Here is a 48,174-nt window from a genome sequence, read left to right on the forward strand (position 1 = left end):
CGGGTTGCATACGACCAATAAGTAACCCTCTTTTCTTTTCTATCATTACTATTTATTCTTATAAAAACATCTTATTAAATTTAACTAAAAAAAATAATTTTTTAAATCATTTTAAAAAATATTCAAACACATACTTATAATAGAAAGCTTTTTATTAAAGATTATTTATAATCCTAAATATGAAATTTGATTTAGAACTTAATGATAAGACTAAAAAAATATTGGACAATGCTATAGATGAACCAATTAGTGTTGATGAAGCTAACTATTTAATTAATGTTCAGGGTCAAGATTTATTTGGATTATTAGCCGCAGCAGATAAAGTTCGTGAAAATGTTGTAGGAAATAAAGTTACTTTTATAAATAATTGTAATTTAAATTTTACAAATGTTTGTAAAGTACTGTGTGGTTTCTGTGCCTTTGGAAAAAGTAGAAACGATCCAGAAGCATATATTTTAACAGATGAAGAAATAATTCAAAAAGCAGATAGTGCTGTTAAAACTGGAGCTCATGAATTCACATTAATGGGGGGAGTTCTTCCAGAAGCAGATATAGATTATTATGAACATCTACTAAAACTATTAAAAGATCATTATCCTAATACTATGATTCATGGATTTTCACCTACAATGATTTATGATGCTGCACAAGTATCTGAAATGGATATTAAAGAAGCATTTCAAGTTCTTAAAAAAGCGGGTTTAGATTCATTACCTGGAACTGCTGCAGAAATTTTAACTGATCGTGCACGTAAAATAATTTGTCCGAAAAAGGTAACTACTCAACAATGGATAGATATTGTTGAAACTGCTCAAAAAGTTGGAATACCCGGTTCTGCAACTATGATGTATGGACATATTGAAACAATTGAAGAACGTGTTAAAACCATGGATATCTTAAGACAAATACAATCTAAAACTCATGGATTTACTGAATTTATTCCAATGACTTTTATGTATGAACATTCTCCAATCTTCCTTGAAGGACAAGAAAATTTAGGAGCTACTGGAACTGAAGATTTGAAATTATATGCAGTTTCCCGTTTAATGTATCATGATTTAATACCTAATATTCAAGTAAGTTGGGTTAAAATGGGTTTTCGTTTTGCACAAGTATCTTTAATGGCAGGAGCCAATGATTTAGGTGGAACATTAGGTGGAGATGAATTATCTGCTGCTAGTGGAGCACCTGACGGTGTTGAAACAAATATTCAAAATCTTGAAAGGTTAGCTAAAAATATTGGTAGAGATCCTGTTGAGAGAAACACAAAATATACTGAGTTTTATCCAATAAATTCAGAATAAAACATTTTTTTTTAAACTTTTTTTATGTTGCAAAAACAATTTTTATCAAAATTAAGTTCTATATTACAAGCACAACCTAAAGTTTGTGCTCATCCTTTAGCTCCTGTTAGATATAAAATTATTGAGGATTATGCATTAATCATTAATAATATAAAAATTAATGAGTTTGATACATTTTTCATTGATAATTATTATGATATTCATTTTTTAAGGAAAGATATGGAAGTTGATGTTCTAAATTTATATGATGTTGTTGAAGTATCATATCAAAAAATTGATTAAATTTATAACTTATAGTTTATATTATAAGATACATAATATAATAACTAAATGTAATAAAAATATTTTTTTATAATAATCTAATACTTTTGGAGAGTAAAATCGTGATGCTTAAAGTAGATAATCTTAGTAAAACATTTGAATTAGATAATGGGGAAAAAGTAAAAGCTTTAGATGGTATATCATTTGAAGTAGAAGAAGGTGAAATACTTGGAATAATCGGTCGAAGTGGGTCTGGAAAAACTACATTACTTAGAACATTAAGAGGAGTGGAACCAGTTGAAGAAGGTGAAATACAACTAGAACGTTTACATATAACACCGGACACTACACCACATTATTATCATGAATTAAAAAAAATTACTGCTATACATTTGCAAAGAAATTTTGGTATATGGCCTGAAACACCTTATAATAATGTTTTACGTAAATTATATGCAAATACATATGGTGATGAGTCCATGTGTGATTTTAAATTAGCTGAACAACTTTACGGTGATGAAGCATTAAAACTTTTAAAACTTGTAGGTTTGTATGATAAAAAAGATCATTTAGGTACTGTACTTAGTGGTGGGGAAAAACAAAGACTTATTATGGCTAGGGAACTAGCTAAAAAACCTAAATTGTTATTATTAGATGAACCTGCTACAATGGCATGTCCTAAAACTAAACAAGAAACATTAGATGCTATTAAGAATATTAATAAAGAATTAGGTATTACTATTGTCTTAGTATCTCATTTACCTGAAATTCATGAATATTTATCTGATCGTTTAATTCATATTGAAAATGGTAAAATAGTTGATGAAGGGGAAGTGGAACCAGTAATTCAAAATTTCCTTAAAGACATGGAACCTGTAAATGATATAAATATTGAAAGTACTGATGAATGTATAATAAATGTAAAAGATTTATTTAAGCGTTTCTTCCTATTAACTGGGGGGGATGTGTTAAATATGGAAGATATTAATCTTGAAGTATATAAACAGGATATTCTTTCACTTATAGGTCCAAGTGGTGCAGGTAAAACTATTTTACTTAGAATGTTAGGTGGATTAGAGGTACCTGATAAAGGCGAAATATTATATAAATTAGTTAAAGAGGATGATTCTGTTGAATGGGTTAATATTGGAAATGCAAGTATTAGTCGTTTAGATATTCGTCGTAAATCAACATTTATGCATCAAGAGTTTGCATTAACTCATTATTCTACTGTTCGTGAACAATTAGCAACAAAATTAGGTTATAAAAATCGTAAATTAATGGATAAAGCTAAATCACGTGCTAAGGAAATTAATTTAAGTGATGAATTGTTAGATGCAATTTACTTACTTACAGATTTACCTGCAAATGAAGCATCTGATCGTTTAATGAAAGTTGGTTTGCCTCATGGCATATTAGATGAATTATTCCCTAAATTCCCATCTAGTGATGTGGAATCAGAAGTTAAAGAGATTTTTGAAGATTTAAATTTATCTATGGATATTCTTGATAGAAAATCTTATGAATTATCTGGAGGTCAAAAGGTTCGGGTAATGTTAGCTTTACAATTAATTAGTAAACCTGAAATATTATTACTTGATGAACCATTTGGGGATTTAGATCCAATTACTTTACGTACAGTTACTAATAGTTTAAAAACTTTAGCAAAACGTTTAAAATTCTCAGTAGTTATGGTTTCACATAATACTGATTTTGTTAAAGAGTTTGCAAACAGAGCAGTCTTTATGGATGATGGGAAATTATTAGATGATGGAAAACCTGATAAATTAGTGGATGATTTTATTAAGTATTGTCATGCTGATTATTTAATGTAAAAATTACTGAGGATTTTTTTATGTTTGATGTTATAACAGTTCCTATAGATGAATCAGAATATGCGGATAAAGCTATTGATATAGCAATTGATTTAGCTAGTAAGTATAATTCTAAAATTGCAGCAGTTCATGTGTTAGATGAAGGGTCATTATTTAGTTATGATGCTCTTGAAGATGAAGGTGATAATCTTTTATCTAAAATCACTAATAAGGCTAAAGAGTATGATATTGAAGTTGTGGAGCATTTAATTACAGGGGATGCTTTACGTGATATTGAGGTAATTATTCGTAAAACTTGTGCTGATTTAGTAGTTTTACCTGCTTATGGTAATCATTCTTTTATTCGTGGTGTTGATAAAACTAATTTTATTGGTAGTGTAGCTGAACGTTTAATTAAAACAAGTAAAGTTCCAGTTTTATTAGTTAAATAAATCTTTTTATTTTTTCCTTTTTCTATTTATTCTATTTTTCTTGTCGTTAATAATTGAATAATTGAATATTCTTTTATTTTTTTTATAATTAACTTAATTTTTATTTAAAAAAATTTATTAATAACTATTTACTTATATTTACATGTTTTTAATTATGTTCCTTTATTTAATTTTTTATAAATAATATTTTAGGCATATAATTAAAATATTTAGTTGAATTTATTGTTAAATTTAATAAAAAAAGTGATATAAGATGAAAGAATTATACCAAAAAATGATTGATGAAGCATTGGCTGCTCAAAAGGCTGATGTTTCTGTAATCAAAGAAAAACGTGGTGGAAATTTTAAAATTCAAGATGCAAAGCCCTATATGGATGCAGCATCTAATATGAAACCAATTGGAGAGCAAGCACAATCTGTTTTTGATTTACATACAAATAGTGTTAAAACTCATTTTAAGATGTTGAATCAATTAACTGATACTGTTCGCCCTGAAGATGATCCAATGGTTGAACACTATCAAACACCTCCTGTTTTAGAAATTGTTAAAGAAGAAGATCCTGACTTTAGTGAAAGTGTGGATAAATTTGTTCAGTCTATTGCTGATCATGAAGCAATAGTTGGAAAAGAATCTATAAGAAGATATGGTGGATTTTATGGGCCAACTTGTGTAGTTGATTTTGCATTGATTCCGGGAAGTACTAGTAATATTGTAAATCAAATTCTACAAAAAACTGATATTCCAGTAGCACATAAACAAGCCATTCTTGCAAGTAAATCTTGGGGTATGAATACTTCTTATGGTGTAGGGGATAAATTTGCACAAGAAATTGAAGCGGGGGCAACACCTGCTGAGGCAACTGAAGCTGAAGTTAAACAATTCCAAAAGTTATATTCTTCACCTATTGAAGCTCAATGTGAATTGATGGCTGCTGCAGGTGAATCTAGTTTTGATGTACGTAAATATATGAATGGATATAAGGATGATATGCGTAAGTATGTTAAAGCTGCAATGGATGATGATGTTCATTATGGTAATATTGTAACTGTTCCTGCATATTGTGTAGGGGATATTGCTCATCATATTAGTCAATCTACATATAATATGTGTAAAGATGATGTGGTAATGGCAATTATTGAAGCAGCTACAAAAGTTATGGATGATTCTTTAAACAGTAATATTGATAATTTCAAATCTGAATTTGAAGTTTTATCATTAGCTACAGGTTCTGCAGCATGTGCTGTAGAATATATGCTTGAATTAGATGGTTTTAATGCTGTAATGATTGTTGACTTATTAACTAAACGTTATCATAATTTTGTACAACAATTCCCTACTCGGGGGGCAGCTTCTGAATTACATAATTGTGACTTTATGGATATGATTTATCGGGGTTATGGTTATCTTGATAAAGCTCGTAAAGCAAGAAGTGCAGAACCTGAAGAACTTAAACCTATTGTTGGGGGAAAAATAGTTGATTTATCTAGTATTAAAGATAATGAAGTTATTATGAATCCTCAAAGATACACTTATCCTTCCTGTGCAATTAGTGTAAGATTCAGTAGTCTTATGAGACTTGCAGACTATCCATGTTTACTTACAAGTGAACCTGTAACTGCTACAATGATGACTAATGTAATTGCTTTACATAAAGAAGATCCTGCAAGTCCTGTTCGTGGATGTAAGAATTGTGCAAGTGCTTCTTTAATTGACTTTAGACATGATTATTGTCAATGGAGAGAAAGTATTTAAATTTAATATAAATTTTTAATTTTTTTTTAAGTGAGGTATTTTTTTATGGAGTGTGGAATTGAAAAAAAGATGATTGCTGAAGCTTTAGGGACTTTTTTCTTAGTTTTCTTCGGTACAGGTGCTGCAGTAATGACACTTATTATTGCTCATAGTGTTAGTCCTGCTGCAACTATTGGTACTCTTGGAGGATTTGCCGATTGGTTAGCTATTGGTTTAGCATTTGGTTTAGCTGGAATGGTTAGTATTTATATATTTGGTAAGATTTCTGGGGCTCATATGAATCCTGCAGTAACACTTGGTTTATGGATAAGTAAAAATATTTCAGGTAAAGATTCAGTATTGTATATTATAGCTCAATGTATAGGTGCTGTACTTGCAAGTATATGTTTATATATTATCTTAGGACCTCAAGCAATAACTATTGGTTCTTTAGGTGCAACTGTACCTGCTGCTGGTATAAATTACTTCCAAGCTATGTTTGTTGAATTTATAGGTACTTTCTTCTTAGTTCTCACTGTTATGGGTGTGGCTGTTGATAAAAAAGCAGAACCTGCAGTTGGAGGTTTTGCTATAGGTATGGCTATTGCAACTGCTATTTTCCTTCTTGGTGGAATTACTGGAGGATGTATTAATCCTGCACGAGGTTTCGGACCATATCTCATTGACTTTTTACTTGGTGGTGTAAATCTTTGGAATTACTTCCCAATTTACATAATTGGACCTATAGTTGGAGGTCTTCTTGCTGGATTTATATATCAAAAAATCGCTGAAGGTACTGATGTTTGTGATTTACCAAATCTTTATGATTAAAACTAAATAATTTATTTTTTTATTTTTTTATTTTTTTGCTTATTTTTTTTGTTTTACTCAATATTAAATGTTTTATAAGGATAAAACAATAAACTTTTATATGTGGAAAAATAATATTTCAATTGTTATTAATTATATTATATAAAAATTAATTTTAAAGGAGAATAAGAAATATGGCACAATATAAATGTAAAGTCTGTGGATATGTATATGATGAAGAAAAAGGAGAAGCTCGTAAAGACATAGCACCTGGAACATTATGGGCAGATGTACCAGAAGGTTTTAAATGTCCTTCATGTGGAGCTCCAAAGAGAATGTTTAAGGAAATTTAAATAAAATTTAATATAGAAGATGTTTAACTATGGTAAAATATATTTGTGATGCATGTGGATATGAATATGTTCCAGAAAATGGTGATCCAGATAATGGTATAGCACCAGGAACAGCTTTTGAGGATTTACCTGATGATTGGGTATGTCCAATTTGTGGACTTGAAAAATCAATTTTTGTAGAAGAATAAAAAAACATTTCATTGTGAAATGATTTTTAATACCAAAAAATGTTTATTGAGATGAAATTACGAAATGACAAGATATTTCTGTAAACTATGCGATTATGAATACTTGCCGGAACAAGGAGATCCCCATTTTAATATAAAACCTGGGACTTCTTTTGAGGATTTACCTGATGAATGGGAATGTCCTTTATGTGGAATAAAAAAATCATTCTTTGAAAAAGAAGATTAATATAAAATTTAAAATAATTTAAAAGGATTTAAGATTATGGCAAAATATATTTGCAGCACATGTGGATATGTCTATAATGAAGAAGACGGTGACCCTGATAATGGTATAGCACCAGGAACTTCTTTTGAGGATTTACCTGATGATTGGACATGTCCAATGTGTGGTGTTGGTAAAAAGATGTTCATAAAAAGATAAAAAAAATAATTTTTGGAGGAAATGATTAAAATGATAGATGAAAAAGTATTAGAAGCTTTAAATAAACAAGTAAATGCAGAATTATACTCCTCATATTTATACATGGCTATGTCTGCATTTCTTGAAGATAAAGGATTACCTGGATTTGCAAACCTTGAAATGGTAAATGCTAAAGAAGAATTAGATCATGCATTGAAATTCTATGATTTCATCATAAGAAGAGGTGGAAAAGTAGAAATTGAAGCAATTGAAAAACCAACTACAGATTGGGAAAACCCTGTTGCAGTGCTTGAAAATGTAGTATCTCATGAAGAAAAAGTAACAGGACTTATTAATGATTTAGTTTCATTAGCTATAGAACAAAAAGATTTTGCAACAAACCAATTCCTTCAATGGTTTGTAGATGAACAAGTTGAAGAAGAAGAAACTGCTAATGATGATTTAAATAGTCTTAATTTAGCAATGGATTCTGGCAATGGATTATACTTACTAGATCAACAATTTGCTGCACGTGTTTACACACCACCTGCAACCAATGAATAAATTTAATTATTATATTAAATTTATTCCACAACTTTTTTTAAAATTTTTTTAATTACTTACTTATCCTATGAAAATTAAATAGGAAACTTTTTTCTTTTTATTTTTGTTGTTTTTAGGTCCAAAGATTTGATAATATTGAAAATTTTCTGTTTAAAATTTTCACATATTTAATATCATTAAAAGTTAAGTTGTTTGTTTTAAGTAATCATTTTTGTCTCTGTTTATTTTTTGTTTAGTGTGGCACATAAAAATTTGATGTTTAAAAACTAATTTTTGGAAAGGTTGAAGATTTCTATGTTTTAAATCGGTCACAATAAGATTTTAATTGTGAGTGTAATTAGACTCAAAATTGATAAACACATTTTTAACTTAAAAGAGAATAATCATAATGAATACAATAATATTACTTTTTAAGTCAAAAATCCTCTTTTAATTCATTTTCAAAGTCTACTAAAATGTTTTCAATACTCTGATAAGAAATATCAACGTTATAGATTTCTTTTAACATGTACCTGATTTTGCGGATACTATCATTACAAATACTATCACCACTAATATTATAAGATTTAATGATAAAGTCAATCACAGGCTTAGTAATTTTTTTATTAACTTCAACTAAAGAGGATAAATCAGTATTAAATATGTTATTGCATTTGCTGCATTTATATCTTTGAATTTTACAAATTTGGGTTCCTAAGTCCATGAAAATCAATTCACGTTCTATTTTATCACCTTTAATATTATGTTTAGACCCACACACTGGACAAACAGCAATATTATTGTTAAATATTATTTCACCATTTTTTTCAAGACGAATTAAATTAGGACTCATGTCTTGACATCCAATCAACTTTTTTGACACATCAGATCTAAAATCCGAAAACTCTTCATAAAAATCGTAAAGTTTAAATTGTATTGGTTCTCTAATAGGATGTGGAGGTTTTATTTTTTTATTAGGCATATAAATGTGTTACTTTCACTTAATATATTAACTTTACTATTTTTAATTCATTATTAACAACATAATATACTTTAAAAAAAATTATGAATTATTATATTACAAAAAATAAAATTAACTAAGTTTTAGACAGAGTCCGAAAATTAAATAGGAAACTTTTTTTATACATATTTTAATATATTTATTTAATAATAAAATTTAGGTAAAGATGAGGTAAGGTATGTATTCTCAAACAAAAATTGCTGTACCAATTTTTAAAAAAGATAAAAAATCAATAATTGAAGAAGCTCAATATTGTATTCAAAAAGGAGCAGATTTAATAGAATTTAGAATAGATGGTATGGATAATCCTAAACCTCAAATTGTACGTGAGATTATTGAAGAAATTAATTTTCCCACAATAGCTACAAATCGAGTGAAAACTGAAGGTGGATTATTTAAAGGTACTGAAGAACAACGTGTAAATATTCTTCTTGAAACAGTTGATGTTGCAGAATTTGTAGATATTGAGTTACAAACAAATGATAATTTAATTAAACAAATAACAGAAACAAATGTTAAAACTATAATAAGTTATCATGATTTTAAAAAAACACCACCTTTAAATGAATTATTAAATATTGTTTTTAAGGAAAAAAATTTAGGCAATATTGCTAAAGTAGCTTTAATGCCAAATGATTTAGAGGATACTTTAACAGTTCTAGCTATTTTAAGTCATTGTGAAGATACCATAGCAATTAGTATGGGGGATATTGGTTCATATACTCGTGTTATAAGTACTAAATTTAATGCACCTATAACATTTGCAGTAAGTAGTGATGTTACAGCTCCTGGTCAAATTGATATTGAAACAATGAAACAATTATTAAATTTGGATATAATGGATATTGATGATTTAAATTCTTCTTATTAATCAAAAAAGTTGCTTGGAGATGATTTTTTTGAAAAAGATTTATTTTTTGATATTATTTTTATTACTTTTAAGTATTAGTTTTGCTAGTGTTTATGCTGATTCTAATATTAATATTAATGTAATAATTAATGGTCAGCAAGTATCTATAACTGATTCTTCATTAAACTTTTTAGATTCTAATAGAGCCAATATGGATAATGAAATTATAAATTTCACTGCAAATCAAGTAGTAGATATGTATGCTAGCACGGAATCTTACAAGCAAGGGGTATCTGATATTGCAAAAACTTATGGGTATGATGTTGTTACTGTGAATATTGATTCAGATTTAAATGATGGATCTCTTCCTTTGGTTTCAGCTGTCAAGGGTACTAGCATGACTCCAACTTTGCATAGTGGGGATATTATTATAATTAATCGTACTCAAGAAATTAAAACTGGAGATGTGGTTGTTTGTAATGATACTGAGTATGGTTTGATTGTTAAAAGAGTAGGTGAAGTTAATGGGGCTAATGTTTATTTACAAAGTGATAATAAATCTAAAGAGTTAATTAATGATGGGGGATTATTTTATGTTGAGGAAGGTTTACATAAATGGGTTACTCTTGATAGAATTTATGGTGTAGTTAAATATGATTTAACTGAAAATTCTACTAGTTGAATTTAATATTTTTATTTAAAATTAGAAAAAATATTATATGTGGAGAATTTTTAATTTTTCTCCATAAATTAAAGTTTTTGTTTTATTCTTTTCCTGTTTGGATGTCACTTAATCTTTTTACTCTTTTTAACATGTCTGGGTGGGTGCTGAATAGTTCCATGATTTTGCTACCAGTGCTGATTTTAACATTTTCGGTTTGTAATTTTTCTAGTTCATCTGCTCCAAGGATTCCGTCACGGTTGAAATCTACTTGTGAGAATTCTGAAATATCTCTTTGTGTATTACTTACATCATTTAAGAAAAATGCTTTACTTCCTTCTACATCTTTAATTTCTTGGGGGTTACATTGTGCTGCACCATATACTAGTTTGTATAATGCGCTTGCAAGGTATTGTGGTTGGTTTCCAAATTCTACACTTGCTTGGTCTGCATAATATTCACGTGTCCGGCTGATAAATAAAACGATTAATTGTCCTAAAGCATAACATACCATTGCTATTAAACCAAGTATTATACCTGCTCCATTGTCATTGTCTCCTTGGAACATTGTGCTTAATGCAACATAATAACATATCATAGGGATAGCACTTACAAGAGTGGTTATTACCATATCATTATGTTTTAAATGTCCCATTTCGTGTCCAAGCACTGCTTTTAATTCGTCACGGTTAACTACTCCAAGAATTCCTCTTGTTACACAAATATGTCCACTACGTCTAGTTCGGCCATATGCAAAAGCATTTGGTATGTTTGTTTCACTAATACCTATTTTTGGCATTGGTACATCTGCAGCTAGTGCTAATTCTTCAACCATTTGGTAAATGTTTGGTGCTTCTTCACGAGTAACATGTTTAACACCCATACTCATTTCAACAAGTTTAGGTCCCATTAAGTATTGTATAAATATTAATAGTAACCCTATGAGGGCATAAGCACTCACTCCTAAGTTTATACCAAGTATTCCTAAAACTAAGAATAATATGATATATACCATTGCAAATAATGCTATCATGGCTAAAGTTAATCTGATTCTTAATTTCCATGTTCCTTTCAATTTATTTACTCCTTAAATTTTTTTATGATAATTAGTTAATTTTATAAGTATATAAATACTTTCAATATATTCTTATAAATTAAATTTCAATTTTATAAACAATTAATAAAACTATTTAGAATACATTTGATAATGGGGAATATGTTATTATCTTTAACTTTAAAAAAGTATATTAATGTTAATAATTATAATTTAATTAAGAATTTAAATAATGATGCAAAATGTATACGCTAACACATATTGACTTGGATAATAATACTAAAAAGAATGTAACTCTTAGAGATTTGAAAGAATATCACCATTTTTCAGATAAAATTCATGATGTTAAAGAATTAGAACACTCTCCCATTGCTAATAATATTGATTTCAGTATTGGTGTTTTAGAACCCTTGGATGGTGCTGAAGACTTTGTTTATGTATATTTAAATCGGCCAGTTGTTAAATTTGGTGATAAAACTGATAATATTATAGGAAGATCCTATAAAGACTTATTTTCAAATGTTAAGGAATTTAATTCTTTTGATTGTTTAATGCGAGCTTGGAATGAAAATCGTAGGATTAACACAATAGTTTTAATTTATAAAGATAATAATTTATTGTTTGCTTTAAACATTTATTATGTTCGTGAAGATGACTATTTAATAATTTATAGTAAAGATATTACAGATTATGCTAAACTTAAACAAGAACATGAAAAACTATTTTATAATTCTAAAGATGGGTTTTTAATCATGAATTATAAAGGGGAGGTTTTGCATACTAATAATAAGTTTTTTGAAATTTTAGGTTATTCTATTGAAGATTTTATGCAAGTTAACCCTTTATCTTGGATTTTAAAAAATGTTGAAGTCATTTCTTTAACTGATGAAGAATATGGAAATATGTTAGAATTATTAGATGAAGTTATTAGTCATAGAATTAAAAATACTACTTTTGATGTTAAATACCCATTGAAAAATGGTAAATATGGTTATCTTCATGTTTTTGCAGTTCCTACTAAATATGAAAATCAGGATGTAGCTCAAATTAGTATTACAGATATTACTAAATCTAAGAAAAAAGAAATTGAAGCATTAAGATTACATAAAAATCTTAATACTATTCAAGGTATGGCAAAAATTGCTATTTCTTCATATAATTTTAAGAATATTCAATGGACTACTGAAATTTTTAATATTCTTGATATGGATCCTTCAAAACATGATTATGAAAATATTAATACTTATTTAGATTTGATTCTTGATGAGGATCGTAGTATTTTTGATGATGCAATTTCTAAGTTAAATCCTGATAATCCTCAAATTTCATTAACTGTTCGTGTTAAAACTTTTAATGGTAAAATTAAGTATATCGCTCAACTTAATAAAGCATTTTATGATGATGATGGTAATTGTAAAGTTGTTATTGGTTTTATTCAAGATGTTACTCAACAAAAAGTTTATGAAGATAAATTACGTAATGCTTTATCTGAGAAAAATGAATATGCTGATGATTTAGAACTTATTTTGGATGAGAAGGATGTTCTTATTAATGAGGTTCATGATCGTGTTAAGAATAATCTTCAAATTATTCAAAGTATATTCGATTTAGAAATGCATTTTAATCCAGATAATCCTTCAGCTACTGTTCGTAAGACTTATAATCGTGTTAAATCTATGGCTTTTGCGCATGAACAAGTTTATGATGATTTGGATTCTAATCGTGTTATTGATGCTTCTGTTTATATTAGACAAACAGTTTTAACATTGTTTTCTTATTATAATACTAAAATCCGTCCAGTTTTTGAATTAGATAATATAACTTTACCTTTAAATATTGTTATTCCGTTAGGTTTAATTTTAAATGAGTTATGTATTAATACTATTCAACACGCTTTTGATAAAGGTAATGAAGGTGTATTTTCAGTTGTTCTTAAAAAGGGTTCTGAAAATGTTGTTCTTATTGTTAAAGATAATGGTCATGGAGCGCCAACTGATTTTTCACCAGTTTCAGATAGTAATTTAGGAATAAATATTATAAATAATTTAGTTAGTCAAATAGATGGTAAAGTTGAATATTTAAGTGAAAGTACTGGGTTTTCAGTTTTAATCACTTTTTAATAAACTTTTTTTCATGATAAATTTTATTATATATGAAAATCTTATAAATGTATTAGATAACTTATTTTAATAAATATTATTTAAAATGATTTTTTTAAAGAATTAAATAATTGGTGATTAATAAAATGATTGGTCCATGGGTAGAAAAATATAGACCTCAAAGTTTAGATGATATTGTAGGTCAAACACAAATTATAAACAGACTTGAAAAGTATGTTAATGAAGAAAGTATGCCTAATCTTATGTTTACTGGCCCTGCAGGTGTTGGTAAAACAACTACTGCTTTAAGTTTAGCTAAAGCTGTTCTTGGAGATTATTGGAAACAAAATTTTTTAGAGTTAAATGCTTCTGATGCTAGAGGAATTGATACTGTACGAAATAATATTAAAAACTTTTGCCGTTTAAAACCTGTTGGTGCTCCATTTCGTATAATTTTCCTTGATGAAGTTGATAATATGACTAAAGATGCTCAACATGCTCTTCGTCGTGAAATGGAAATGTATACTAAGACTGCTAGTTTCATTTTAAGTTGTAATTATTCAAGTAAAATCATAGACCCTATCCAATCTCGTTGTGCTATTTTCAGATTCGCACCACTTAAAGGTGAAGATATTAATAAACGATTGGAATATATTGCAAGCTCTGAGGGTTTTGAATTTGATGAAGAAGCTATCAAAACAATTGTTTATTTTGCTGAAGGGGATATGCGTAAATCTGTTAATATGTTACAATCTGCAGCTTCTGAAGGGGAAGTTATTTCTGAAAATGCAGTATATGATGTTGTAAGTAAAGCTAGACCTGAAGATATTAATAATTTAGTTACAAAAGCCCTTACTGGTGATTTTATGGGTGCTAGGAATATTTTACGTGAAACAATGGTTTTACATGGTACTAGTGGTGAAGATATGATTAATCAAATCTATCAAGAAGTTAGTAGACGTGTTATGGATGATAAAATGGAAGGTAAAGTGTATATGGATTTAATTGAAGGTATTGCTGATACAGATTTCCGTATACGTGAAGGGGCCAATCCTAGAATACAATTAGAAGCGTTACTCGCTAAATTCTTATAAATATGAATTAAAATATTAAAAGGACTTTACATAACATGTTATGGACAGATAAATACCGACCACAAACCTTTAAAGAATTATTAGGTAATGGTAAAAGTAAAAAACAAATAGAACATTGGGTTAATGAGTGGAAAAAAGGTAATCCTCAAAAACCATTACTTTTAGTTGGACCTGCAGGTATAGGTAAAACATCTTTAGCTTATATAATAGCTAAAGAATTCTCTGAACATATAGAATTAAATGCCAGCGATAAAAGATCTTATGATATATTAATGAGTACTATTGGAGAATCCTCTAGTACACATTCTCTTTTTGGTGAATCATATAAACTTCTTATCTTAGATGAAGTAGATGGTATTAATGGTAATGATGATCGTGGAGGATCACGTGCTATTAATAAAATTATTAAAGAATCTAAACAACCTATGATTATGATGGCTAATGATTTTTATAGTAAACGATTAACCACTATTAAAACTAAATGTCTTGTAATTAAAATGACTAAAGTTCACACTAACTCTGTAGGTGCTGCATTAAAAAAAATCTGCAGAAAAGAAGGAATAGATTTTGATCCTGAAGCTATAAAAGTTTTAGCTAAAAACAGTAATGGAGATATGCGTGCAGCAATCAATACTTTACAAGCTGCAAGTGAAGACGGTGAAAAATTTGAATTATCAAATTTAGATAATATTTCACAAAAAGATAACACTAATAATATTTTTGACACTGTACGTACAGTTCTTAAAAGTAGAACAGTTAATCATATTAAACCAGATATGATGATTGATGAAGATCCTACTCTTGTAATGGAATATATTGCAGAAAATATTCCCCATGAATATGAAAAACCATCTGAAATAAAAAATGCATATGAAAATATTGCTAAAGCTGATTTGTACTTTGGAAGAGCAAGAGCTACAAGGGATTATACTTACTGGAGATATGCATCTGATTTTATGGGGCCAGGTGTTGCTTTAAGTAAAAAAGAAACTTATCGTAAATTTACAAGATTAACAGGAGCTCAAGCTTTTCGTTTAATGGGTCAAACACGGGGTAAACGAGCTTTACGTGATCGTATTGCTGAAAAAATGGAAAATAAAATGCACGTTTCATTAGAAGTAGCATATACTATGTTTCCTTCATTTGAAATTATTTTCCAAAATGATGAAATGGCTTATGAAATCAGTAGCTTTTTAGAATTAGAAGATGATGAGATTAAACGCTTCCGTAAAAGAAAAATTCCAAAAAAAGTCATTAAGAAAATGGAAAAAGAAATTAATGAAGCTAAACGTTTAGAACGTGAAGAACTTAATAAGAATATAAAAACAGGAATTTATCGGGAATCTACTAAAAAAACTTTAAATAAAGTAAAAGAAAATGCAGAAGAAAAAGTTAAGGATTCTAAATCTGATGATGATTCTAATGTAATTAGTAATGAAAATCCTGAAAAAGAAAATTTTAAACCAGAAGAGAAAGAATCTAAACCTAAAAAGTCTAAAAAACCTAAAAAAGAAAAAGAATCTGAAAAGTTAGATAAGGGACAAACTAGTTTATTTAGTTTTTAAAATTATCCTTTTTAAAATCTTTTTCCCTTTTTTTAATGATTTTTTTCAATAAATTTTTTAGATTTAAGAATATTTTCTTTATATTGAGGTATGATTTCTGATATGAAATCCATAAAGCTTAAACTTAATTTTCCATAAGTTCTTGCAGGATAATCTGTTTTATTATTGTTATCTAAAAAGCTGTTTATCCATTCATTAGAAACATTAATAAAAGGATAAATAATTGGAACATTTTCATTATTGTTATGTCTTTTGAAATTAATACCTTCACCTGTGAAGATATCGGATAATATATTATATGCTTCAATATTTAAGGTTAAACTACTAATTTTTTTATTTATTTTAAAATTATCTTTATCCTTGTATTCAACGAAATTTATTCCGTATTTTCTACTATAAGGTTCCAGTATAATTATTATTAATTCATCAGTTGAATCTTTAATTTCTGGAAGTAAAACAGTGTCTTTTGGTTTTAGTTGGTGGGATAAAATTTTACTTGCATGATTACAAATTTTTTGAAGTAAACTACTTCTTAATATTTTTATTTCAGGATAATATTTATTGAAAGTTTGCTCTCGTTTTCTACTGAATTTACTGAAACGTAAATTATTTATGTAGATAATTTCAGGTGTGTAACTGATAAAGCGAGTATCTACTCCTATAATTTTTAAAAGTTTCAATACTTCTTTTTTGTTGGTGGATGTCATAATTTTTAGAATTTAAAAAGAAAGAATAATATTGGGATTTATATTTTCTTTTCTTCTATTTTTGTGGTTAAAATTTCTCTTAATTTATTTTCCATAATATCTTTTGGTGCTTCTTTACCAGTCCATATTTTTATTGCTTCTGCAGCTTGGTAAATTAACATTTTTACACCGTTTACTGTTTTTGCTCCTGCTTCTTTTGCTTCTTTAATTAAGTTTGTTTCAATTGGATTGTAGACTATATCATTTACAATTATGTCTTCAGGTATTTCATCAGCATGTAATATAGGGTTTTGGTCAGGATATCCTTTCATTCCAAGGGGTGTTGTGTTTATTAAGATATCTGTTTGTTGTGCTTGAAGTATTAAATTATCCATATTGTCATAGTTTAAATCTGATAGTATTCCAGTATTTTTAATATTGCTTGTTAATTCTTCTGCTTTAGCTAAATCCCGATTTATCACTGTTAATGAGTTTATACCTGAATGTGCTAATTGGTAACATATTGCTCTGCTTGCTCCACCAGCACCAACTACAAGTATGTCTTTATTTGTTACACTTGTTTTGTTTTCTAGGGCATGTAAACATCCTATTCCATCTGTATTGTAACCAATAGCTTCATTATTCTCGAATTTTATAGTGTTAACTGCTCCAATTTCTTTAGCTATCGGGTCTAAGTGGTTTAAAGTTACAAGTACATTTTTTTTATGAGGTATAGTTACATTTAAACCTTTGATATTTAATTTGTTAGCTCCTCCAATAGCAGATCCAAGATTTTCACTTAATACGTGAAAAGGTAAATAAACATAATTTAAGTTTAAATATTCAAATGCAGCATTATTTATTATTGGACTAAAACTGTGTTCTATAGGATCTCCAATAACTCCAATAATATTTGTTGTTCCATCAATAATCATTTTTTAATTTCACCTTTATGGATAAATTTAATTTTTAATATTTTATTATTATAAATAAAAATCAGTATTTAATATATTTATTATTATTTTTTATCTTATAAATATATTAAAGGATTAAGAAAGTTTTTATTATAGTATTATTTATTTTGAATTCATATTTTTATTAAATATTTTTAATAAGCATAACAACTAATATTTAATTAATAATAAATTTTTAACATTAATAAATTATAATTATATTAATAAAAAAATTATTTTCATGGAGATAAACAATTTATGGAATTTAATAGACCTAGAGGAACAAGAGATTTCCTATTTGATGAAATGAGAGAAAGAAAAAGAGTAGAAAATATATTACGTGATGTTTTTCAATCATATGCTTTTCAAGAAATTAAAACACCAATTTTTGAAGAATTAGAATTATTCACAACAAAATCTGGTGAAGAAATAGTGGATCAATTGTATAATTTTAAGGATAAAAGTGATCGTGAAATTACATTACGTCCAGAAATCACTGCACCAGTTGCTAGATTATATTTAAATGAATTAACAAAAACAGCAAAACCAATTAAATTATATTATTATGGTAGTTGTTTTAGATATGAACGACCTCAAAAAGGTAGATTTAGACAATTTTGGCAATTTGGATGTGAACTCATAGGAGCAAGAAGTCCTGATGGTGAAGCAGAAGTATTAAGTATGTGTAATACTTCCTTAGAAAGATTAGGTATAAAAACTGCAGAAATACATATTAATCATCTTGGAATTATAAGAGGTTTATTCAAACACTTTGATATAGATTCTGATACTCAAAGAGAATTAATGATAATAATAGATAAAGGGGATAAAGATTTATTAAAAGAATCTCTTATTGGGGAAAAACCATTAATAGATAATCCTGAATTAAATGCAGTACTCATTGACTTAATTGATATGGTGGGGAATAAAAATATTATTAAAAATATTGAAGATTTAGTTGGGGATTATGAAGAAACTGTAGATAGTATAGATGAATTAAAAGATTTAATAAAAGCTTTAGATAGTTATAATCTTGAAAATTATAAACTAAATTTAGGTGTAGCAAGAGGTTTAGATTATTATACTGGAATAGTTTTTGAAGTATACATTCCTGAACTTGGAGCACAAAAACAAGTTTGTGGGGGAGGAACTTATAGTCTTATAAAAATATTTGGTGGTGATGAAGTAGAATCTACAGGTTTTGCTTTTGGATTTGATAGATTGATGAATGCAATTAAAGAACCAGAAGTTTTAACTCCTTATATTGATGCTTATGTTTTACCTATAAATGAAGAAACACACTTTGAATCATTTACTATAGCGACAAAACTTAGAAATCAAGGAGTAAAAACTGAAGTGGATTTATCTACTCGAAAATTTAAAAAAGCATTAAAACATGCTAATAAATTGAAAGTTCCTTATGTTGTGATGGTAGGTAAAAGAGATTTAGATCAAGGTTCAGTAACACTTAAAAATATGTATAGTGGAGAACAAGAAATTGTTAGTGTTAATGTACTTGCTGATACTATTAAAAAACATTTATAATTAAAATTATTTAAAGGAGGAATAAATTAATGGAAATGAATTTTCGATTAGAAAAAAATGGTGAAAATCTTATAATTGCTGTAGCACAAGATTATCAAACAAATGAAGTTTTAATGGTAGCATTTATGAATGAAGAAGCGTTACAAGATACATTAAAAACTGGTAAAGCACATTATTATAGTACATCTCGTGGAAAACAATGGATGAAAGGAGAAAGTAGTGGAAACACACAACAAGTCCATGAGATATTATTTGATTGTGATGCAGATGCAATAATTTTAAAAATAGATCAAAAAGGAGCTGCTTGTCATTTAGGATATAGAAGTTGTTTCTTTAGACAATTAGATTTAAAAACAAAAGATATTACTAATATATCTGATGATGAAATAAAAACAATTAGTGAAAGATTATTTAATCCAGAAGAAGTTTATGGAAAACAATAATTATTAAAAAAAACAAGTATGAGGATTTTTAAATGGATTACGATATAACTGAAGAAGATGAAGAAAAACGATTCGTCCCAGATACAAGTGCAATAATTGAAGGAACAATAAAAAAAATCCTCGACAATGATGATTTAATTTATCCAGAAATAATTATTCCTGAAGCTGTAATAGCGGAATTAGAACACCAAGCAAACAATAGTAGACCAACAGGATTCACAGGATTAAATAATTTAAAAGAATTACAAAAATTAGCTCAAAATCAATATTTAAATATTCATTTTACAGGAAGAAGACCTAATACTTCTGAAATTATAGATGCCAGAAAAGGGGAAGTTGATGCACTTATAAGGGATGTTGCACGTGATGAAAATGCAATACTTGTTACAAGTGATAAAGTTCAAGCCGAAACTGCAGAAGCACAAGGTTTAAATGTAATTTATAATGCTCAAAAATATCATGGAGATAAAGATCTTAAAATTATGGAATTTTTCACTGCAGATACAATGAGTGTTCATTTAAAAGAAAATGTTCCTGCTTTTGCTAAGAAAGGAACACCTGGACATATTGAACTTGTACAAATTTCAGAAAATAAGATTTCATATAATGATTTAGAAAACTTTGCTGAAGAAATTCTTGAAAAGGCAAGTAATGATAAAAGAACATATTTAGAAGCTGATTTGAAGGGAGCTATTGTAGTTCAATCTAAAGATTTAAGAATTAGTATCACTCGCCCACCTTTCAGTGAAGCAATGGAAATAACTGCTGTTAGACCTGTTGCTGAAGTATCACTTGAAGATTATAATATAAGTGAAGATTTACTTAATCGTATTAGTCAAGGTGATCATGGTATTTTAATTAGTGGGTCTCCAGGTGCAGGTAAAAGTACTTTTGCACAAGCTTTAGCTACTTATTTTAGTCAGAATATGAGTAAAGTTGTTAAAACTATGGAATCTCCTCGTGATTTACAAGTTCCCGATGAAATTACTCAATATTCTCCTTTAGAGGGGGATATGGAGAAAACAGCTGATATTCTTTTACTTGTACGTCCTGATGTAACAATATATGATGAGTTACGTAAAAGTTATGATTTTCAAATTTTTGCAGATATGAGACTTGCAGGTGTGGGGATGGTTGGTGTGGTTCATGCTACTAAACCTATAGATGCTATTCAAAGAATAACTAATCGTGTTGAATTAGGTGTTATTCCAAGTATTGTTGATACAACTATTTTTATAGATGAAGGCCATATTAGTAGTGTTTATGAAACTCGAATGACTGTTAAAGTACCAAGTGGTATGCAAGAACAAGATTTAGCTAGACCAGTTATAGAAGTTAGAGATTTATTAACTGGTGATTTAAAGAATGAGATTTATACTTATGGGGAACAAACTATTGTTATAGATGTGGAACAAGTAGGTAAAAAAGGTTCTGAGGAAGATGAATCTAGTAGTGTTGAACGTATAGCTGAAAAACAAATTATTAGGGATGTTAAAAAGGTTATTCCAGGAGCACAAATTGAAGCTAAAATTATTTCACCTAATAGGGTAAGAGTTTCAGTTCCGAATGAGTATCGTCCTAAAATTATTGGACGTGGCGGTAAACGTATTGATGAATTAGAACGTAAAATCGGTATTGGTATAAGTATTGAAACTTTAAATGAAGGTCCTGATGATGATTTAAGAATACCTTGTCAAGTTAATAAGAAAGGTGTTAATTTAGAATTCCCAAAAGATAGTACTGGTTCTAGTTTTGATATTTTTGTAGGTGATGACTATTTATTCACTGCTACTGTTGGTAAAAGTGGTTTAATACGTTTACGTCGTGGTTTGGAGTTAACAGATATCTTATTAGATGCTATTGATGAGAATATTGGAATTTTTGCAAGAAGAAGAAATGATTAAATAAAGGTTTTATTATGAATATTGGAGCATCAACTTTAGCAAGCACTGATTTAGAAAAGTTTTTGGATTATTGTGTGGATTTAGATTTGGACTTTGTGGAGCTTGTTAAATCTTATCCTAATCATGATTTGGATTTTGATTTATTAAACTCTTATGATTTTACTTATAGTGTTCATAGTCCCCTTATTGATATGAATATTTGCAGTTTAACACGCAGTATTAGAGAAGCTAGTATGCAGGAATTAAAAGATAGTATTGATGATGCTGCTCGTTTAGGTGCTAGAAATGTTGTTATTCATCCAGGTAAGGTTTCTTTTTTGGGTCAACCTTATGAAGATCATATTTATGATATTTGTGTTGATTCTTTTAAGGAAATTCATTATTATAGTTCTGGTACTGGGGTTATGCCTTTAATTGAGAATATGCCCCTTATTCCTGGTTTTATGTATACTGATATTAATAGGTTAAATTCTACACTTGATAATTTAGATATGTTTATGACTTTTGATATTGGTCATGCTTACACTGCAGGTTTTAGTGAAAATGAAATGTATTTTCCAAGAATTAAACACATACATTTGCATGATAATAATGGTGATGATGATTCACACTTGCCATTAGGTGAAGGCAGTATAGATTTAAAACAGGTATTATATCTTCTTGATGAAAAAAATTATAAGGGCACCTACATTATAGAAGCAAATAATCCTGAATCATTAAAGATTAGTTTAGAATACTTAAAAAATAATAATTTCATTTAATCTATATTCTTTTTTTATAAATCTTTTTTTATTTTTCAAATGCTCTTGGAAAATTCATATTTAAATAATAATTTAATATTATTAATTAGACCTGGAAAACAAAAATTTAAAATTATTTTTTTAAGGAGGTAAAATCAAAACATGATTCAAAATAAAACATTCCGCAATGATATTAATATTGAAATAGATCCAGTAATAATAAACACCCAAATAGAAGAAATCAAAGAATTAAATGAAGATTTCTATAAAGAATATAGTGAAATATATAATGAATACACTGGATTAATAATAAAATTAGATGAATCAAGTAATGATTTAACAGATTTCATTAATAATCAAATCCTTCAAAACTTAGAAAAATCACTAGATATTTGTGAATTATCAATAAAAATCTTACAACATAAATCTCATGATACTTACATAAGTGTAGCAAATATTATAAAAAATTATAATTTAAAAATTCCAGGTAATGAAAATGAAACACTATGTGAAACAATAGCGAATTTTATTTCCTTTAAAAACGATTTAAATTACTATAATAATCAACTCATCATATGGAATGATACATTAAATAATCCCACAAGTAAAGAAGAAAATAGTGAAGTGAAAAAATTAAGGAAAAAAGTAAACTATCATTTCACAAATCAAATTTTATTTAATAAAGAGTACTTATCAAACATTTTGCTCTTTTTTGATGAAATATTAAGTATGAGTGAAAAAAATAATAAATTATTAAATTCTGCTATTGATTGTAAATCATTAAAATCTTACTTAAAATATACTAATATTCAAATTACAAATAAGCAGAAAAACTTATTCAGTGGATTTGATGACTTATCTGATTATATAAATAATATGGAAAATGAATCTAATCCTGAAGATGCCCTAGATTATATTGTTGATATTATAAAAAACAATATTGATTGGCCTTTCATATTCCAATTCATGATAAGTAAAATTAATTCAACAATAAACAAGCATGGTTTTGATTACTTAAATGAAAATTTTAATAATTTTTCTAACAATCAAATAGCATACTTAAACCAAATATTAAACCGTTTCATAATTCCTCATCAAGATGAAATAAGTAGAATTTTAAAATCATTAACAAAAAATTCACAAGCTAATCAAAAACATAAATCTGAAATAATATCATTAATAGATATTTATAATGACAGATTGGATAATATTGTATTTGATATTAAGCGTTTCATAATGAAATATCAATAAATCATATATCATGCTTATGGGAAGGTTTTAAATTTAAAAAAATTTTTTAATTCTCACATACCAAACCAAATCCAATAAAATTTTAATAAAAATTTTAAGGAATTAAAAAATAATTTTTAAACCTTCCCATATTACTAACCTATTTATTAAAACTTTTTTTAACATAATCTAACTAAATTTAAAAAATATTTTAACACATTACATTATAAAAATCTTTTTTTATGGATAAATATTTATATTAATTCTAATATTATAATAAATAATTATAAATTATTGGGTATGTATTTTATGGTTGATTATTGTTTCACATTTTTAAAAGATAAGTTTCCTGAAATCGAAAAAATGACAAAGGAGCTTGAATTTAATTTGTATAATCAAAATAGTATGAGTGTTCTTACTATGGGGGGATCTATTGCAGAAAATATTATCAATAAAGTCTGTGAATATGAAGATGTTCCTATTAGTGATTTAACTACTCAAGAATCTCGCATAGATTATTTATTTGATAAAAAAGTTTTATCTTCTCGTTTAACAAAGGATTTTCATGAAATCCGACATCTTCGTAATATGGTAGTTCATCAAGCATATCAAGGTGATATTGATGAAGCATACACAGTACATCATATAATTTATAATATTATAGAATGGTTTTATAAGAAATATGAAGATCCAGAATATGAAATCCCTGGATATAGTGCAATGTTATATGAAGATAAAAAATATATTCAACAATTATATGATGAAGCTTTAGCAGGTGATAAAAAAATTACACCTCCATTATTATGTCCTACTTGTGGATTTGAAGTATCAAAAGAAAATAGGTATTGTCCGGAATGTGGTGAAAGATTAAAAAATTTGGATATTAATCAGGATGTAGCTAAAAAGATTGAAAATTTCCCTATTACTGAAGAGTTATACTCTGATGAATTAGAAAAATATCAACTTCAAAAGGAATTAGAAACAAAAAACACTAGATTAATAGATTATCAAAGACGTCGGGATGATCAAATTCATGATTTGAAAAAAAAGCATAAAAGACAATTAGATGAATTATATGCTGCTTTAAATAATGTGAATTTAGATTTAACTGATATTACAAAGAAAATTAAATCTTTAGAAAATAAATCTTTTTTAACTCAGCAGGAGAAAGTTGACTTAAAAGATGCTAATGAAGAGAAAGATTATTTGTTAAATGAACGTAAAATTATTAATAAACGTAAAACTCTTTTGTTTGAGAAACAACCTTGTGAAATGCAAGATTTAATTGATGATTTGAATTTTGAAAGAGAAACTATTGATCAAATGAATTATCGGGAACAAGAGGAAATATTAAATGATATTGCAATTGAAAAGCGCAGATTGCGTAGGGTTCAAAGAAATATTGAAAATGGTTATAAAAGGGAGAAATTTATTATTTGCCCACATTGTGGTGAAAGAAATACTTTAGATACTGTTTATTGTATTAATTGTGGTAGTATTATTAAACCTAATTTGAAGCCAAGTCATAAGGTTTATTGTACTCAGTGTGGACTTTTGCTTGATTCAGATTATGATTATTGTACTTCTTGTGGGCATTGGATGCATTAAATAGGTTAAGGTGGAGTGTGTTATTTTTTTGATTCAAAATAATGATTTAGATTCTGAAACTAGTGATGAATTTATGGATGAGTATAAAAGTGTACATCAAGATTTTTATGATAATTATTTACAAATTATTGAATCTTTTGATGATGATTTAATTTATTCCTTAGAAGAAGCTTTTGAAGAAAACGATTTAAAAAGGGTAGACAGTATACATGAAATTTTATTAAATACTTTAAAAGAATTAAGCAATTATTTAAATAAAAGTGGGCCTTTATTAAATGAGGAGAATAATAAATTATATGAAAATTTTAACAAGGTATTTCAAATTATTAACATTGAAAACCCTAACACTTCAGAGTTCAATAGTTTCATTGCAGAAGTATTTCTCTTACCTGAAGTATACTTATCTACAATTGAATTAATAAGTCACAGTCAATATAACATATTTAACAAGATAATATTATTACCTGTAATAAATGAAAATATAGAAAAACAGTCTGTTGAATTATTAACATCTTATGAAAAATTCCAAAAAATTTTAAATAGATTCTTAGAAAAAATGGTTACAATTAAAAATCAAACACAAACATTAATTAAAAACACAAATAATAAAACTTTACAAATTACCATAGATTCAACACACTTAATAAGTAATCTAGAAAATATAGAAGACTATCTTGATGATTATTTCATTACTATAAAAGAAAAAGTGAATGAAATACCAAAATATGATTCAAAAATAAGTTATGGATTAGATCTTGATTATATTTTAATAAAAGACAATGTTTTAAAAGAATATATAATAGATAACAATGAATGGATAGAAGATTATAAAAATTTTTTAGAGGAGTATACTAATTATAAAGAAAATTATTCACAATTACTCATAATTGAAAGTATAGGGTATGATTTTATACCACGGATCAATTTTTGGATAAATGATAAAAATAAGCACATAATTGAATATTGTGAAATTTTAGAAAAATATGAAAAGAATATAAAAAAATTTTATCAACAAAGCAAGGAAAAAGAAGAATTAACTGAAATTAGTTTAAATAAACACTTAAAAAATTTAAATTATTTAATAAAGGATATAAATAATGATTAATATTATTTTTCAAATTTATCAATTATTTTCCTATAATTCTCATTTTGAAGTTCTAAACTAATCATATTTGTCTTATTAGCTTTAATAATGTGTTCTTTACTTTCAATTAACTCTTTTATATTTTCATCTTGTTTATTAATAATCTTATCCTTTTGCTCAAGAAGCCCTTCATAAGTTTTACTAATCTTTCGTAATTGAGTTTCTAAATTAACAGTATTATTTTCTATTTGGACCTTATAATCATCAATTAAACTTCTTAAATATTTAACTTGATCTTGTTTATCCTCAATAATTTCAACTTTTTCATTAATCTTAACTTGTAAATCATCTAACTCTTTAAGTTTAGCTTTCTCATTATTCACTTCACTACTTAATTTTAATTCCATTTTTTGTTTTTCAAATTTAAACTTAGCAATATGGGAATTCAAAGCACTAATCTTATCATCTTTTTGACTTAGACTCATATTTAACTCATCTATTTCCCCATCTTTCAATTCAATAATACCTTCTAAGTCTTGAATCTTCTTTTTATTATAATTATTTTTGTTATGATTCTGATTACTTGGTTTACTCATACTTTTAATCCCTAAAATAATATTTACTATTAAAACTTTTATTTTTATATAGCTACTAATTATTATTTTTTCAATATAATAATAATTTTTCCCTAATTTTTTTATATTTAATTGGTCTTTTATTTTCCTATTTTTTGGTTAAAATTTTTTATAAAAATTTATATATTCTTATAAAAAAAGTATAATTACTATAAAATTTTTTTAAAAAAAAGAATAAATTGTTTTTAAATTATATTTAGAGGGAGTGATTTTTTCATGGAATTTAATAAACTAATTTTGTTATGTGTATGTGTAGTAGCAATTGTAGTAATTTCTTGTGCATCTATATGGGCTTTATCTTCTGGAGTTGAAACCAATCTTGTGGCATCTGCCACTACTATTAATCAAGGAGAAAATTTCACAGTAACATTATCTGATAATGAGGGCAATAAATTAACAAATAAAAATGTTAGTTTAACTATAAATAATTCTAATAATCAATCTAAAGAATACAATCTTACAACAGATAATAATGGAATGGTATCTTTACCTATAAATTTACCTTCAGGAAATTATTCTATACTATCAAAATTTAATGGTGTTGATGGATATAAAAGTTCCACTCTTTCACAAGATTTGATTGTTACTAGTTTAATTTCACAAGGAACTAAATCCAGTAACAGTGATAGTTCTATTTCAAGTAGTTCAAATGGGCCTGAAACTTTTGGAGTGTGTGTATATTGTGGTAAGGTAGTTCCTGGAAAATGGGGTAGAATATGTTGTGATAGTTGTCAAAAAGCTCGTGATTCAGGGGACATGTCACAAATTCAACATACTGATGAATCTAAAGCATATATTGATCCAAATGGAAGAGTTAGTGGGGATGGTGATCATAGTGATGTTTATCACAATTATAGGTATGATAATCTTTAATTAAAAATTATTTTTTTATCTAACCTTTTTTTACTTTTCTTATTTTTTTTTATTAAGATAAACTTGTTTCTGCATGATGTTTAAGAATATTTCCACTAACAGATTGAGAAATACTTACATTTTGATTAATTAAACTAATAGGTAATAAAGCATTATCAAAACGATCATTTTTCAATTTATCTAAATTGTTTAAAATTATATCAATATTTTTAAAATCATTTTTACAAGGTTTGCTTAAACGATGACTTGAAGGTATATCTAATACAAAAACCTTATTTTTAGTTGATTTATAAATAATTTTATTACTATAATATGTAGTACTACCATAAGGTTGGTTAATGTTTTCTTCACCAAATATTATGTATTTATAGATATATTCATTATCTGGTATGATATAGGTTCCAGGTTCTAATAATTGACTTACTTCATGTGCATGGTCCACAAATTCTCCACTTTTTTCCACACCTACTAAAAACAAATCATAAGTATGTTCTAAGTAAGTTATGAGTTCTCTCATTGGTTTACTCATATTACTTGTAACACCAAAAAATGCTAAAGGTCCATCTTTAATAAATAATGATTCTTTAAGTAAACTTGGAGCAACATCCATAAGTATGTGAATGTAATGAATTATAAGGAATTGTTCTAAAGTATTCATTAAATAACTACTTATTCCTTTTGCTAAATTTTCACTTATTAATTCGTGTAATCTGAAAACATCAGTTAAATAGATTTTTTCATGACAATGTGGGCAGTTGAATGTGTAATTTTTCATATTGTGTTTATAGAGTATTACAGGTTTACCACATTTTGGACAAGAACTTAAAAGGTATGTCATTTTTTCAGGTTTACGATATTCTCTATATATAAACCAAGATAATGTTTCCATTAATGTTTTTTGGATTTTAGTTTTTTTGAAATGATTATATAAAAAGTATCTGATACTGTTTTTAAGATTTTTTTGTGTTTTACTTTTAATATTTTTTGTAGGGATACTGAAATTATATGCATCAATATTATGTAATTTTCCAATATCTAATTTTCCTATAAACTCTTTATCTTCTAATTTAAATAAGTCATTTAATTGGAAATAGTTCACACCATACCTGTAGAATGCTACAGTACTTGATGGGAATTCTTTACCTATCATTACTTCATTATATCCTCCATCAAATGCTAATACTTTTCTTATAGGATTTTTTTTAATCGTTTTGGCAGTGTAAGTGTTCATGTTACCTATTAATTCTTCTGTTGCATGTTTTGGATAGTAACAATCTTTTAATAATTCTTTTATATCTTCATCTAAAATTAATGGTGTTTGTGATGATTGGCTTGCGAATTCTGCTGGTTTTAATCCTTCGGAATAACTCATTTTTTCATCCTCCAAATTTATCAATTTGTACTGGTACTACAAATGGATTGCTGTATGTTTTCATTCTTACGAATCCTTTATCTTGTGGTGCGAATCTTCTTAATGTGTCTAAGAAGTCTTCGAAGTCATAAAATTTTCGTAGTTCATTTAATTCATCAGTATTATTTAAGTGTGAGATAAACCAATTTTGAGTATTTTTTAGTATATTACTACTTATACTGCTTACTTCTTGTGTTGCGTAAACTAATCCTAAGTTTAATTTAGCTCCTTCTTTAGCTATTCTATTATATATTTGGTTTAAATCTGAATCATCATGTTTTGGGAATAAGTTATGTGCTTCTTCAAAGTAAAATTGTATTGTATTGTTTTCCTTGTTTTTTATGAAATTTTTTATACTATTTTTGAAGATGTGTTCACATATTCTTTTACTGTAATCGTTTTGTATTTCTCTTTCGCCTTGTGATAGGTCTACAATTATGATTTTTCCTTCTCTTAAAAAATTTATTATTTCTTTTTTATAATTATCTGTAGTGGTGGTGTGATGATTGTTTAATACTTCTAAATTTTTGTATCCTCTTAAATTTTCGTTTGTACTATTTTTTTTACATCTTGTTAGCATGATTAATAGGTTTTCTAAATCTTTATCGATCCAATTTCTATTTTCATGTTTTAGGGGATAATCTCTTAAGTAAGGTATTTCATCGTGGTGTTGCCAGATTGATGTGAAGAATTCTATTGCATCTTCGTAGCTTATTCCTTCTGTTGGATCTATTCCTACGTTTGGATCATTGGAAATATGTGAACTCACTGTGAATCTTATTTTCTCAGGATTTCCATATTTGTCTTTTGGTAGTTCAAATCCTGCTTTATATAAACAACATTGGTATGCTGCTTCTTTTCTTTTATATCTTCTCATTTTACTAAAGTATGAGTCTTTTTCTTCTTGGCTTATTTCCCCTTTTGGTTTTTTAGGAGGATGTAATTCTATACTTACAAAATCTTCCATGTATCCTGATCTGCTTGTTTGTCCTAGTTTTGTTTTTATAATGTTGAATCCTTCGTTGATATCATGATAGAAGTTTGCTCTTAATGTTTTGAAATTAGGTTTGTCTAAAACACTGTATCTTACTACTTTTTCAGGATTTAATATTTCATATATTGCTGTTCCTTCGTCTTGTTGGTTGCTGTTAGCATATTCTCCATTTATATCGAAAACTATTTGTCCTATCGGATTTTTTGGAGTGTTTAGTTTGTCTGTTAATTGTATTATCTTTTTTAATGTGTTGGATTTTCCAGTTCTTGTCATTCCAAATATTGCTGTTCTTTTTCCGATGAAGTCTTCACTAGATACGTATACATTAACTTTATTATGTTTGAATCCACAACTGCTACTGTACTTTACTTTACCTATACTAACTGGGTGACGTTTTTCTGATTTTTCACATACTCCTAAGTTTACTATTGCTTCTAATGCTTTATCTTTTGGTTTGTATATGGTGTAATTACTTGGGCTGTAAAAATTGTCAATATCTGATCCGAAGTAAACGTCTCCATTTTCAGTTTTGTGAAATGATCCGAGGACATTACATTCTAGACCGCTGAAACTGAATGCGTATCTGGTTAGTGGGTCCATTTTTTCTTTTTCACTGGTGTTTGGTTCTTTATAATATTCTATGAGTGTGCTGAATATTTCTTCTTGGTTTGGTAGGTGGACTTGTCCCATTGCTCTTAAGAGTATTGCTTCAGGGTTTTCCCCATTATCATTGTCGTAGTATGCAAGTAGGAATGTACCTTTTGGTATTCCATCTACTTTTGCTTTACTTTCGTCTCCAATAAGTATGCATGCTTTCGAGTAATCTAAGTAAAATGGTTTTCCTACCATTTCTTCTTTGCCTAATGCAAATATATCGTTTTTATTTAGTTCAAATTTTTCTTTCATCTTTACAAGCACTCCCTATAATTTTCTTGTAATATGATTTATCTATTTTTTTAATGGTGCTTCTTTTTTGTACTCTTCTTGGGAGGTTTAATTTATAAATTCTTCAAAAATTTTAATTTTTTTTGCTAATGCTTTTTGAAGAATTTATTTAATATTTTTTTAATCCATTTTTTGGATTTCAATCCCTTAAATTATTTTTTTTAAGGTGAATGATTAAAGTTAAGATATTTTTTTTAACTTTAAATTTTTTTTATGAGTGAATTTATAAAGATAATTAAGTAAGGTATATATATTAGGCCTTGTGCTAGAGCATTTGAAAAGTATTATTCAATTTATTAAGTAATATTTATATACTAAAATAAACATATTTTAATTTTTAATATGAATTAATAAAATTATTTTAAAGATTGAGACTATGGGCCTGTAGCTCAGTCTGGCCAGAGCGCTTGGCTCTTAACCTTGTTGTCGCGGGTTCAATTCCCGTCAGGCCCGTATAACTTTTTTTAACTTTAAAATTTTTTACATAATTGGAATTGTAAATTATATAAGATTAATAGAAACCCTTATAAATGATTAAAACAAAAATCTTATTATCGTTGTAATAGTAACTAATTTTTAATATAACTATTAATACTTTTTTAATATTTACAAAAAAATTATCAACAATATACTAAACGATACTTTTTTAGGGACTAAAATAAAATCTTATTTTTATTATATATCCCGTGGATGTGGCCCATTTTAAAAATAAAATAATTTAAGAAATTATTTTATAATCATTAAAAAGGCTGAACTAAATTAAAGGTGTAACTTAAAATGATGTATAAATATATTAAAGAAGCATGGAGAAATCCATCTGAATCTTACGTAAGAGAACTTATGTGGCAAAGAGCTCCTGTTTGGAGAAGAGAAAATGTCATAACCAGAATAGAAAGACCTACTCGTATAGACAGAGCACGATCCTTAGGATACAAAGCTAAAAAAGGATATGTAATGGTACGTACTCGAGTAAGAAGAGGAACACGTCGAAAAACTCGTTTCACCAGTGGTCGTAAACCAAAACGAATGGGTGTAAACAAAATCACAACAGCTAAAAGTATTCAAAGAATAGCTGAAGAACGTGTAAGTAAAAAATATCCAAACCTTGAAGTTTTAAACAGTTACTGGGTATGGTCTGATGGTAAATTCAAATACTATGAAGTTATCCTTGTTGACCCACAAAGTCCTTCAATCAAAAATGATTCTAAAATTAACTGGATTTGCGAACCTCAACACAAAAACCGAGCACTTAGAGGATTAACTAGTGCAGGTACTAAAGGTAGAGGTATTAGCAAAAAAGGTAAAGGAAGAAAGAAAGTAGGTAAAAACAAATACGGAAAATTCAAAAACTCTAGTAAATTCTAAAGTTTTAATTTCCTTTTTTTTTTACATTTCTTTTAATTTTTACTTTTTTTCTAAAAAATAAATAAAATATAATTAAATAAAAACTATTTCTTATATAACAAAAAAATTAATAGAAAAAAATCATAAAAGATTTTTTCTAATAGGATTATTAAAAATTATGATACATAATATTCGCTTCAGATTATTCATATATGAAAATGAAGATCCTGAAGAACTTATTTTAGCATTACTTAATATTTTACCTACTGCAGAATATGAAGTAGAAATGGCTGAAGGTTTACTTGGTGAACCTATGCAAATATTAACTGGTAGAATAGATAAAAAAAGAGATTGTAAAGATTTTCTTAAAAATTTACTTGAAACAGATCAAGAACAATTAATCAAACTTAACAAAGATTTAAATTCTAAAATGGATCATAGTGGTAACCTATTTTTAAGATTAGATAAAACAGATGCAATAGATGATATTTGGACCATTATTGATAAAGGAGATGCAATACATTTAAAAATAAAAATAGAAGCATATCCTGCAAAAAAAGAAATTGCAATGAAAAATTTATCAGAAATCTTACCATAAATATTAACAATATTAATAATTAATAAAAAGGAGACGGCCTTAAATAATGAAATATTATGATTTTAACTTAAAAGGATCTAATTATCAAAATGACCTAAAACTCTTAAATGAAGCTCATAATCTAAATTGGGATTATGTGAAAATAATGTATTCACAAGAAGAGTATACAAATGCACTTAATAATGAAAACATTTTAAGAGATGAAGAGAAAAAATTAGGTATAAATTTTGATTATGGTTTAGAAATCAATACAAATAATCCTGAAGAATTACGTAAACTTACACGTAAAAATCGTAGTAAAATCAAATACATTTCATGTTTAGGTGGAAATTTAAAAATAAACCGTGCAGCCCTTGAAAATCGTCAAATAGATACTTTATCAAGACCTTATTATCATCGTCGAGATTCTGGTATGAATCATGTTCTAGCTAAACTTGCACGAGATAATAATGTATGTGTGGAATTATCACTTAAAGATATTTTAACTAATCACTTATCATATCGTGCAAAAGTAATTTCATATTTTAAAGAAATCTTATTATTTCAACGTAAATATAAGTTTCCATTAATTTTAACAAGTGGCGCTACTAATTTTTATGATACTAAATCAGTTAAGGATTTTTTATCAATTTTCAATTCTATAGGATTTACTAATGAAGAAATAAATAATGCAATATCTACGGTACCTTCTAATATTATCGATTTTAACAATAATAGGGAAAATATGGTTATTGAGGGCGTATGCATAGTAGATGATGACTTATGAAACTAAAAGTTTTACCTCCAACTCTTCGTAAAAATAAAAGATATTTAACTTTAGATATTAAATCTGAAGTTAAACACAATAAGGATGATTTTGTTTTAGCTATATGGGATTCATGCATAAGATTTTGGGGAGAACAAGAAACTAGTAATTTTGATTTATGGTTAATGAAATTATTTTATGATGATGAATCTGATGATTTTTACCATTATCGTGCTGTTCTCAAATGTCAACGAGGATATGAAGAGGAAGTTCGTGCAGCATTAGCATTATCAACTCGTTATAATAATAAAAAAATTAACATTACAACTATTGGTTTATCTGGAACTATTAAATCAGCTGTAGATAAATATATTTAAACAATTATTCTCATATCTTTTTTTAAAATTTTCTAATTTTCATTTTATCAATATTTTATTAACTAATAAATTATAATACATTTAATTAATTATTATAAAAATTTATTATTTTAATAGAAAAAATAGGATAAGGAGATTTTTATGCAATGTTAACTAATATTAATCAATATAATTATGCTACATGTTTTATTAAAGATTATATTAATGAAAATAATTTAAAGTATAATTGTCCTTTAAAGATTAAGGAAGTATATAATGATTTTCAAAATAAATTTTCACCTTATATATTAAAAAATTTGAGGGATGATGAAATTTTAGATTATCTATTTTTACATGATTTTGATAAGGATAATTTAGCTTATATTTTAGAAAATTTTGAAACTAATTTTACAGGTGCACTTGGTTTAAGTAGTCCATATAAATATCGTTTGTTTAAAAAGAATAATCAATGGGTTTGGGGTGCAACAAGTAAACATTTAGAAAAATTATCTACAGATGATGCTATTATTAAAGCTAAACTAATTAGGGATGCTCTTATAAAAGGTGCGGATTTAATTCAATCAACTACTCTTATTTCTTCAGAGGATTATATAAATCTTGAAAAGGCTTTAGTAAATATTTTTAATGATTCAAAAGTTTCACCAACATCTTCTTGGGTTCATAAGTATTATCATTTAATTTTTCCAAAAAAATTCATAAATTTCCATTCATTAACTTGGAGATCTTATATTTTAAACAATTTAAATATTTCACCCTCTTCTAATTTTTATGGATGTGATGGGCAAGTGTTTTCAATTATTCATGGGGCTGATTTAAATCTTTATAGTTTTAATATGGTTTTTAATCAAATGATTAGTGAAAACATTTTACCTTTAAATAAATCTAAGGGTAAGGATTTTAATGTTTGGCTTTTATCACCTGAGGATAATCTAGATTTATGGAGTGAATTTAAGTTAAATAATTTTATAAGTATAGGTTTTTCTAAATTAGGTAATTTAAATAATTTTGAGAATATTCATGAAATTAGGTATGAATTAGATGAGAATTATCCTGGTTCTTTAAATCAGATTAATAATTCAAAAGCTTTGTGTGATTTTTTAAAACAAATGAGTATTGGTGATTATGTTTTTATTAGAATTGGGGGAGATAAACTTTTAGGTTTAGGGCGGATTGTTTCTGATTATAAATTTAGTGAAGATTTTAATCATTATCGTGATGTGGAATGGTTAAAAATTGATGATATTGTTGTTGGGGATCCTTTAGCTCCATTTTTGCCTTTAATTTTAACAAAAATTACTAATATTAATAAAAACAGATTCAGGGGTCATGATTTTTATAAAGCTTTAGGTGAAAAATTTGGTTATGAATTAGAATAAATTTAAAAAAAAGTGGGGGGGAATATTGTGGGTGATGTTTTTAGAATTTAATTTTTGGTGTTATTCTATCTTCATCACTTATTTGGAAATAATTTATTGGTTTAAAGTTGAATAGGAGTGCTACTATATTTGTTGGTATTTGTTGGCATAGGTTATTGTAGTTTAATACTTTATTATTAAAATTTTCCCTATAATTTGCAATTTGTCCTTCAATTTGGTTTAATTGGTTTTGTAAGTCTTGAAAATTTGTATTAGCTTTTAAATCAGGATAATTTTCGGCAACCATAAATAAATTATTAAGAGTTTCAGTTAATTTATTATTAGCATTTAATGCACTTTTAACAGTATCCGCATTTTTCAATCCAGATCTAGCTTCAGTTACTTCATTTAAGGTTTCTTTTTCATGACTTGCATATCCTTTAACGGTTTCTACCAGATTAGGGATTAAATCCATTCTTCGGTTTAATTGGACGTCAATTTGAGCCCAACTATTATCAACACTATTTCTCCCATTAATTAGTTCATTGTATCCTTTAAATAGTAAATAAGCTATTATTACTATGAAAGCACCAATTAAAGAGCAAATCCAATTGTTCGGATAACCTAAATTACTTGTAAAGATTAAGAATATTATTAGACTTATAAAACCATATAATAGACTTCTACTAATATCGTTCATTTTTAAATCCCCTTTTTTGTTGTTTTTTAAATATATAATTCAATTTAAATAATTAGTTTTCTATAAAATCTATTAAATAAATTTTTTCTATTTTTAAGAGTTTTTTTTATAATAAAGTTTATTAACTAATTTAAGTATAAATAAATAAGAACAAGAATTAGTAGGATTAAAAAAAACTTTTACCAAGTAAAGGATATTTGGTTTATTTTTAAGAATTGCTTATATTTTAATAATAAAATTATAAGTAGAAAAAAATGTGGTAAGGATTTAGTTTTTTTGTAGAATTAGGCTTTGTCTTTATTGTGGAATTAATATTGAGTATTTTTTTCATTTTCTTATATGATTTAATAAACTTTTTTTTATTCCTCTATTATATGAAAAATGTATTTTTGTATTTATAAGAATTGATTTGATTTAAAAAAAAATATTTAGTGAGGTATTGAATAATATGCAACCTTTACAACAACAAAATGCTGGATATGATAGAGCTATAACCGTATTCAGTCCAGATGGAAGACTTTTCCAAGTAGAATATGCAAGAGAAGCTGTTAAACGTGGAACTACCAGTTTAGGTGTTAAATCTAAGGATGGTGTGGTTCTTGTCGTGGATAAAAGAACAACTAGTAGATTAGTCGAAACTAAATCTATTGAGAAGATTTTCCAAATTGATGATCATATTGGAGCTGCTACTAGTGGTCTTGTGGCTGATGCTCGTGCTTTAATTGATCGTGCTCGTGTAGAAGCTCAAATTAATAAAATTAGTTATAATGAACCTATTCGTGTTGAAGCTTTAGCTAAAAAGATTTGTGATTTAAAACAATTATACACTCAAAATGGTGGTGTTAGACCTTTTGGTTCTGCTTTAATTATTGGTGGAGTTAATAAGAAAGGATGCCGATTGTTTGAAACTGATCCTAGTGGAGCATTAATTGAATATAAAGCTACTGCTATAGGTTCTGGTCGTAGCGATGCTATGGATTATTTTGAAGAAAACTATAAGGAAGATTTAAGTCTTGATGAAGCTATAGATTTAGCATTAGATGCTGTTTATGTTGCAACTAGTGGTAAAGTTACAGATAAATCAGTTGAAATTGCTGTTATTGAAGCTGAAACAAAAACTTATAGAAAATTAGATCATGATGAAGTAACAAAATATGTTGAAACTCTTTTAGAACGTAACGCTCCAGAAGAAGATGAAGACGAAGAAGATGCTGATGCTGAAGAATCTGAAGATAAAAAAGATGCTGATGCTGAAGAATCTGAAGATAAAGTAGAATAAGAAGATTAAAATAAATATTGTTTTTTTTAATCTTCTTTTTTTTAAAAGGGAGGGTATGATGTTATGGTTAATGTAGATGATGCAATTATTGCAAGGTTAGAATCTTATGGGGAAAAATTTGAGATTTTAGTTGATGCTGATTTAGCTGCTGATTTTAGAAACCCCGACCATACAGAAGAAATACCAATTGAAGATATATTAGCAGTTGAAGAAATATTTAAAGATTCTAAAAAAGGAGATAAAGCTTCTGAAGAAGCTATGGAAAAAGTTTTTGATACAGTTGAGCCTTTAGAAGTTGCAAAACAAATACTTGATAAAGGACAAGTTCAATTAACCGCTGAACAAAGACGCCATATGCAAGAAGATAAACGTAGAATGGTGATTAATACTATTGCACGTGAATCAATTAATCCACAAACAGGTTATCCTCATCCAGCACAACGTATTGAAAATGCTATGGATGAATGTAAAGTAAAAATTGATCCATTTACAAGTGTAGATCAGCAAGTTAAAACTGCACTTAAAGCTATTAAAGTTAAAATACCTATACGTTTTGAAAAGGTTAAAATGGCTGTTCGTCTTCCAGGAGATGCAACCGGACATGCTTATAAAGAAATTAATAGTTTGGGCAAAATTTTAAATGAAGAATGGCAACAAGATGGGTCTTGGATTGGTATAGTTGAGATTCCTGGTGGTTTACAAGATGCTTTTAATCATAAGATGGCCTCTATATCTAGAGGGGAAGCTGAAACTAAATTAATTAAATAAAGAATTTTTTTGGAGATATAAGGATTATGTTATATGTAGATGAAAAAGATTTAGTGATTCCGGGTGAAGTCTTAGCTGAAGGTGACTTTTATTCAGGAAGAGGAACCTTCCAGGAAAATGGTTCTGTTTGTTCAAAACTTATGGGATTAGTTTCCCTTCGTAATAAGAAGATTAGTGTAACTCCTCTTAAAAGTAAATACATTCCTAAACGAGGGGATGTTGTTATTGGTAAGATTCAAGAAGTAAGATTCTCAATGTGGGATGTTGATATTAACTCACTTTATTCTGGTATTTTATCTGGTTCTGAAGTGTTTGGGAGAGATAAAAGAGAATTGAAAAGTGTTTATGATGTTGGAGATACTCTCTTTTTTAGAATCATTGATGTTGATGAAGTTAAAAAAGCTAAGCTTGGTTTAAAAGGTCGTGGAATGGGTAAATTCTATGGAGGTATTATAGTAAGTATTTCACCTACTAAAGTACCTAGACTCATAGGTAAAAAAGGTTCTATGATTAATATGATTAAGGATAAAACTCATTGTAAAATTATTGTTGGTCAAAATGGTTTAGTCTGGGTTAAAGGTGAAGATCATATGCAACAATTAACTAAAGAGATTATTAATCAAATTGATGAACAAGCTCATACTAGTGGATTAACTAATCGTATTCGGGATAAATTATGTTTAGTTATTGATGGTAAATTACCTGAACCGGAAGTTGAAGTTGAAACTGAAAATGATGTTAAGTTTTTTGATAATTCACCAAAACATGAAATTTTAGAAGATGATGATGAAGATGTTCTAGCTAAACCTACTCTTCAAAACTTTAAAGATGATTTAGAAGATGATGAAGGTTTTGTTGGAGATTCTGTAATTGAAGAAGTAAGTAATGTTGAAGATTTCAGTAATGATAGATTATCTAATTCTAATAGTATTGATGAAATTTCTATAAATGAAGAAGATAATTCCAATTTGGATGTTAAAGAAAATAATTCTATTGAAGATTTAGAAGATGTTTTAGAAGAAGATAATGAAATTACAGGCATTGAATCTGATTTAATATCTGAAGTTCGGGCTAAGGTAGAAGCTGATTCAAATAAAGAAAATAGTAATGGTTTGAAGTTTAAGACTTTTGGTAAATCAAAGTTTAATGATAAAGTTGATAAGCATTCTAAATTACATTTTGGTAATATTTCCCAAGCAGATGGGAGAAGTTCTAGTAGTATTTTGAATCCTGAAACTAAAGGTAAGAAATCTAGTAAATGGAGAAAATTAGATTAAATATTATATTTTTTTAATAATTATGAGGTGTTAGTATTTCAGAGGATACTTTACGGGGCGATGGTAGAAAATTTGATGAACTTCGTCCAATAAAAATTGAAGCAGGGGTTTTGAAACGGGCAGATGGGTCTGCTTATGTTGAAATGGGTGGAAATAAGATTTTAGCTAGTGTTTATGGTCCTAGATCCACTTATATGAGAAGATTTTTACGTCCAGATACTGGTGTTATTAGAGTTAGATATAATATGGCTCCATTTTCAGTGGATGATCGTAAGAGACCAGGTCCAGATAGACGTAGTATAGAAATTAGTAAGATAGCTGAGGATGCTTTACGTCCAGCTTTACTTTTAGAAAGTTTCCCTAATAGTATGGTTGAGGTTAGTATTGAAGTAATTGAAGCTGAAGGTGGTACTCGTTGTGCGGGTATTACTGCAGCTGCAGTTGCTCTTGCTGATGCTGGTGTTCCTATGAAGGATATTCCTGTAGGTTGTGCTGCTGGTAAGATGGATGATAAAGTTGTTCTTGATTTATCTGAAATTGAAGATAAAGAAGGGCAAGCTGATGTTCCTATAGTTATATTACCTCGTACTGAGGAAATTACACTCTTACAAGCGGATGGTAATTTAACTGAAGATGAATTTGAAGAAGCTTTAGATTTAGCTATTGGTGGTTGTCAACAAATTGCGGAATGTCAAAGAAAAGCTTTAAAAGCTAGATATGGGGAATAATTATGGATATTGTACCGGAAATCACAAAGAATAGTATTACTAAGTTAATTAATGAAGGTGAAAGACCTGATGGTAGATCTGTGGATGAATACCGTAATATTTATGTTGAACCAGGTGTTATAAGTAAAGCTGAAGGTTCAGCTAGAGTTAAATTAGGTGATACTCAAGTAATTGCGGGAATTAAACCTAGTATTGGTACTCCTTTCCCTGATACTCCTGATGTTGGAGTTTTAATGACTAATTGTGAATTATTACCTATGGCTTCACCAGATTTTGAAGCAGGTCCACCTAGTCCTGATAGTGTTGAATTAGCACGTGTTGTTGATCGTGGAATTCGTGAAAGTCAATTAATAGATTTAGATAAATTATGTATTAAAGAAGGCGAAAAAGTTTGGATGCTATTTGTGGATTTACATGTAATAGATTATGATGGAAACCTTTTTGATGCATGTAACCTTGCAGTAATGAGTGCTTTAATGGATTGTAAAATACCACAAGCTACTTTAGTTAATGATGAAGTAGAATTAGATTATGATAATATGGTTTCTTTATCTATTAATGATAAATTATCTTTAAGTACTTTTGTTAAGATTGGTGATGGAATAGTATTAGATCCAAGTTTAGAAGAAGAAAGAATTTTAGATGCTAGATTAACTGTGGGTATTAGTGAAGAAGGTAATTGTGTTTGTTCCATGCAAAAAGGTGGAAGTGAACCTTTAACACGTGATGAAATTTTAGATTCAGTTCATACAGCATTTGAAGTTAAAGATGGCTTACTTGGAAACTTGTAAATAGGATGTTTTTATTCAATTCCTATTTTTTTATTTTTTTAAGCTTTTTAACCATTAACTTTAAATACTTTTAAATCTTATATTAGTATATTATATGTTTTAACAATAATTTAGATTGTTGAAATTTAAGTAAAAAATAATTCTATTTTATTATATTAAAAAAAATAATTTTTTTTTATAAAAATCTAAAAAAAATATTATAGGATTTGAAAATTAATTTTCATTCTAAGGTTTTTTAATGAATTTTTTCTAAAAAGGTAAAAGGAATTAATTTTAATATAATTTTTTATTTATTCAAATAAATTTTTTAAGTGATTATTATGGCAAGAACAAAGAAAGTTGGTATAACAGGCCGTTTCGGAGCAAGATACGGAAGAAAAGCAAAAAGATCCGTTAAGAACATTGAAGAAAACATGAAACAAAAACATGTTTGTCCTAGATGTGATAGACCTTATGTTAAAAGAGTAAGTGCAGGAATTTGGAAATGTACTAAATGTGGTACAGTCTTTACTGGAGGAGCTTATGTTCCTGAAACCCCTATGGTTAAATCTGCAACTCGTAATATCAAAGGATTAGGAGGAGACTAAACTGTATAGATGTCCAGAATGTGGAACTGAAGTCGACCATCATGGATATATGGAAAATAAGTGTCCTAAGTGCCGATATAGAATTTTATTTAAGGAAGTTCCTAAAGTAAGAAAACTAGTTAAAGCACGATAATTTTTTAGACTTTTTTTTACTTATCTAAAAAAAATATTATTAAATATTTTTTTTCTAAAAAAACTTTTTTTTTAAATAAAAACTTTGAATATATACTATTTTTTTATAAATTTAAAAATAATATAAAAGGGAAAATTCCTAAATTTTTTTTATGGGAGAATTAAATGATTATTTATGTTAATTTCAACATCTAGAAAACCATCACAAAAAACAAGAAAGTTTTGTAAAAATTTATCCCATGCTTTTGATTATGATTATACTAATCGTGGAAAATCTTCTATTAGAGATTTGCTTGTTAAAAGTAAAGAACTTGGACGAAATGGTTTATTGTTAATTTATGAAATCAAAGGAAATCCGAGTAAAATGACTTTTATTTCATCAATGGGTGAGGAAGAGTTAGCTTTATTAATTTCTGCTGAAACTTGTAATGAACGATTACATATTAAGCCTAAAGATTTGAAAATTCGTAATGATTTTCCAGATTTAAGTCCTTTGTGTGATGTGCTTGGTTTTGAAGTGGATAATAAGAGTAAATTAAGTTCTAATTATCTTCATTTCCGTTCTGCGGATAATGGTAATGAAGAGGGATTATATAATCTTCCAATTGCAATTATTGATTTTTATAATAAATTTGGGGATAAAATAGATCTTCGAATTAATGTTAAAAAGATTGTGGTTGATTAGAAAATAAATTAATAGTGGGGGTTGTTTTTATCCTTGAAAGTACTAGTAAATTTTTAAACAGTATTAAATCTAATATTGAAATAGAATTTGATGATTTTAATCAGGCAAGTATTGTTCATGATTCTATTTTACTTGAATTTGAAAGTTCTCCAGATTATAGGAGTACTATGAATATTATTCAAGATGGTAATGTTTTAATTTTAAGTATTGATGCTGAGGATGCTACTAGTTTTCGTGCTAGTCTTAATTCTGCTATTAAATGGATGAGATTATCCGTAGAAATTAATGAATTAGTTTAAAACTTTTTATGGATAAGGTTTAAATAGATTATTAAATATAATTAAATATAGTATTTATTATAAAATTTATATTATGTTTTAGAAAAATTTTAAAGGTGGATAATAATTATGGATATTCCAAAAAATGTACAAGAACAATTAAATCAATTTCAACAATTACAACAACAAGCTCAAATGATTGCAACTCAAAAAAATACTAATGATATTCAAATTAAGGAAACTGAATCTGCTCTTGAAGAATTAAAAAAAGCTGATAAGGATGCTGATGTTTTTAAGACTGCAGGTAATTTACTTATTAAAGTAGATCATGATGAGATTAATAGTGAACTTGAAGATAAACTTGAAACTTATAATCTTAGACAACAAACAATGTCTCGTCAAGAAGATCGTGTTATGAAAAAGCTTAAAGAAATGCAAGCTAATATTGAAAAAGCTATGAAAGGTTTACAATATAATAGTGAACCTTCTGATGTGGAATAAAAGATTTATTTTTAGGTAAAGAATTTATTTTTTTACTTTTTTTAATATTTTCTTATTTTTTTATAGTTTATTAATTCTTTTTTGTGTGTGTGTTTTTTATGAAGGTTCTTAAAGATTTGTCTGAGGATGATTTAGTTAATATTTCTGATTTTTTATCTAATGAGATTAATAAGGAAATAAGTTTTATTTCTAATCCTAAAGAGATTATTGGTATGGATGTTAATGTTAAGGTTGCTTTTGATGATATTGATAAGCGTTTAGATGTTGATACTGATGTTGATTTGGATACTGATAGTTTGTCTAATTTAAGTGAGGACGCTATTGGTGAAGCTGTTGATCGTGCTTATAAAAAGTTAGATAATTTTATTGATGCTCATTTTAAAGTGGATGAGTGATTTCTTTTTTATTTTTTTTATTTCTTTTTTTAGGGTTTTTTATATAAAAAATATTTTTTAAAGTTAAATTTATTTATTTTAAAGTTAACTTTATATACTTGTTTTTAGATAATATAAAATGGTCCATATAAAAAAACAATAAAAAAACTGTTTTTTTATTAATTAATTTTTTTTAAAACCAAAAAAAACAAATTCCTTAATAAATTTAATACCTTTTTTTAAAAACAAAATATTACCTAAACCAAATTAATAAAACATTATAAAAAAACTTTTTTTCAAAAAATATTTTAACCATTAGAACCTTATAAACTATTATAAATTAATAAACCTCATAAAATAAAATAATAAGAAAAAGGGGAATATAAAAAAATGGCAGATAAAATAATAATAGCTTCATGTAGTGGAATGAGTCCTAACGGATTAGTTGCACGAGTAGCCGCATTAGATTATGTAATTGACAACGAAGATGTAATAGAACTATGCATGGGATTAGTATCTGGAGACCAAATCAATTACAACCTCCTAATAAAAGAATACCCTGTCTTTGCAATAAATGGATGCGATGGTAACTGTGTGGAAAAAATACTTAACGAACGAGGAGTAAAACCAGCAGGAGCTATAAATATAGGGGAAGAATTAGAAAAACAATCTTATACTCCAAATGATCCAGCAAGATTAGACGAAGAAGGAGAAAAATGTGTAGAATACATAAAAACCCGCCTCAACGAAGAATTAAAAAAAATATTTGAAAACCAAAAAGAATAAAAAAAAGGGGCATAATAAAATTGATTGAAATAATTCCAGTATTAGATTTAAAAAACCACATAGCAGTTAGTGGAAAATCAGGACAAAGAAACACATACACACCATTACAAACAATATACTCACCTAACCCCAATCCATTTGATATTGCAGGAAACCTAAAAATAAACAATGCAAAAAGAGTATATATAGCAGACTTAGACCTAATAGAAAAACAAGGACACAATATAGATCAAATCAAAAACACCAATATGATATTACCTGTAATATTAGATGCAGGAGTAAAAAATTATGAATCCTTCAAATTCTATCTAAATTTTGCATATAAAGTAATAATTGCAACAGAAACCTTAGAAAGTATAGAAGAATTAGATAAAATATTTAAAACATTCCCATCTGAGAGAATAATTATTAGTGTAGATGTAAAAGACGGTAAATTATTCTCACAAAACCTAAACATGAACTTAAAAGAATTCCAAGAAATCCTAAAAAAATATGATCCAAGTGAAATCATACTCTTAGATATATCTAGAGTAGGAACTGGAGAAGGATTTAACAAAGAATTACTAGAAGAATTTAAAGATTTCAAAGACCAAATCATAATAGGTGGGGGAATTCAAGCAAAAGACCTTCAAAAATTAGAAGAATTAGGTTTTAAAAAAGCACTAGTAGGAACAGCCTTACATAAAGGTGAAATCAAAATAAACCCCTTTTAAAAAGAATTAAAAAAATTAGTAAATATATGCTAAAAAAATAAGTAAAAAGTCATAAAAATTTTTTAAATCATAAGAAAAAGTAAAAATAATTAATTAATTTAATTTTTTTTTTTAAGCTAACATTGTTGGCAGTATAATAAATGGACTTATTGCAGCTATAAAAAATAATATTATACCAATTGCAGTTGCTATTTTCCGATTATCCATAACTCCTGTTATTATACAGAGTACTCCCATAAATCCTAAAATTACTGGAATGATGTGTGAAAAAAATATAAATCCTGTTGCCATTATAAATCACATTTAAATATATTTCAATTAATTCTATTTATGTTATTTTTCCTATATAATACTATTTAATTATAAAAACACTTTATTTAAATTAAGCTTAAAATAATCCATTCAACTTCTTCAGCAAATAACATTAAACCATAACCTGCTATTAAACCTGTAAATAATCTTAAAGTATTATTACTCAAACGATTACCATAACGTTGAGTTAACCCATCAACCAAACATGGAATTACTAAAACTACTGAAAATATTAATAAAAATAAATTATGAATCACACCTTGTATAAAGTAAAATATAAAAAATGAAATTATACCAAGATATAATCCAGTGCATCTTGCACAAACTGGGAATTGATGGCCTTTAATATGAAAACTTCTCTCCGGTTTCCTATGACAAATATAATTTAAAGGATTTATAATAAATTTCACCCTCTTCTTTTTAGTCTCCAGAACAACATGCACTGAAAATAATCATTCCAATTATCACAGCCAATACAATCATTATAAAACCCATATTTTTTCACCCCAAAAAAAAATTTTATTAATTCTAAATTCCACTTTTTTTTAATTAATACCTTTTTTATTCATCTTTTTTTATAAAACTTTTCATAAACAATTTTTTAAACTTTTACTAAAAACTCTATTATTCTTAGTAATCATGTTTATTATATATTCTCATATTATTTCAATATAAACAATATATGATTCCAGTTCCATTTAATAATATCTATTATACTCCTTTGCTTATTTGAATTAATATAACTTTATTTGGATGAAATATTTTAAAAAAAAGTTAAGAGTTTTTACAAGATTTTATTCTAATTAGAAATTTTTTAAGAGAATCAAATCAAAAATTATATATTTATCCTATGTTCATAACTATTCAACAGATAAAGGATTTAAATAGTATATAAAAAAAAATTTTACTCAATACGAATATAATTCCTTTAAAAAAATTTAATTTTATTCATTAAATATAATTTTTATTTTCCATTATTTCGGTTTTTTTAAGTGGAATTAATAATTCCTTTATCAAATAAATTTAAATTAAATAATTAAAAAAAAATGGAGTATATTAATATTTAGGAAATGAAAAATGAAAAATTGAACATTATCAGTATATGTATAATAACGCTGCTATTATCCATCTTAACTACTGCCGCCATGGTGACAGTAAGTGCAAGTGATCCTCAAATAACAGATAATACTAACATAACTACATGTTCTGATAATTTGTATGATGAAAAATTATATGTTGATACGATGTATGTATCAAATGAAAATGAACTTATTAATGAAGAAACACAAATAGATTCATTACAAACAGACTGTGAAGAAAAACTCTTAGAATCTAAGGATGTGAATACAGGACTAAATTCACGAGAAGTGAGTTCTGAAGTTAATCTTTTAAAATTTTATAATCCCAAATTTGAGTCATATCTTAATAAAAATTATATTGATTCGTATTCATCTGATTTTGTTTGCTCTGGATTAACTTTTAGTTTAACATTTCAGGTAGCTAAAAATGAAAGTGCTTTAACCTTTGATAAATTTATTAATTATTATTTAGAAGGGGACACTATTACATCAATAATAAATGAAACTGATCCTAAGGGTTGGGTATCAGTAACTCATACTATGCCTACTTTAAGTGTTTATACCTTATATCATGGTCTTCAAAATAAATTATCTGCTTATGATTATACTCAAAAATTAAATTTTAAGCACAAACTTAAATTAACTTCAAATTATAATCAATATAACACTTATGGGGAAACCCCTCATATGATTGAAACTACTACAAATTCTAGTGGTACTCAAATATTCAATATAACCCTTAAATCTAATAATCTCACTTTTATAACAACTAATTCTAATGGTCAACCGACATTTTTATTACCTTCAACTTATTCTCTTTCTTCTATGTATGATGTAAATTTTTGCACCAGCAATAATGAGGATGAATATTCACAATCTAAATTTGGAGCATCATTAAAGGCTAGCTCTCAAACTCCAACTATTAATGCAATCATTCCTAATACTTTTGTTTATGGTGCAGAGGATAATATTATTACTGTGACTTTAAATGATTTTAATGGTGCCGGTATACCTGATCAAACTATTAAGTATAAGGTTGATAAAAGTATTGAACAATCTTCCATTACTGATTTTGAGGGTAAAGTGACTATCATTTTGTCAAGTAGTTTAAAAGGTGGTTCTCATACATTTAATTATTATTATGAGGAAAGTACTAACTATAACTCTGTTAATGGAGAACAAAAAACATTCAATATTAATCCTCAGGAATCTTGGTTGGATACTGAGGATGTTAGTTATAGTTTTGTTTATGGTTATAGTTCTGGTAATGTTATTGTTAATTTGAAGGATGTTAGTAACAATGTTTTTCCTGGTTATCTTGTTAATTGTACTTTATGGTTAGGTAATGAGAAAATTTCTGGTATGCCTACTGTTAAGTCTGGTGAGGCTTTTAGTATTCCTACTAATTTAGCTGGTGGTGAGTATACTTTGAAGTATGATTTTGGTGGTAATGAAAATTACTCAAAATCTTCTAGTGAAACATTTATTACTATTAATCCTCAGGAATCTTGGT

General features: G+C 27.1%; 53 protein-coding genes, 1 tRNA gene and 1 pseudogene (1 of these 55 cut by a window edge). 44 read left to right on the forward strand and 11 right to left on the reverse strand.

What is annotated here, in order from left to right:
- On the reverse strand, positions 1-43 hold the start of the coding sequence (locus BP997_RS02005) for a nicotinamide-nucleotide adenylyltransferase (RefSeq protein ID WP_409199076.1). Its footprint begins 503 nt before the window's first position; only the first 43 of its 546 coding nucleotides appear in the window; the start codon lies at positions 41-43; its stop codon lies off the left edge, out of view.
- A gap of 136 nt (positions 44-179) precedes the next feature.
- Between BP997_RS02005 and cofH the strand changes: the two genes are divergently transcribed.
- From cofH to BP997_RS02060, 11 genes are all read left to right on the forward strand, one after another.
- Positions 180-1,304 carry a 5-amino-6-(D-ribitylamino)uracil--L-tyrosine 4-hydroxyphenyl transferase CofH gene (gene cofH, locus BP997_RS02010; RefSeq protein WP_413825773.1) on the forward strand — a complete coding sequence of 375 codons (1,125 nt, stop codon included), beginning with the start codon at positions 180-182 and terminating at the stop codon, positions 1,302-1,304.
- A 24-nt stretch (positions 1,305-1,328) separates the two neighbouring features.
- Positions 1,329-1,586 carry a hypothetical protein gene (locus BP997_RS02015; protein ID WP_409198838.1) on the forward strand — a complete coding sequence of 86 codons (258 nt, stop codon included), beginning with the start codon at positions 1,329-1,331 and terminating at the stop codon, positions 1,584-1,586.
- 104 nt (positions 1,587-1,690) lie between these two features.
- Positions 1,691-3,400, forward strand: coding sequence for an ATP-binding cassette domain-containing protein (locus BP997_RS02020; RefSeq protein WP_413825855.1), 1,710 nt, complete (start codon positions 1,691-1,693; stop codon positions 3,398-3,400).
- Positions 3,401-3,420: 20 nt separating this feature from the next.
- Positions 3,421-3,831, forward strand: coding sequence for a universal stress protein (locus BP997_RS02025; protein ID WP_409198839.1), 411 nt, complete (start codon positions 3,421-3,423; stop codon positions 3,829-3,831).
- Between the two features lie 253 nt (positions 3,832-4,084).
- Positions 4,085-5,584 carry a DUF2193 domain-containing protein gene (locus BP997_RS02030; protein WP_409198840.1) on the forward strand — a complete coding sequence of 500 codons (1,500 nt, stop codon included), beginning with the start codon at positions 4,085-4,087 and terminating at the stop codon, positions 5,582-5,584.
- A 45-nt stretch (positions 5,585-5,629) separates the two neighbouring features.
- Positions 5,630-6,394, forward strand: coding sequence for an MIP/aquaporin family protein (locus BP997_RS02035; RefSeq protein ID WP_409198841.1), 765 nt, complete (start codon positions 5,630-5,632; stop codon positions 6,392-6,394).
- A 173-nt stretch (positions 6,395-6,567) separates the two neighbouring features.
- Positions 6,568-6,726 carry a rubredoxin gene (locus tag BP997_RS02040; RefSeq protein ID WP_409198842.1) on the forward strand — a complete coding sequence of 53 codons (159 nt, stop codon included), beginning with the start codon at positions 6,568-6,570 and terminating at the stop codon, positions 6,724-6,726.
- A 29-nt stretch (positions 6,727-6,755) separates the two neighbouring features.
- Positions 6,756-6,914: a rubredoxin gene (gene rd / locus BP997_RS02045; RefSeq protein ID WP_409198843.1), complete on the forward strand. Its 159-nt coding sequence runs from the start codon at positions 6,756-6,758 to the stop codon at positions 6,912-6,914.
- Positions 6,915-6,978: 64 nt separating this feature from the next.
- Positions 6,979-7,140, forward strand: a complete 162-nt coding sequence (locus BP997_RS02050) for a rubredoxin (RefSeq protein ID WP_409198844.1) — start codon at positions 6,979-6,981, stop codon at positions 7,138-7,140.
- 36 nt (positions 7,141-7,176) lie between these two features.
- Complete coding sequence (rd, locus tag BP997_RS02055) at positions 7,177-7,335, forward strand: rubredoxin (protein WP_409198845.1); 159 nt, start codon at positions 7,177-7,179, stop codon at positions 7,333-7,335.
- A 30-nt stretch (positions 7,336-7,365) separates the two neighbouring features.
- Positions 7,366-7,878: a ferritin gene (locus BP997_RS02060; protein WP_413828744.1), complete on the forward strand. Its 513-nt coding sequence runs from the start codon at positions 7,366-7,368 to the stop codon at positions 7,876-7,878.
- A gap of 415 nt (positions 7,879-8,293) precedes the next feature.
- Here BP997_RS02060 and BP997_RS02065 read toward each other — a convergent pair whose 3' ends face one another.
- Positions 8,294-8,839, reverse strand: a complete 546-nt coding sequence (locus BP997_RS02065; RefSeq protein ID WP_409198847.1) for a DUF6431 domain-containing protein — start codon at positions 8,837-8,839, stop codon at positions 8,294-8,296.
- Between the two features lie 217 nt (positions 8,840-9,056).
- On the opposite strand from BP997_RS02065, the gene aroD reads away from it, so the two are divergent.
- Positions 9,057-9,749, forward strand: coding sequence for a type I 3-dehydroquinate dehydratase (gene aroD, locus BP997_RS02070; RefSeq protein ID WP_409198848.1), 693 nt, complete (start codon positions 9,057-9,059; stop codon positions 9,747-9,749).
- Positions 9,750-9,777: 28 nt separating this feature from the next.
- On the forward strand, positions 9,778-10,410 hold the full coding sequence (locus BP997_RS02075; RefSeq protein WP_409198849.1) for a S24 family peptidase: 633 nt from the start codon (positions 9,778-9,780) through the stop codon (positions 10,408-10,410).
- Between the two features lie 82 nt (positions 10,411-10,492).
- Here BP997_RS02075 and BP997_RS02080 read toward each other — a convergent pair whose 3' ends face one another.
- On the reverse strand, positions 10,493-11,464 hold the full coding sequence (locus BP997_RS02080; protein ID WP_409198850.1) for a zinc metalloprotease HtpX: 972 nt from the start codon (positions 11,462-11,464) through the stop codon (positions 10,493-10,495).
- A 221-nt stretch (positions 11,465-11,685) separates the two neighbouring features.
- Between BP997_RS02080 and BP997_RS02085 the strand changes: the two genes are divergently transcribed.
- From BP997_RS02085 to BP997_RS02095, 3 genes are all read left to right on the forward strand, one after another.
- Positions 11,686-13,563 carry a PAS domain-containing protein gene (locus BP997_RS02085; RefSeq protein WP_409198851.1) on the forward strand — a complete coding sequence of 626 codons (1,878 nt, stop codon included), beginning with the start codon at positions 11,686-11,688 and terminating at the stop codon, positions 13,561-13,563.
- 125 nt (positions 13,564-13,688) lie between these two features.
- A complete protein-coding gene (locus BP997_RS02090) occupies positions 13,689-14,636 on the forward strand; it encodes a replication factor C small subunit (RefSeq protein WP_409198852.1) in 948 nt (315 codons plus the stop codon).
- A gap of 35 nt (positions 14,637-14,671) precedes the next feature.
- Positions 14,672-16,201 (forward strand): replication factor C large subunit, encoded by a 1,530-nt coding sequence (locus BP997_RS02095; RefSeq protein ID WP_409198853.1) that lies wholly within the window; start codon positions 14,672-14,674, stop codon positions 16,199-16,201.
- A gap of 32 nt (positions 16,202-16,233) precedes the next feature.
- Here the strand turns inward: BP997_RS02095 and BP997_RS02100 are convergent, their stop codons facing one another.
- Positions 16,234-16,881, reverse strand: a complete 648-nt coding sequence (locus BP997_RS02100; RefSeq protein WP_409198854.1) for an ATPase — start codon at positions 16,879-16,881, stop codon at positions 16,234-16,236.
- A gap of 65 nt (positions 16,882-16,946) precedes the next feature.
- Positions 16,947-17,819 carry a shikimate dehydrogenase gene (gene aroE / locus BP997_RS02105; protein ID WP_409199078.1) on the reverse strand — a complete coding sequence of 291 codons (873 nt, stop codon included), beginning with the start codon at positions 17,817-17,819 and terminating at the stop codon, positions 16,947-16,949.
- Between the two features lie 279 nt (positions 17,820-18,098).
- Between aroE and hisS the strand changes: the two genes are divergently transcribed.
- The 7 genes from hisS to BP997_RS02140 all read left to right on the forward strand — a co-directional run bounded on the left by hisS (position 18,099) and on the right by BP997_RS02140 (position 26,415).
- A complete protein-coding gene (gene hisS, locus BP997_RS02110; RefSeq protein ID WP_409198855.1) occupies positions 18,099-19,385 on the forward strand; it encodes a histidine--tRNA ligase in 1,287 nt (428 codons plus the stop codon).
- Positions 19,386-19,414: 29 nt separating this feature from the next.
- Positions 19,415-19,828, forward strand: a complete 414-nt coding sequence (gene hisI, locus BP997_RS02115; RefSeq protein ID WP_409198856.1) for a phosphoribosyl-AMP cyclohydrolase — start codon at positions 19,415-19,417, stop codon at positions 19,826-19,828.
- 32 nt (positions 19,829-19,860) lie between these two features.
- Complete coding sequence (locus tag BP997_RS02120) at positions 19,861-21,732, forward strand: PINc/VapC family ATPase (protein ID WP_409198857.1); 1,872 nt, start codon at positions 19,861-19,863, stop codon at positions 21,730-21,732.
- Between the two features lie 14 nt (positions 21,733-21,746).
- Positions 21,747-22,493 (forward strand): sugar phosphate isomerase/epimerase family protein, encoded by a 747-nt coding sequence (locus tag BP997_RS02125; protein WP_409198858.1) that lies wholly within the window; start codon positions 21,747-21,749, stop codon positions 22,491-22,493.
- A 141-nt stretch (positions 22,494-22,634) separates the two neighbouring features.
- Positions 22,635-23,723, forward strand: coding sequence for a hypothetical protein (locus BP997_RS02130; protein WP_413825764.1), 1,089 nt, complete (start codon positions 22,635-22,637; stop codon positions 23,721-23,723).
- A 288-nt stretch (positions 23,724-24,011) separates the two neighbouring features.
- The gene (locus tag BP997_RS02135) at positions 24,012-25,310 is read left to right on the forward strand and encodes a zinc-ribbon domain-containing protein (RefSeq protein ID WP_409198860.1); all 1,299 of its coding nucleotides are present in this window, start codon (positions 24,012-24,014) and stop codon (positions 25,308-25,310) included.
- A gap of 28 nt (positions 25,311-25,338) precedes the next feature.
- Positions 25,339-26,415 carry a hypothetical protein gene (locus BP997_RS02140; protein ID WP_413825761.1) on the forward strand — a complete coding sequence of 359 codons (1,077 nt, stop codon included), beginning with the start codon at positions 25,339-25,341 and terminating at the stop codon, positions 26,413-26,415.
- Between the two features lie 2 nt (positions 26,416-26,417).
- Here the strand turns inward: BP997_RS02140 and BP997_RS02145 are convergent, their stop codons facing one another.
- A complete protein-coding gene (locus BP997_RS02145) occupies positions 26,418-26,990 on the reverse strand; it encodes a glycosyl transferase (RefSeq protein ID WP_409198862.1) in 573 nt (190 codons plus the stop codon).
- Between the two features lie 255 nt (positions 26,991-27,245).
- Here BP997_RS02145 and BP997_RS02150 point away from each other — a divergent pair, with 255 nt between their 5' ends.
- Positions 27,246-27,902 carry an Ig-like domain-containing protein gene (locus tag BP997_RS02150; RefSeq protein ID WP_409198863.1) on the forward strand — a complete coding sequence of 219 codons (657 nt, stop codon included), beginning with the start codon at positions 27,246-27,248 and terminating at the stop codon, positions 27,900-27,902.
- A gap of 52 nt (positions 27,903-27,954) precedes the next feature.
- Here BP997_RS02150 and BP997_RS02155 read toward each other — a convergent pair whose 3' ends face one another.
- Positions 27,955-29,274, reverse strand: coding sequence for a DNA double-strand break repair nuclease NurA (locus BP997_RS02155; RefSeq protein WP_413825756.1), 1,320 nt, complete (start codon positions 29,272-29,274; stop codon positions 27,955-27,957).
- A gap of 4 nt (positions 29,275-29,278) precedes the next feature.
- On the reverse strand, positions 29,279-31,213 hold the full coding sequence (locus tag BP997_RS02160) for an ATP-binding protein (protein ID WP_413825753.1): 1,935 nt from the start codon (positions 31,211-31,213) through the stop codon (positions 29,279-29,281).
- Between the two features lie 417 nt (positions 31,214-31,630).
- On the opposite strand from BP997_RS02160, the gene BP997_RS02165 reads away from it, so the two are divergent.
- The 6 genes from BP997_RS02165 to BP997_RS02190 all read left to right on the forward strand — a co-directional run bounded on the left by BP997_RS02165 (position 31,631) and on the right by BP997_RS02190 (position 35,692).
- A tRNA-Lys gene (locus BP997_RS02165) sits at positions 31,631-31,705 on the forward strand.
- A 327-nt stretch (positions 31,706-32,032) separates the two neighbouring features.
- A complete protein-coding gene (locus BP997_RS02170) occupies positions 32,033-32,617 on the forward strand; it encodes a 50S ribosomal protein L15e (RefSeq protein ID WP_409199079.1) in 585 nt (194 codons plus the stop codon).
- A gap of 157 nt (positions 32,618-32,774) precedes the next feature.
- Entirely contained in the window at positions 32,775-33,194 is a 420-nt protein-coding gene (locus BP997_RS02175) for an RNA-binding protein (protein WP_409198866.1), read from the forward strand.
- A gap of 46 nt (positions 33,195-33,240) precedes the next feature.
- Positions 33,241-33,960 carry a ribonuclease P protein component 3 gene (rnp3, locus tag BP997_RS02180; protein WP_409198867.1) on the forward strand — a complete coding sequence of 240 codons (720 nt, stop codon included), beginning with the start codon at positions 33,241-33,243 and terminating at the stop codon, positions 33,958-33,960.
- Entirely contained in the window at positions 33,957-34,316 is a 360-nt protein-coding gene (locus BP997_RS02185; RefSeq protein ID WP_409198868.1) for an Rpp14/Pop5 family protein, read from the forward strand. Before rnp3 ends, BP997_RS02185 begins: the two co-directional genes overlap by 4 nt.
- A 146-nt stretch (positions 34,317-34,462) precedes the next feature.
- Positions 34,463-35,692, forward strand: a complete 1,230-nt coding sequence (locus tag BP997_RS02190) for a hypothetical protein (protein WP_413828565.1) — start codon at positions 34,463-34,465, stop codon at positions 35,690-35,692.
- Between the two features lie 40 nt (positions 35,693-35,732).
- Here BP997_RS02190 and BP997_RS02195 read toward each other — a convergent pair whose 3' ends face one another.
- On the reverse strand, positions 35,733-36,371 hold the full coding sequence (locus tag BP997_RS02195; RefSeq protein WP_409198870.1) for a LemA family protein: 639 nt from the start codon (positions 36,369-36,371) through the stop codon (positions 35,733-35,735).
- Positions 36,372-36,819: 448 nt separating this feature from the next.
- On the opposite strand from BP997_RS02195, the gene psmA reads away from it, so the two are divergent.
- The 13 genes and pseudogenes from psmA (at position 36,820) to BP997_RS02260 (ending at position 45,270) form a co-directional block, all read left to right on the forward strand.
- Positions 36,820-37,650 carry an archaeal proteasome endopeptidase complex subunit alpha gene (psmA, locus tag BP997_RS02200; protein WP_413827179.1) on the forward strand — a complete coding sequence of 277 codons (831 nt, stop codon included), beginning with the start codon at positions 36,820-36,822 and terminating at the stop codon, positions 37,648-37,650.
- Positions 37,651-37,713: 63 nt separating this feature from the next.
- Positions 37,714-38,418, forward strand: coding sequence for a ribosome assembly factor SBDS (locus BP997_RS02205; RefSeq protein WP_413825746.1), 705 nt, complete (start codon positions 37,714-37,716; stop codon positions 38,416-38,418).
- 26 nt (positions 38,419-38,444) lie between these two features.
- Positions 38,445-39,266: pseudogene (gene rrp4, locus BP997_RS02210) on the forward strand (exosome complex RNA-binding protein Rrp4); the annotation flags it as partial.
- 464 nt (positions 39,267-39,730) lie between these two features.
- The gene (gene rrp41 / locus BP997_RS02215; protein WP_413825853.1) at positions 39,731-40,423 is read left to right on the forward strand and encodes an exosome complex exonuclease Rrp41; all 693 of its coding nucleotides are present in this window, start codon (positions 39,731-39,733) and stop codon (positions 40,421-40,423) included.
- Positions 40,423-41,214, forward strand: a complete 792-nt coding sequence (rrp42, locus tag BP997_RS02220; protein WP_413825851.1) for an exosome complex protein Rrp42 — start codon at positions 40,423-40,425, stop codon at positions 41,212-41,214. The genes rrp41 and rrp42 overlap by 1 nt, the downstream gene beginning before the upstream one ends.
- A 320-nt stretch (positions 41,215-41,534) precedes the next feature.
- Positions 41,535-41,801 carry a 50S ribosomal protein L37Ae gene (gene rpl37A, locus BP997_RS02225; RefSeq protein WP_409198873.1) on the forward strand — a complete coding sequence of 89 codons (267 nt, stop codon included), beginning with the start codon at positions 41,535-41,537 and terminating at the stop codon, positions 41,799-41,801.
- Between the two features lies 1 nt (position 41,802).
- On the forward strand, positions 41,803-41,934 hold the full coding sequence (locus BP997_RS02230) for a DNA-directed RNA polymerase subunit P (RefSeq protein WP_409199082.1): 132 nt from the start codon (positions 41,803-41,805) through the stop codon (positions 41,932-41,934).
- Between the two features lie 174 nt (positions 41,935-42,108).
- Positions 42,109-42,618 (forward strand): ribonucleotide-diphosphate reductase subunit beta, encoded by a 510-nt coding sequence (locus BP997_RS02235; protein ID WP_413825743.1) that lies wholly within the window; start codon positions 42,109-42,111, stop codon positions 42,616-42,618.
- Between the two features lie 14 nt (positions 42,619-42,632).
- Positions 42,633-42,917 carry a KEOPS complex subunit Pcc1 gene (locus BP997_RS02240; protein WP_413825740.1) on the forward strand — a complete coding sequence of 95 codons (285 nt, stop codon included), beginning with the start codon at positions 42,633-42,635 and terminating at the stop codon, positions 42,915-42,917.
- Between the two features lie 108 nt (positions 42,918-43,025).
- Positions 43,026-43,397, forward strand: coding sequence for a prefoldin subunit beta (locus tag BP997_RS02245; RefSeq protein ID WP_413827181.1), 372 nt, complete (start codon positions 43,026-43,028; stop codon positions 43,395-43,397).
- A 98-nt stretch (positions 43,398-43,495) separates the two neighbouring features.
- Complete coding sequence (locus BP997_RS02250) at positions 43,496-43,792, forward strand: DUF3194 domain-containing protein (protein ID WP_413827184.1); 297 nt, start codon at positions 43,496-43,498, stop codon at positions 43,790-43,792.
- 369 nt (positions 43,793-44,161) lie between these two features.
- A complete protein-coding gene (locus tag BP997_RS02255; RefSeq protein WP_413827187.1) occupies positions 44,162-44,557 on the forward strand; it encodes a putative zinc-binding protein in 396 nt (131 codons plus the stop codon).
- 20 nt (positions 44,558-44,577) lie between these two features.
- Complete coding sequence (locus BP997_RS02260; protein ID WP_413825729.1) at positions 44,578-45,270, forward strand: HisA/HisF family protein; 693 nt, start codon at positions 44,578-44,580, stop codon at positions 45,268-45,270.
- A 111-nt stretch (positions 45,271-45,381) separates the two neighbouring features.
- Here BP997_RS02260 and BP997_RS02265 read toward each other — a convergent pair whose 3' ends face one another.
- Positions 45,382-45,561: a hypothetical protein gene (locus BP997_RS02265; protein ID WP_413825726.1), complete on the reverse strand. Its 180-nt coding sequence runs from the start codon at positions 45,559-45,561 to the stop codon at positions 45,382-45,384.
- 86 nt (positions 45,562-45,647) lie between these two features.
- The gene (locus BP997_RS02270) at positions 45,648-45,992 is read right to left on the reverse strand and encodes a DUF2085 domain-containing protein (RefSeq protein WP_413825723.1); all 345 of its coding nucleotides are present in this window, start codon (positions 45,990-45,992) and stop codon (positions 45,648-45,650) included.
- 735 nt (positions 45,993-46,727) lie between these two features.
- Between BP997_RS02270 and BP997_RS02275 the strand changes: the two genes are divergently transcribed.
- Positions 46,728-48,174, forward strand: a 1,447-nt coding sequence (locus BP997_RS02275; RefSeq protein WP_413828746.1) for a hypothetical protein, incomplete at its 3' end; no start/stop codon positions are given.

The sequence above is a fragment of the Methanobrevibacter sp. UBA412 genome, assembly GCA_002495685.1.
Classification (GTDB): Archaea; Methanobacteriota; Methanobacteria; order Methanobacteriales; family Methanobacteriaceae; genus Methanobrevibacter_A; species Methanobrevibacter_A acididurans.

Bases quoted from the DNA above. Each gene is read 5' to 3' on its own strand.
- cofH (WP_413825773.1), top strand. From the start codon at position 180: ATGAAATTTGATTTAGAACTTAATGATAAGACTAAAAAAATATTGGAC.
- BP997_RS02160 (WP_413825753.1), bottom strand. From the start codon at position 31,213: ATGAAAGAAAAATTTGAACTAAATAAAAACGATATATTTGCATTAGGC.
- BP997_RS02120 (WP_409198857.1), top strand. From the start codon at position 19,861: ATGGATTACGATATAACTGAAGAAGATGAAGAAAAACGATTCGTCCCA.
- BP997_RS02130 (WP_413825764.1), top strand. From the start codon at position 22,635: ATGATTCAAAATAAAACATTCCGCAATGATATTAATATTGAAATAGAT.
- BP997_RS02030 (WP_409198840.1), top strand. From the start codon at position 4,085: ATGAAAGAATTATACCAAAAAATGATTGATGAAGCATTGGCTGCTCAA.
- BP997_RS02245 (WP_413827181.1), top strand. From the start codon at position 43,026: ATGGATATTCCAAAAAATGTACAAGAACAATTAAATCAATTTCAACAA.
- BP997_RS02185 (WP_409198868.1), top strand. From the start codon at position 33,957: ATGAAACTAAAAGTTTTACCTCCAACTCTTCGTAAAAATAAAAGATAT.
- BP997_RS02250 (WP_413827184.1), top strand. From the start codon at position 43,496: ATGAAGGTTCTTAAAGATTTGTCTGAGGATGATTTAGTTAATATTTCT.
- hisI (WP_409198856.1), top strand. From the start codon at position 19,415: ATGGAAATGAATTTTCGATTAGAAAAAAATGGTGAAAATCTTATAATT.
- BP997_RS02155 (WP_413825756.1), bottom strand. From the start codon at position 29,274: ATGAGTTATTCCGAAGGATTAAAACCAGCAGAATTCGCAAGCCAATCA.
- BP997_RS02135 (WP_409198860.1), top strand. From the start codon at position 24,012: ATGGTTGATTATTGTTTCACATTTTTAAAAGATAAGTTTCCTGAAATC.
- BP997_RS02020 (WP_413825855.1), top strand. From the start codon at position 1,691: ATGCTTAAAGTAGATAATCTTAGTAAAACATTTGAATTAGATAATGGG.
- BP997_RS02265 (WP_413825726.1), bottom strand. From the start codon at position 45,561: ATGGCAACAGGATTTATATTTTTTTCACACATCATTCCAGTAATTTTA.
- BP997_RS02050 (WP_409198844.1), top strand. From the start codon at position 6,979: ATGACAAGATATTTCTGTAAACTATGCGATTATGAATACTTGCCGGAA.
- BP997_RS02175 (WP_409198866.1), top strand. From the start codon at position 32,775: ATGATACATAATATTCGCTTCAGATTATTCATATATGAAAATGAAGAT.
- BP997_RS02190 (WP_413828565.1), top strand. From the start codon at position 34,463: ATGTTAACTAATATTAATCAATATAATTATGCTACATGTTTTATTAAA.
- rd (WP_409198843.1), top strand. From the start codon at position 6,756: ATGGTAAAATATATTTGTGATGCATGTGGATATGAATATGTTCCAGAA.
- rd (WP_409198845.1), top strand. From the start codon at position 7,177: ATGGCAAAATATATTTGCAGCACATGTGGATATGTCTATAATGAAGAA.
- BP997_RS02205 (WP_413825746.1), top strand. From the start codon at position 37,714: ATGGTTAATGTAGATGATGCAATTATTGCAAGGTTAGAATCTTATGGG.
- BP997_RS02090 (WP_409198852.1), top strand. From the start codon at position 13,689: ATGATTGGTCCATGGGTAGAAAAATATAGACCTCAAAGTTTAGATGAT.
- BP997_RS02195 (WP_409198870.1), bottom strand. From the start codon at position 36,371: ATGAACGATATTAGTAGAAGTCTATTATATGGTTTTATAAGTCTAATA.
- BP997_RS02060 (WP_413828744.1), top strand. From the start codon at position 7,366: ATGATAGATGAAAAAGTATTAGAAGCTTTAAATAAACAAGTAAATGCA.
- BP997_RS02255 (WP_413827187.1), top strand. From the start codon at position 44,162: ATGGCAGATAAAATAATAATAGCTTCATGTAGTGGAATGAGTCCTAAC.
- rnp3 (WP_409198867.1), top strand. From the start codon at position 33,241: ATGAAATATTATGATTTTAACTTAAAAGGATCTAATTATCAAAATGAC.
- rpl37A (WP_409198873.1), top strand. From the start codon at position 41,535: ATGGCAAGAACAAAGAAAGTTGGTATAACAGGCCGTTTCGGAGCAAGA.
- hisS (WP_409198855.1), top strand. From the start codon at position 18,099: ATGGAATTTAATAGACCTAGAGGAACAAGAGATTTCCTATTTGATGAA.
- BP997_RS02025 (WP_409198839.1), top strand. From the start codon at position 3,421: ATGTTTGATGTTATAACAGTTCCTATAGATGAATCAGAATATGCGGAT.
- BP997_RS02170 (WP_409199079.1), top strand. From the start codon at position 32,033: ATGTATAAATATATTAAAGAAGCATGGAGAAATCCATCTGAATCTTAC.
- BP997_RS02235 (WP_413825743.1), top strand. From the start codon at position 42,109: ATGTTAATTTCAACATCTAGAAAACCATCACAAAAAACAAGAAAGTTT.
- BP997_RS02015 (WP_409198838.1), top strand. From the start codon at position 1,329: ATGTTGCAAAAACAATTTTTATCAAAATTAAGTTCTATATTACAAGCA.
- BP997_RS02145 (WP_409198862.1), bottom strand. From the start codon at position 26,990: ATGAGTAAACCAAGTAATCAGAATCATAACAAAAATAATTATAATAAA.
- BP997_RS02125 (WP_409198858.1), top strand. From the start codon at position 21,747: ATGAATATTGGAGCATCAACTTTAGCAAGCACTGATTTAGAAAAGTTT.
- BP997_RS02065 (WP_409198847.1), bottom strand. From the start codon at position 8,839: ATGCCTAATAAAAAAATAAAACCTCCACATCCTATTAGAGAACCAATA.
- BP997_RS02040 (WP_409198842.1), top strand. From the start codon at position 6,568: ATGGCACAATATAAATGTAAAGTCTGTGGATATGTATATGATGAAGAA.
- BP997_RS02150 (WP_409198863.1), top strand. From the start codon at position 27,246: ATGGAATTTAATAAACTAATTTTGTTATGTGTATGTGTAGTAGCAATT.
- BP997_RS02085 (WP_409198851.1), top strand. From the start codon at position 11,686: ATGTATACGCTAACACATATTGACTTGGATAATAATACTAAAAAGAAT.
- aroD (WP_409198848.1), top strand. From the start codon at position 9,057: ATGTATTCTCAAACAAAAATTGCTGTACCAATTTTTAAAAAAGATAAA.
- BP997_RS02035 (WP_409198841.1), top strand. From the start codon at position 5,630: ATGGAGTGTGGAATTGAAAAAAAGATGATTGCTGAAGCTTTAGGGACT.
- psmA (WP_413827179.1), top strand. From the start codon at position 36,820: ATGCAACCTTTACAACAACAAAATGCTGGATATGATAGAGCTATAACC.
- BP997_RS02095 (WP_409198853.1), top strand. From the start codon at position 14,672: ATGTTATGGACAGATAAATACCGACCACAAACCTTTAAAGAATTATTA.